This is a genomic window from Parapedobacter deserti (assembly GCF_042646065.1).
In the GTDB taxonomy this organism is placed as follows: Bacteria; Bacteroidota; Bacteroidia; order Sphingobacteriales; family Sphingobacteriaceae; genus Parapedobacter; species Parapedobacter deserti.
Map to the genome: position 1 here is coordinate 922,742 of NZ_JBHRTA010000038.1, position 57,671 is coordinate 980,412.

Here is a 57,671-nt window from a genome sequence, read left to right on the forward strand (position 1 = left end):
CAATGTGGACTCTTTGTAAAATTTGTTGAGTTTACCCTGTGCGATTTTCTCCACCATTTCTTCTGGCTTGCCTTCGGCACGGATTTGCTCTTTCGCAATTTCAAGTTCCCGTTCGGTGGTGCGTGCATCTACATCGCCTTTGTCTATCGCGACTGGGTTCATGGCAGCGATTTGCATGGCTACGTCCTTTCCGGCCTCATCCGCGCTTTCGACAGCCTGGTTAAGGCCGACCAGTACGCCTAACCGGTAGTTGCCGTGGATGTAAGGTACCACCTTTTCGGCTTCGATAATTTCGTATTTGGAAACATCAATTTTTTCGCCAATTTTACCCGTTTGGTCGAGTAGAAGGTCCGAAATCTTTACACCGTTTATTTCCAGTTGTTTCAATGCGTCGAGCGATATCGGTGTTTGGCTTACGGCTACGTCAGCGATGTTTTCTGCAAACGCAATAAAGTCGGCATTTTTTGCGACGAAGTCTGTTTCGCAATTCAATTCGATGATGACGCCTTTTTTGCCGTCAGCAGTTGTCTTAGCAATCACTACGCCTTCATTTGAATCGCGATCCTGACGGCTGGCCGCTACTTTAGCACCCTTTTTCCGCAAATAATCAATCGCTGCCTCAAAATCGCCATTGGCTTCTATCAATGCTTTTTTACAATCCATCATACCTGCGCCAGTTTGCTGACGCAGCTTGTTTACATCTGATGCTGAAATTTGTACTGTGGACATGTTGTTTTCCTCGTATTGTAATTAAGAAATTATTTTCGTTGATCGGCACTTTTCGTTCGGCGCCGTTGCAAAGATGATCAAAAATGATAGCAAAAAACCGGATGATACGGTCGGTTAACGGAAAGATAATGCTTCCGAAACCTCCGGTTTATCCATCCGGCTTTTCTTGCAATTATTCTCCGTCTTGCGAATCTTCAGTTTCCGCTGTCGCCTCTGCTTTTGGCTTGCTGCGGGGACGTTTTAACGAAGCTTCGGTTTCAGTTTCAGCTTGTGCTTCTTTTACATCTGCGCTAGCCGCCGGCTCTTCACCACGATCAATTTTAGCTTTAGCAGCGGCAGCTTCTTTTTCGGCTTCTTCCTCTTTATCGCGTTTGCGTTCTTCCAAGCCTTCCTGAATAGCTTTTCCGATAATTTCGGCGATGAGCGTGATCGACTTAGTGGCATCATCATTGGAAGGAATAGGAAAATCAATATTCGTCGGGTCAGAATTGGTGTCGACCATAGCAAATGTCGGGATATTCAATTTCAACGCCTCGCTTACCGCAATATGTTCCTTCTTCACGTCGATTATGAACAATGCTGCTGGCAACCTGTTCAGGTCGGCGATGCCGCCTAGCAAGTTTTCCAGTTTGATACGCTCACGCTGAATCATCAACCTTTCTTTTTTTGACAGGACATCGTATGTTCCGTCTTTGGTCATCTTATCGATGTTCGACATCTTTTTGATGGACTTGCGCACCGTGGCGAAATTGGTAAGCATACCACCCAGCCAACGTTCAGTCACATAGGGCATATTTACGGCTCTCGCTTGGGCCGCAACGATTTCTTTGGCTTGTTTTTTGGTAGCCACAAATAATACTTTTCTGCCAGACTTGACCACTTGCTTAATAGCGGAAGCAGCCTCTTCGAGTTTGACTAAAGTTTTATTTAGATCAATAATGTGGATGCCATTGCGTTCCATGAAAATGTACTTAGCCATTTTCGGATCCCATTTGCGGGTAAGGTGTCCAAAATGCACACCTGCATCCAATAATTCCTGATATGTTGTTCTTGCCATTGTTGTGTTCTCCTTGAAAAATTAACGTTTACTAAATTGGAATTTCCTGCGTGCTTTGCGGCGTCCGGGCTTTTTACGTTCCACCATCCGGTCGTCGCGCGTCACCAAGCCTTTGGCGCGCAATGCAGGTTTCACTTCCGGGTCGAGCGTTATTAGCGCTTTGGCTATCGCCAGACGAACAGCTTCCGCTTGTCCTTTGATTCCTCCCCCGGCTACGTTAACTTTTACATCGTAGTTGCCAGTTGCACCGGCTACTTCTGTGCTTTGGGTTACAATATATTGCAATGGCAATGTTGGGAAATATTCTTTATAGTCCTTACCGTTTACGGTAATGTTGCCGCTGCCAGCAGATAGATAGATGCGTGCAACTGCAGTTTTCCTTCTTCCTGAAGTGTTAGTTGTTGACATTTCTTGGCTCCTTAAAATTTAACAGTCTTTGGATTCTGCGCAGCGTGAGGGTGCTCACTGCCTGCATACACGTACAGGTTTTTAAACAGGGCACGGCCCAAGCGGTTTTTGGGTAGCATGCCGCGTACCGCATGCTCAACGATGCGCTCGGGATGCTTAGCCAACAACTGCTTTGGAGAGCTGAAGCGCTGTCCCCCCGGATACCCGGTGTAACGGCTGTATACCTTCTCTTCGAGCTTGTTGCCAGTCAACTTAACTTTGTCTGCATTGATCACGATCACGTTATCGCCGCAGTCTACGTGTGGGGTGTACGAAGGCTTGTGTTTACCCCGGATTACTTTTGCAATCTGAGATGACAAGCGCCCCAAAATCTCGCCCTCAGCGTCAACGACGATCCACTCCTTGCTGACGGAGTTTTTGTTGGCAGAGACAGTTTTGTAACTTAACGTATTCACTTGCTTTGTTTTGAAATAATTAATAAATATATTTAGCCCCTTGAGTTTAAGGGACTGCAAAGGTACGATAATAATATTGATTTTTCAAAGTTATGGGGCAAGTAATAATAAGGGGGTGTTCTTTTCTATTGATTGTGATGGTTGGTGCTATCGGAGGCTGGGGAAATCCCGCTTTAGCCCAGGAAGATGTCATCATGCCCAAAATACTGAATGCTGGCGACAGCTTGCTGATTAAGGAGCTGTATTTTAAGGGCGTACAGCAGCGGTCATCGGGCCAGTTGGCAGCGGCTGAAAACACATTTGGGAGGTTGGCGCTGTTGCAGCCCGATAGCGATGCCATCCACTTTGAGTTGGCACGGATTCATTTGGAAAGAGCGGATTATGTGGCAGCTGAGCGCGCTGCAAAACGGGCAACGGAACTCGATCCGGACAACGAGTGGTACTGGTCTACGTTATTGGATATATTTCAGAAAAAACAGCGGCTAAAGGAAATGCCCGCTGTATTCGACCAACTGATCAGGCTTAACCCAACCAAGGCAGCGTATTATCACGATAAAGCTTATGCTTTGTATGCAGACAAACAGTTTGATGCGGCGTTGGCGGTATATGACACGATAGCGGAAAAGTTTGGAGCGGCTGATGACCAATATCTTACAAAATATCAGATCTACTTGGCCCAAGGTGATAGGCGCGCAGCGATCAACGAATTGCAGATGCTTATTTCCAGAAAGCCGCAGGAAAGTCAGGGTTATATACTGCTCGCCGAACTATACACGGAGGGTAAGGAGTCGAAAAAGGCCCTGGCGTTGTTGGATAACGCGGCCGAATTGTTTCCCGACGAGCCACTGGTCTTGCTTGGCAAGTCAGATACGTATTTAGCTATGGGGAAACAAAATATGGCGTATAGCTATCTCCGTCAGGCATTCATGAGCGAAGACCTTGGCCTTGATGCCAAAGCTGGGATACTATATACGGCTATTTCAGGCCGAAAACATCGTATTGAACCAAGAATGCTGGCGGAATTGGCAAACTTACTAGCCGAGCGCCATCCAGGAGAAGCCAAGGCACATGCTGTGAAAGGGGATATTTTTACCCAGTTGCATCAGCTAGAGCAAGGACGCCAAGCGTACCAGGACGCTATAGGTATCAATCAGTATATTGACGGGATTTGGCAACAATTGCTGCAGGTGGAGCTTCAACTCGGCCGATATGACGATGTTGAAATACATGGCAAAGAGGCATTGGCGCTATTTGCAAATCATCCACTGATCTTGTTTTTTACTGGGCACGGATATCTTGGGAACAAGAAATATCAGGAAGCGCGCAAGCACATGGAATCTGCTTTGAATAATGCCGGTGAAGAGCATATACCGCTGCTTACACAGGTATACAGCAGCCTCGGCGATATTTACCACGCGTTATCCATGTTTGCGGAATCCGACGTGGCGTATGAAGAAGCCATAGCCCTTGACAGCACTAATGCCTATGCACTCAACAACTACGCCTATTATTTAGCGCTGCGAAAAGAGAAATTGCCGCTTGCGGCGGAGATGTCGAAAAAGTCGATTGAACTCACACCGGATTATGCTTCTTATGAAGACACCTACGCTTGGGTGCTTTTCCAGCAGGGAAAATACGATGACGCACTGAAGTGGATAAAAAAGGCTATCAAAAATTCCGGTGATCCATCAGAGACCTTGTTAGAGCATTACGGAGATATTCTCGCCATGTTGGGGAATATAAAAGAAGCATTGGTACAATGGAAGAAAGCAAAGAATATTTTGGAGTCCACTGGCAAGGATATTGATAGGCTATCAAAAAAAATTAATGCGAAACAATACATTGAATAAGAGGGCGCTGTGGTTGATCTTGTTGGCCTCCGTCATATCGTGTGCCCCCAAGAAGGAACTGGCCAATGCAGCTGCCAGTGAAAAAAGAGCTTCGCGCACCGAGCGGTCAAATGTTATTGGCGGCGTCGTCAAACAGCAACTGCATTTCACGACGATCAGCGGGCGGGCCAGAAGCAAAGTAGCGATCAATAACGATAGCTATGATGTGACAGCAACGATACGTGTTGAACGGGACAAGGCTATTTGGATCTCTGTAACGGCGCTTATGGGGATTGAAGTCGGCCGATTGCTGATTACACCGGATAGTGTTAAAATCATCAACCGTTTGCAGTCTGAATATATCAAAAAACCATTTAATTATCTGTACCACTTTTCGACCGAGGGATTGGATTTTTTTAATTTACAGCACATTTTGGTTGGAAATGTGATCGGTCCGGTTGTTGATGATGATGCCGAAGTATGGAGCTTGGATGGTGAATATGTGTTGCGAAACCGTATCGATGAGGTATCATATACGACACAAGTGAATGCTGATTATCGGCCAGTGATCCTGTTTATGGGCGAACCGCTCCGCAATCAGCGGCTAGAAGCGTTTTACGCCGACTACAGGCACGCTGACGGCAGGGCCTTTCCTCACGATATGAAACTCTTGATTACTGCTGATAAATTAAACCTTCGGTCAGAAATGAGATACACAAGGGTGATTTTTGATGACGCCCTTGAAATGCCTTTCAGCATACCCCCGAGGTATAATGAGGTCGAATAGTATTAGATGCTGTATGATTATCGGGGTAGTTTTATTACTTTCGCAACAACAATTGGCTAAGTGAGCATACTAGAACAAGTAGGTTATTGATGAAGTGTATCAGTGGAACATTAAGTGTAATAGCGTTCTTCCTATCGTTGGGAATGGGGTATGCACAAAGCAGCGCGGAACTGAAAAAGCAGCGAGAACGCCTAAATAGGGAAATCGAGCAGCTCAACCAGAGCCTGAAAAGCACATCGAGCGACAAGAGTCTCTCGTTAAAACAAGTGAACGCGTTAAATACGCAATTGCGCCTGCGCGAACAAAAAATCAGTACCATTAATAAGGAGATCAAGCTAATCAGCAATCAAATCGCGTCACACAATAAAACGATCCAAGATTTGCGTAACCAGTTGTCTAAGTTGCGCAAAGATTACGAACGCATGATCATGTTTGCTTTTCGTAATCGTAACGCCTATAATAAAATGATGTTCATTTTTGCGTCAAAGGACTTCAACCAAGCATTTAAGCGGGTGAAGTATTTACAGCAGTTTAATGAATCACGGCGAGAACGGGCGAAAGAAATTGAAGATACACAGAAAGCGATAACGCTAAAGGTGGCGCAGCTGGAAGCGAGCAAAAAAGAGCAGGCAGCGCTGCTGGCCGAGCAGCAGGAGGAGCGGAAGGTTATCGCTCAAGAACAAGGAGCAGAGTCTAAGGTCTTGCAGGCGCTTACACAGCAAGAGAAAAAATTCAGGCAGGAGCTGCAAAAGAAACAGCAGGAAGACGAGCGCCTGGCGAGGGCGATCAGAACAGCCATTCAGCGTGAGATTGAAGAGCAGCGGCGCCTAGAAGAGGAAGCGCGTAAAGCCGCGCTGGCCTTGGAAGCCGAGCGGACGGGGAGGACCGTAAAGGAAATTGAAGCAGAAAAACCCGCGGTGCGTAAAAGCGACACAGAAGTGCTGGCCAACACTCCGGCTGCGGCCAAGCTTTCCGCCGATTTCGCCAGCAACCGCGGTCGCCTTCCCTGGCCTGTTGAGCAAGGGCTTATCACCCAGGGCTTTGGGAGGCACACGATTGGAAGGAATGTCATTGTTGACAATTCAGGGATTAAAATTCGGACGGCAAACGATACGCCGGTACGAGCGATTTTCAATGGAACCGTAAGCCGAGTCATCAATATGCAGGGCGCATATGTTGTTCTCGTACAACACGGAAAATATTTTACGGTGTACCAGAACCTGAAAAACCCGGTGGTTAAACGCGGGCAGGCGGTGCAAACTGGGCAAGCGTTAGGCGCTGTTTTGACAGATTCTACCGACGGGACCTCCGAGGTGCACTTTGAGATCTGGGAAGGTGCCGCTCCAATAAACCCCGAGCCGTGGCTGGCGAAATAGGTGAGATTATTTGTCCAAATAAAAATATTCTCCGTACATTTGTAAAATCCACGGTGCTGTAGCAAGGTGGGATTAGTAATTTTTAAAACAACGATTATGTTAGATTCAGTGTTGTTATTTCTAGGAGCGCAGGAGATTATTTTGATTGTTTTAGCGCTTCTTTTACTATTCGGCGGAAGGAAAATTCCGGAATTGATGCGCGGAATGGGGCGTGGCATCCGGGAGTTCAAGGAAGGGCAGAAAGAAACCCCTAAGGAAGAACTGGAAGAGAATAAACAATAATATAGCCAATATACTAAGAGACTTTATGCCAAACAGGATTTGCGTGGCATAAAGTCTTTCTATTTTAACGTGAGCCTTCACATCGTTCGCATCCTATTGTCTAACCAAAACAATAAAAGCCAAATGTTTACGTTTTTCACTTAGGACATAAGAAACCAACGGTATTTAATTGTTGAACGGATAGGCCGTAACGTTGCCTTGGGCTTTATGATAAAAATCACCTACTAACGAGTACATGAAATTATATGGAATTTCGGCGGTGGCCGTGGGTAGTATATTATGCATGCAACCGGCATTCTCCAAAACCCCCTCACTTGATTCGCTTCGAGACATCTTAGTGGAAAATAGTATTAATGATAGCCTTAGTGCGCGGCTAGACTTAATCGCGGACAGTATGCATTTGGCTCATTTCGAAAACGGGATTGATGCGCCGTCGATTTTTGAATTTGCCCCTTCCACTATGGAAGGGCGCTTAGCGTATTTGCAGAAAACCATTCCACTGACCTACAATGCTCAGGTACAATCTTATATCGATATGTATAGCACAGACCGTTATAAGCGCTACCTTTCACGTATGTTGGGGCTCGGTCAATATTATTTCCCGATCTATGAACAGGTTTTTGCTGAGACCGGTGTACCTGACGAGATCAAATACCTGTCTATCGTTGAATCAGCGTTAAACCCCCATGCCGTGTCCCGCGTCGGAGCCACCGGCTTGTGGCAATTTATGTTTGCCACAGCGCGGCTTTATAATTTGGCAATGGATAGCTATATCGACGAGCGTAAGGATCCGGTAGCCGCAAGTTACGCTGCAGCCGCTTATCTATCGGATGCCTACGATGAATTTGGAGATTGGTTGTTGGCCATTGCTTCTTATAACTGTGGCAAAGGAAATGTGCTGAGGGCCATTCAACGTTCCGGGCTGAAGGATCCTGACTTCTGGGCGATTAGCCCATATCTGCCGAGAGAAACGCGAAATTACGTGCCGGCATTTATTGCGATGACCTATATGCTGGGTTATCATAATGAACATAATATAACGCCGATTGAAACAGATGAAATACTGTCGAAAACAGAAACAGTATGGGTTCAGAAATTTGTGCGTTTCAGCGGCGTAGCCGATGCATTGAATATTGATGAAGACATTCTTGAATCGCTCAATCCGGCATATAAAAGAAAGGTGGTGAACGGCAGCCCCGAATCTCCGAAAAGGCTTGTTCTTCCCGAGGTGTCGCCCGCAGCTTATTCAGCGTTGTATGCGGCATTGAATGACCCACAAGGGGGTGCTATGATTCTTAATGCATCAAACAATGCAGGGCCTAAGGGACATTCAGCGATCCACCGCGTGCGCAAGGGAGAAACATTAGGTGGTATTGCTAAGCTGTACGGAGTGACAGTACAGGATTTGCGCGCATGGAATAATATCAAAACGAACGTTATTGTCCCTGGTCAAAGTCTCAATATTCAATCAGCTGTGTCACCATCATCCGAAAAGAGGACTTCGCCGTCTGCCGGATCATATATCACCTATCGGGTGAAAAAGGGAGACACGCTGTCAGCCATCGCTCAGCGTCACCGTGGTGCGAGCGTATCGACCATCAAGCATATCAATGGTTTGAAAGGTAATAACATCAAGCCAGGCATGACATTGAAGATCGGTGTTAATTAATCCACATTATTGAAGCCAAGCGGCATCTTCGCCGCCGTCGCACTCATGGAGATTGACCGTTACGTGTTCCTTAAGGATCGTCGACAATTTTAATCCCGAGAAATCGCTGAAAATTGGGAACTTGTGGTGTGAACGGTCTATCAACACCACCGTGCGCATCTTCTTTAATGGTACATTAAAGAAAATTCCCATGCCATAAGCAAGCGTCCGACCACTATTCAATACGTCGTCTACGAGGATAACAACTTTGTTCTTCACCTGCTCAATGGGATTGTCGGTGTGTGCATCTAATGTTCGACTCGTTTTATCCAAGGTAACCTTGATGAGTTGGATGTCAAGCCCAGAAATCCGCTCAAGTATTGCTTTCAACCGCTGTGCAAATATGTAACCACGTTCTGCTATTCCCACTAATACCAAAGACTTTTCGCTGAAATTGTCTTCAAGTAGTTGGTACGCAATTCGGATGGTTTTTTTTTGTATCTGCTCTTGGTTGAGGATCAAAACTTTTTTTTCGGACATATCGTCATAGTGAAATAGCCTGGTAAAAATAGCAAATATTCGTGAGTACTTCAAATGTCAGGCAGTAAAGGCTAAAAAAGCAGGATGAAACGGAAAAAACACATGTGGAGTTAGCAAGAAACAGCCTCGAATAGCACAAGACTGTTTCGTTGCGACGTTACAAGTCGGGGCTTACCGTCATCAGTTGAACCCAAAAAGCAGCGGAAAGATAAAGGTGACTATGACCGCCCATATACCATAAACGGGTAGATAGAAAGCGATAGCTTTCCCGACCCTACTTATATCAGCACGGTTTGACAACACCTTGAAGAGCTGCACGGTTACTGACAGCAGGTTTGCTAAAATCAATACATTGGCACCTAAAACTGCAGTCCTATTAGGTGTGAGCCCCCATTCCGAAATCCGGAAGAGGATGGCGGAAAGCGCTACCCCGTTTACAGCGATGGTTACAATTGCTAGTAGTGCGAGAATCCACATTCCGACACGGCTTTTTTCCGACTTGGACATTTCGGCAACCGAGAAGAAAATGATAGCCATAACACCAATTAACAATCCATTGAAAATTAACAGAAATTCCCGGTCATTATAGGGGTCTTTTCCGGAGTAAATTATTGCTGCAAGGTAGGTTACCAGCGTCGCCAACACAAGTGGACTGAATATCCTGGCAATGACAGGAGAGACCTTACTTACCAATTGCGGATTAGTTTGGATAAGGAAAGTGGCGACAATTGGGGTGGCTGCAAGCCCGACCAACCCGATATTCTCAACGTAAAACTTTTCGATGTTGAGGCCGATCAGTGAAAAGAGGCCGATGGTTATGCCCGACAGGAAACCACCCACAATTATAATAAGGCCTGTCATCACCAATAAATCACCGTTGTAGGCCAAGAAGCCGGACCGTTTCACGCCGCTGCTGTCTGTTCCGCCGATGAAAGCGAATGCCAATATCAGCCAAAGCAATATAGGAAGGTGAATGGAGGACAATAGCAATGTGTCACTTTCATTATTGCCGGGGAAACAATTGATAAAAACCAGGCAAACGAGCAGGACGACCGCGATAGCCATAGATTTGCGTGGCGATATTTTGTTTTTCCAAGCGAAATAAGCCGTCAACAACGGGAATACGATGAAGCCGATGTTCCTTGAATAGAAGAATTCCTCGTCTAATGACAATAATGCCGGCAGCTTAACGAAGATGCCTGTAAGACATGAAGCGGCGAGCACAAAAACAAGATCACCTCGGGTACCCCAGAAAATTCCATCATCTGGGAAGTTCAGCCGTTCATTCCAATACTCAATGAGGGGATTGTCTTCGATTTCGGGATACAGTGTATTAAATACGCGCTTGAACGCGTGCTTGTCCGCCCGGTATAGCTTCTCAAGCTGCCTAGCGTTGCCGAGGTTTGAAAGAATTTCCGTTTTCATGCAATGTTTCATTAATAAAGTATTCGTCTTATAATTTGTTTTGAAAGAACTTTGCATTTCAAAGTTGTCGAATAAAAAAAAAATGCTATTTGTGACTATTTCTGTGATTTGATCAACTGCTCTAACGCCTTCAAGTGGTTATCGAACGCTTTCTTTCCTGTTTCAGTGATGAAATATTTGGTATTTGGTTTTCGATTCACGAATGACTTTTTCACACCGATGAACGCTTCTTTTTCCAGCGCTTTGATATGACTTGCGAGGTTACCATCGGTCACGTCAAGAAATTCCTTCAGCGAGTTAAAGTCAAGCGTGTCATTGACTGACAAGGCTGACATGATGCCAAGCCTAATCCTGCTTTCAAACGCTTTATGCAAATTGTCTATGGATATCTTCACCGCTCGTATCGATAATGAATGTAAATGCCATAAACAATATGAAGTAACCCGAATCCGAATGCCCAAAACAGCAGGCCGTAGTCGGTGAAATATACGCTGATGAGGCCTAGTCCCACTTCCAACAGACCAAGCGCCCTAACAGCGCCGTAAGTGAATTTTCCGGCGTTATACAACGCAAGACCGTAAAATATCAGCGTGAAAGGAGCGGCTAAGCCGATAAACCCTTTTGAAATCAAAAGCAGAATAAGCAGCCCGCCGGTGACTAGCGGCACAGCCAGATCAATCAACAGTCGTTTAGCGGTAGCGTTCCATAGCTTTTCGCCACGTTTATTCGCTTTTTTGTAAGAAAGCAGAATAGCTGTTACTAAAGCCAAAAATAATGTAGCCAATGCTAATGCTGCGAGTTTCAGGAGGGCGTTCGACTGGTCCTCCAACACTGGAGTAACTATCAACCCATCAGCGTTAACATGAAAGAGACCGTAAGCCAAATAAGCTCCGATTAGGGCATAAATGCCTGCCATTATACCTGCCCATCCTGAAAGTGACAAAAATTTCGATGTACGCTCCATCATGGAACGAATTGCCGCAATCTCCTGAAAGTAGTCCTTTTCGTGTTTCATCTAAAAGTACTTTTTTTTTCAAAGTTAAATACAAATTTCAAATTTGCAAAGCAGAAGCAGCCAAAATCGCCAAATCACAATTAATGGGATTTCACGGATGGCAGCAGGTGTGAAAACATTACCGGTTGATATTTCCTTTTTTGACGGAAACCACTAAATTTGCGCGATAGTTTACGGGATGTAGCGCAGCCCGGTAGCGCGCTTCGTTCGGGACGAAGAGGCCGCAGGTTCGAATCCTGTCATCCCGACTTGAGAGGACAAAACAGCTTTACGCTTATTTTGTCCTTTTTTATGTGATGGCAAACTGCAGAAGTTAATTCTTCATAAACGTGTTTTTGTACTGTCGACCGCAGAAATACACTTTCGGTAATGATCAGGGTTGTGCCCACGAACCTATTTATAAAGCAAATATTTTTTTCTCATCTTTCTATAGGCAACCAGGTCCGATTCCCAAGTCTCACGGATTTCTGCTTCGGATTTGCCTGCTTCGATCTGTTTTCTAAACTCCGAAACTCCGGCAAGATGATCGATATTGCCGATTTGCCGATGAACGCTCCGATCAAAGAATTGCGCTTTATTCGGAAATTTAGAATATAACTCTATCATCCAGGCCAGGTTGATTTTTTGGGACTCAACCAGTTTTTCCAAGTCAGAATTACGCAGGTCTAAGCCATAACATGTTTGATCCTGATAGAGCGGATCTTCGGCCCTGCCTGGCATGGAAATAGGAATGTAGGAGAAATCGTACATTCCCTTAAGCATAGGTCCGCCGATAACCGTAAAGGGGTAATCCGTACCGCGTCCATGATTTAATGCGACACCCTCAAAGAGGCAAGTGGATGGATAAAGCAGGACGCCGGCTTCCGTATTCAAATTAGGGGAGGGGTTTACAGGCAGCTTGTACAACATGTCATGGCGATAATTGGCGTTTTTTACGATGCTAAGCTTGCATTTCAAGTTATCTGCTAACCAGCCTTCGCCATTGACCATCTGCGCAAATTCGGCTACTGTCAACCCATGGCTTATCGGAATGGGAAATTGCCCGATTCCGGATTTTAAGTTCATATCCAATATAGGGCCATCGATCAAATACGCATTGGGATTTGGGCGGTCCAGAATCATTAATTCCTTTCCATACCGTGAACAGGATTCCATGACATCCCTTAATGTATTGATGTTCGTATAGAACCTACAGCCGACGTCCTGAATGTCAAAGACGAGTATGTCCACATCGGCCAAATCCTCTTTACTTGGTTTATTCTTTTTTCCATAAAGTGAAATAACTTTGACGCCTGTGCTCGAATCTACTTCATCCGAAACTTCCGTTCCATTACTCGCATTGCCCCGAAAACCATGCTCTGGTCCAAAAACTTTAGCTACCGTTACTCCCCGTTTTAACAGGCTATCCAGCAAATGCGTGCTTCCGATTACGCTCGTTTGGTTAGCGACTAAGGCAACGCGCTTGCCCTTAAGTTTGTCGATATAACGTTCTGTTTGTTCAGCGCCAGTCTTAATAACATCATTTGCATATTTCAATTGAGCATATAAAAGGTTTGCCAAGAGGACCAGACTGAGCGCGATGTAGGGTGTTTTCTTCATAACGAATTTATATTGTGTTAGACTAAGGTATGTAGTTTATTCCGTATTCTTCCTAGTAGAAACAGAAAGATGGTAAGATAGCATGGCTTTGCAGCGATGTTTCGTTGCTTCTGGTTAATTCCACAATAAAATCAAACAACCCGTTATATACGATGTTTGATACTATAAAGAACACCAGTAATCGCTATGAAATTTTCATGTCAGACCAAGTTGGTTTTGTTGCATATGTTAATGATTTGCATAGCGACAGGTTGCGCAGCTCAAAGCACTAACGACCAGCGCAGATTGGATGAACGGGTGAAAGCATTTCTGGAGGCGAACCGCCATGAGTGGGAAGACCTGAACGTGCCCTACGAAGATGGTCAGGTGCTGCATGATCTCATTATCCGCAACAACTCCACGTCCGCCTTGGAAATTGGCACATCTACAGGTCATTCCACCATATGGATGGCATGGGCACTCAGCAAAACAGGGGGCAAATTGGTTACCATTGAAATTGATGAAAACCGGCAAAAGGTGGCCATTGCCAACTTGGAGGAAGTCGGCTTAGCGGACTACGTCGATTTCAGATTGGGAGACGCTCATCGCCTTGTCAAGGAGCTTCGTGGGCCTTTTGATTTTGTTTTCGCAGACGCCGATAAAGACTGGTATGTGCAGTATTTCAAGGATATCGACCCGAAACTTGTGGCAGGAGGCATTTTTACAGCCCATAATGTGCTGCAATCTATCCGCGGAATCCGTGAGTACATGGCGTTTGTGGACAAACATCCAGGATACGTCACCACGGTCGATAAGTCGAGCAGTTCGGGTATAGCCATAAGCCTGAAAAAATAACACCAGCGTGATACCCCCGTACCTTTCTTGCGCAAAATTTGTTGCATATTCCACACAATTATATTAGGTTAGCAACCCATGCAAGTAACGAATAGTGTAACAGCAACACCGGGACGATCATTTATTTTTTTCCTTTGCAGCTGCTTATTAGGGTGTGCCGGGCCAGCTGGAGAGCAAGCCAGCGATCCCAAACGTCCGTCGTTTGACCCGATTGTGGGAATCGATTTCTACGAGGTAAGACGATCGTTTGATAATGGCTTGGCATATGATTCTATCGGTTTCGTACAGGAACCGGAATGGCACGTGAAGTTTACCCGGGAGGATGCTATCCAAATTTATGTGCCCGGTAGTGATTCCTCCTTTAATTTCCAGATTACCCATGATCACGACTCATTTTTCCACTTTGCAAGAGAAAGCTGGAAGGTGATCGAGCTTCACCCAGACAGTATAACGCTGCAGCGACTCAGCCTCGATGGCTTAAAAGTGAATAAAATACGTTCAAATGTGTATATGAAATTTTACTCCGGGAATTTCCTCGACCGGCTGAGTATCCCATTGGGCGAACTGCGCAAGCCGCGAAGGCAAGACACGCTGTTTGTGCAGGAAATGGTGCAGCGTGCCAATCGGAACTCCGACAACGTGGACAGCTCTTTTTCATCAAAAAATTATCCGAAATTGGTAACCAAAAGCCCAGCTTTAGCGATCAAGCGTCGCAGCTACGACAGCTTGGAGGTGATCAACCAATCATCAGCTTATGCGTATCTTTACCCTGAGTATGACATCGTCATCCAAGGGGCGTACAAAGATTTTTACCATACGTTTTCAGTGCTTGTGGGGCCTGATGGCCAGTTGCGTTTGGGCAAATTCTTTGTTATGCCGGAGTTTGAAGAATCCCGCCGGAGAGTGCTGTCAGGCATCGTGTCGGTTTATCTGCAGAACATGCTGGAAATCACACCCGCAACCACATTGGGTATGCCACATAATAGCGTGGTTTATTTACGCGTGCGCGGCAAAACGAATAAAACATAATCATGGGTAGCGCAATTCGTTACAGCGTTTTTTTTGCATTGGCGATCTTGCTGTGGGCGGTGGCTGAATGGCTGGTTGGGCTTCATGATAAGTATATCCGCTATCACGAATACTTTTCCTATTTTTTCGCTGTCCCGTCAGTAGGTATTATGTATTTGGGTATTCGGAGCGGCGGACGCCCGCCGGAGAACCGCATGAGTTTCCGAAGCGCTTTTTTAAGAGGGCTTGGCATTACAAGTGTCGTTTCTATCCTATGCCCCCTGATGTGGTATCTATTCTGTGTGTTTATAAATCCTGCCTTTTTGGATTACATGATGCGGTATGCGATTGAGGCAAAAGGCATGGATCCGCAACTGGCGATGAAGAGATATTCGTTATCCAGCCACTTGTTTGTTTCGACACTTTCCACAGCAGTGGTTGGAGCGGTTATTTCGCTAGTGGTGGCCATCATTCTGGCGCGCCGGAAGCCTGCAGTGAGCGATGCGCCGACACAGTCGAGGATAAAGCCAGTTCCTTGAAGTTACTTTGCACATTTATATGAACACAGTAACTATTCATAGCTCATTCCCGTAGCGCGCAAGCCCCATTTTTGAAAAGAAAAAACAAAAGCTGCCGAACGCAGTTCACAGTAGAAAGAGTTCCGGTTTACATGGGATTGTTTATTTTAGACGCAAAAAAAAGAGAAAGATGTTTGACAAATTGATGGAGGCCCGCCAACGTGCGGAGGAAATAAAAAAGCGACTCGACAATATTACAGTGATAGGGGAAGTAGAGGGAGGACTGATTAAAGTAATAGCGACGGCGAATAAGGAGGTGACCGCGGTCAGCATTGATCAGGAATTCTTGTCAGACGCAGGAAAGGAAGAACTGGAAGAGTTGCTTGTTGTGGCTGTAAACAAGGCGCTGAAACAAGCAGATAATATAAGCCAAACCGAAATGCAGGGCGCCGCAAAGGATATGCTGGGAGGCTTGGGTGGTTTATTCGGGCAGCCGTAACGTAAGGCGTACTTTGTTTACCATCATACATATATATAATTATGAAAGCAATTTATTACGGGCATGCCAGCGTGGCACTCGAATTAGAAGGAGCGACCGTTCTGTTTGACCCTTACATTACGCCCAACCCTAAAGCGGAGAAAATCGATATCAATAACCTGAAACCGGACTATATTGTGTTGAGCCACGCACATGACGATCACGTAGCGGATGTTGCAGCAATACAGAAACGCAGTAAAGCGAAGGTAATGGCTGTAGTGGAAACGGCCATGTGGGTAAACCGGCAAGACGTTCCTGAGTCGGACATCATTCCGTTCAATTTCGGTGGTACGGTGCAGACCAACTTCGGAAGCATCAAGATGGTGTATGCCCTGCATACCAATTGCGCACCGGACGGGCAGTATGCCGGTGTACCCGCTGGTTACGTATTACAAAGCGGAGGAAAAAAGATCTATTTTGCCGGTGATACAGCACTGACTATGGAGATGAAGTTATTGGAATCCGTTGGTCTCGACTGGGCGTTCTTGCCCATCGGTGGCTTTTATACGATGGACGTAGAGGATGCCATTTTGGCCAGCCAGTTTATCAACTGCAAAAACATCATTGGTATCCATTACAACACATTCCCGCCCATTTCCATAGACACTGACTTGGCTCGCCGTAAGTTTGAAGACGCTGGATTCAACCTTCACCTTTTAGACATCGGTGAAGAAATGTCCTTATAAAAAATGTTGGAGAAACGCGTTTCTCCAACATTCGGTAGTATTAATAACGAGCGGGTTTAAAGCGCTGCGGATTTAGTAATATGGTATTGGACCAGATCGTCGATCGGGGAACGTAAAATCCTGCCAACTTTCATGCTGTACTGGTTGGCTGTCTCCTCCAACACATTGCGGAAGTTGTATCCGACCGAGCCGATACAGTTGAAAGAATAACGTTGATAATCAGGGTATCGCGATACAAGATTCCGGAAAAAATCATCAAACGAAGTTTGTACAAGGCCTCGGGAATAATTGATGTTTACCATTACATCATATACGAACTTGCTAAAGCTTGCGCAGAAACGGTTGGCCAGCGGTTTCGTGTATACCGCGTCCATCACATCGTCAGGGGTTAGCTTATAGGTTTCCCAGAAAACCGCGCGGACATCTTCGGGCATGAAGCCCCGGATGTAGTCAGTAAGGAGCTTTTTGCCGATATAGCAACCGCTGCCTTCGTCGCCCAATATGTAAGCCGCGGAGTCGATGTTTTGGGCGATATCCTTTCCGTCATAGATACAAGTATTTGTTCCCGTGCCCAGGATGGCGGCAAACCCCGCCTGATCGCCGAGCAACGCCCTTGCTGCAGCCAAGAGGTCATGACCTACGAAAACCGTTGAATTAACGAATACCTGCTTTAGGGCTTCCACAACGATGCCGGCTTTTTCCTCGTTATGGACTCCAGCTCCGTAATAATTTACTTCCGATATTTGATCGTACGGTAAATCCTTGGGCAAACCCTTTTTGAGCGAATTTACAATGTATTCGCTGTCTACGAAATATGGATTGTAACCTTCCGTGTTGAAATACACTTTCTTTCCAGCATTATCCAGCAAGCACCAATTGGTTTTGGTCGATCCTCCGTCTGCAATAATAATCATTTGTTGGGTCTTAGTTTTTGGTATTTTTAGTTAAATGAAAATCCACCTGATTTACTGCGCCGAAAATACAGTTTTCCCTGAAAAAAATAACATTATTAGGCGTATATTTCAAAAAAGTTGTGCATTTACGATCAATGCCCACTTTCTGTGGTGATGTTCTCGATATCGTATCCCTGCTTTTTGAGAATCCCCGAAACTTTCCAAGCAAAAAATGCCAGGTATGTGAAACACGCTACAGGAACCCAATAAGATAGGTGGATATCGTGCAGTACGTCCGCTAAGCTTCCCTGCAGCGGTGGAATAATAGCACCACCCAAGATCATCATGATCAGGAGCGCTGATCCCTGGCTGGTGTATTTTCCGAGCCCAGTGATGCTAAGGGCGAAAATGCTGGGCCACATAATGGAACAAACAAGACCGCCACTGATGAATGCGAATATGCCGACTTTACCGTCGGTGTGCAGCCCAATCAGCATGGCAACCACCCCGAGAATTCCCAGAGCCATCAGCAGTTTAGCAGGTTTTGCCTGTGCCCAGAAATTGGCAGCGATCATCACCGCAATGCAAACCGCGTAAATATAGAGGTCCGATACGTCGCGACCGCTGAGGCGGTTTACGATCAGTATTACGGCAAATGCAAGGTAAGGCACAAGTATGCTTAGTAAGGCCTGCATGCGCTTGCTCATCTTGAAAACTGTAACGGCGCCCATCCAACGGCCGATCATTAAACTGCCCCAATATAGCGAAATGAAATGTGAGATCTGGGACTCGTCATAACTGCCAAACTCCGGGGTTTGCAGCAGCGCACCTAGGTTGCTTTGGATGGTTACTTCCACACCTACGTAAACAAAAATAGCCAACATGCCCAATGTAAGCTGTGGATATTTCATGGCCCCCCAGCCGTTTCCATTTTTCTGTGCGGCGCCATTAGAAAGAAATAGGATCGCGGCCACGGTCAATAAAGCGATAATCAACAATGCCAATGTGCCTTCGTGCCCAAAGCTCTCAGGGAGCGTAAAACCAATGACAATAACGATCAGCATAGCGATTGTAATGGCAAGTAAAGCCCTGGTAAGTTTGCTGCTCCGTTCAGGCTCTTCGTCAGAAGTGACCCTTGGCATGGCTTTTATAGCGAAAAACCCTGCTACGAGCAGGAATACGCCGGCTAAAATGACGTATAGAATGTTGATGTCACCGATAGACGCTTCGGCAACCTGCTCTGGCGTAGCGACCACGGTGCCGAACAGGATCAGCGTAATGATGATAGGCCCGATAGTCGTGCCAAAGGAGTTTACCCCTCCCGCAAGGCTCAACCGGTGTGCCCCGGTAGCCGGATCACCTAAAGCCACGGCGAAAGGGTTGGCAGCTGTCTGCTGTAAGGAAAAGCCCAATGCTATGACAAAAAAGGCCACCAGGATAAACAGATATTCTGAGCTGTTTACTGCCGGAATCATACATATGGCACCTACCACGGAAATCAACAGTCCATAGATGATGCCCTTTTTATACCCGATCTTGTTTAGAAAGTCATATCCAACGCCGCTGGAATACAAATACAGCAATAGTGAACCAATGTAGTAAGCGCCATAAAATGCAGAATCGATCAACTGTGATTCGAACTGGGTGAGGTCGAAGTGCGATTTACAAAACGGGATAAATACGCCGTTCGCACCCGCAAGAAACCCCCAAAAGAAAAAAACCATCGTTAGGGAATACAGCGCTGATGCATAGTTTTTATTTGATGTAGCCGTCATATAACTTTTTATGGATTAGTCGAAATTTTCGCCTAACATAGGGCTTTTAACACCAATAATTCAAACTTTCTCGGTATTTTTATGTTACCCTAATTAATAAATCGTTTTACCCGATTGACAAACAGCTAATTAGTTGCCGTCAATGATGCAGTGATTGAAGAAAGTGCTACCACGAAAGTGCACTGAACACCACAGGGTGTTTTATTTTTAAATAATTTTTTTTGAAATTCCAAATGTATTCCTTTACTTTGCGCTGTATTCTCAAAATTTATCCTAATACTTCATCGAAAATCTTTGATTTCTGAAGACCAAATGCTGAATCACTTTTGTTTAAGATGTGCGGCTGAGCGAGGCGGATAAATTTCTGCGTATAACTGCAAATCCTTTATATATTAATTATAGTTGATGAACATTAATGAATTGAATGCGAAGCTCGTATCCGAGTTGCGTGAGATAGCAAAACTGATAGGCGTACCCGATGTAGATAAACTTCGGAAACATGAGCTGGTAGCCAAGATTGTTGAAACCGGCGAGGAGGAAAGCAAAGCCGCTTCGAAGGAAACGGAGCCCGCTGCCGATACCATCGACACTGCGGACGACAAACCGAGAAAGCGCACCCGGACTGTAAAAAGCACTGAACCGGTCAGCGTACGGAGTACGAAGGAAGAATATCCCACCGAGATCAGGGAAAATGTCGTTTCAGGTGAGCCCCGGACGGAACAGGCCCCGGCTGCTAAACCTACTAATGGTAGTAAGATCGAAGGACCAACCGCAAGCCTTGACTTTGATAATGTCATTGTTAATGAAGGCGTGTTGGAGATCATGCCCGACGGCTATGGTTTTCTCCGGTCATCGGATTACAATTACCTGACATCTCCGGACGATATCTATGTTTCCCAGTCGCAAATCAAGCTTTTTGGGCTCAAAACGGGAGATACGGTTCGCGGGAGCATCCGCCCGCCGAAAGAAGGTGAGAAGTACTTTCCGTTGGTCAGGGTTGAAGCCATCAACGGGCAAAACCCGGCGGATGTGCGTGATCGCGTCCCGTTTGATTTTCTTACCCCGCTGTTTCCTACCGAACGGTTAAAGCTCTTTACAGGTACCGGCAATTACTCGACGCGCATAATGGACCTGTTTACGCCGATAGGTAAAGGACAGCGTGGTCTTATCGTCGCACAGCCCAAGACGGGTAAAACCATGTTGCTTAAGGATGTTGCAAATGCCATCGCTAAAAACCATCCAGAGGTTTACTTGATTATCTTGCTGATCGACGAGCGCCCCGAAGAGGTGACTGATATGGCGCGCAGCGTGCGGGCCGAGGTGGTGTCGTCTACGTTTGATGAGCCCGCGGAGCGGCATGTCAAGATTGCTAATATCGTGTTGGAAAAAGCAAAGCGCATGGTTGAGTGCGGCCACGATGTGGTCATCCTGCTGGATTCAATCACGCGACTGGCACGGGCCTACAATACCGTTGCGCCGGCCTCAGGCAAGATCCTTTCAGGTGGTGTAGACGCCAACGCCCTGCACAAGCCGAAGCGCTTCTTCGGTGCTGCGCGGAATATCGAACATGGAGGTTCGCTTACCATTTTGGCTACCGCGCTTATCGATACCGGCTCCAAGATGGATGAGGTGATATTCGAAGAGTTCAAAGGAACGGGCAATATGGAATTGCAATTGGATCGCAAATTGTCTAACAAGCGGATATTCCCCGCCATTGACCTTATCGCTTCCAGTACGCGCCGTGACGATCTGCTTAACGACCGTGAAACCCTTCAGCGGATATGGGTGTTGCGCAACCACCTTGCGGATATGAATTCGACCGAGGCGATGGAATTCCTTTTGGCACAAATGCGCGGAACGAAATCCAACGAGGAGTTTCTGATCAGTATGAATAAATAGTGAATCACAGTATCATGTAGGGGGTGTCGATAACCCTTTGGACACCCCCATGTATCATGAAAAGGCATATACCTAATTTCATCACCTGCCTTAATCTTCTCAGCGGCTGCATCGGGACTGTGTCAGCGTTAGCTGGACAGTTTGAGTTCGTAGCATTCTGCATCGTGGCGTCGGGGATATTTGATTTTTTTGACGGGATGGTTGCCCGTGCATTGCACGTGAAGTCGCCGATCGGCAAAGAGCTTGATTCGTTGGCTGATGTGGTGAGTTTCGGGGTCTTGCCGGGCGCGGTGCTTTACAAAATGCTTTTGGTGGCGTTACCAGCCAGTGCTTACCTTCCGTATCTTGGGTTTGCAGTCACCTTGTTTTCTGCACTCCGCTTAGCCAGGTTCAACGTAGACGCACGCCAATCGACAGATTTTATCGGACTCAACACGCCGATGAATGCCTTTTATGTAATGTCGTTGCCCTTCCTTGGCGAAGCCTATGGCCATATTGTTTATCACCCAGCTTTTTTGGTTGGCAACATCGTTGTCACTAGCTTGTTGCTTGTCAGCAATATCCGGCTGTTTTCCCTGAAACTGGACGCTTGGTCGTGGCAACGGAACAAATGGAAATTTGTTTTGGTCATGCTAAGCGCCGTGTTAGTTATAGCGGTGGGATTCGCTGCCATCCCCGCCGTCTTAGTGTTGTACTTCTTGCTTTCATACATCCATTTCAGGCAACAGGCGTAGTATGTGCTACGCTCCCTGGCTCAAAGTGTTTTCAGGTAGGCTTTCAGCTCGTCATAGAGTGTCTCCAGCCTAGGAAGTAGTTCACAAAATTTTCCGTAGACTGTGTCCAGTTCCAGCTCGTTTTTTGCAAGGGTTTCTATTTTTTGAAGCTCCTCGCGCATCTCGTTTGCACCAACGTATGCTAGTGTTGGCTTGATGTGGTGCGCTTGTTTATAAACCTTTTCCCAATCCCCCTGCTGGATGTAAGCGGCTAAGCGTTCCATGTCGGGAGGCGTTTGCCTGATGAAAAGTTCAAGGATCTCCCTGATAAGTTCGGTGTTGCCTCCAGAAAGGTCTTGCAGGTAATCCATGTTGGCTTGTTCAAAGTTCATGTTTTTCATATTGATGCTTTGGTTTCGTAATATTGTACGGGTAGACGGTCTGGCGTATCGTTTAACAGTTCGGTGACGGTTCGTTTGGCTACCGGATGGATGAGAAATGGAGCGATTTCCTGTAACGGCACTAAGGCAAACCGGCGGTTCGGCAGATGGGGGTGGGGCACCTGCAGATTTGGTTTATCGATGACCTGATCGCTGTACAACAGGATATCGATGTCGATAAGCCTCGCTTCCCATTTCACCATGCGTTCCCTGCCTAATTTTTTTTCAATCGCATTTATCTTCTCCAGCAATTGGAGCGGTTGAAGGCTGGTGGTTACCCTTAGCACCTGATTGAGATAATTCGGTTGGCTTTTGTCACCCCAGGCGGCGGTTTCGTATACAGCAGAAGCTTTTACTATTTGGCCTATTTCTTGGGCAATTTCCTCAATCGCTTGATTCAATAATGCGGTCCTGTTGCCCAGGTTGGCGCCCAATAATAGGTAGACATCTGCAATAACTGACATGGGTATACTTAACTGATATTATGATAGGTCCCCCCGCGGCACAAACTTAGGTAAATAGCACATGATATGCAAACAGCGAATACGACGCCAATGCACTGAGAACGCATATAAACCCATTTGTAACTAGTTGCTGTTTTTGCGGTCAAACGATTGACTCATGCATAGTGCTTTTTGCATTTGCTGCGAAGTTTGATTAAGTTTGACACAATAAAATAACAATATGAGGTCTTTTTTCAAATATGTGCTTGCAACAGTGACAGGCATCGTCCTTTCTTTTATTCTGCTGGTGTTCGTCAGTTTGATCATCATCGGCGGAATGATCAGTTCGATGAGTGACGACAAAGAGGCGGTGGTGGCAAAGAATTCCTTGCTTCATATCGACTTAAAACACGACATCCCTGAGCGTACGATGCCCGATCCCTTTGATGGTATCGATGTCCCCGGATTTATTTTTGCGAAGAATCTAGGGCTGGATGATATTCTGAAGCGCATTGAAGGCGCTAAGGACGACGATCGCATAAGGGGCATTTACTTGGATCTTTCCATGGTATCGGCCAGCTTCGCTTCCCTTCAGGAAATCAGGGATGCATTGTTGAGTTTCAAAAAATCGGGTAAGTTTATTGTCGCCTATAGCGAACTGTATACGCAGCGCGCGTATTATTTAGCATCTACGGCGGACCGGATTTATGTCAATCCCGAGGGGACGATTGATTTTCGTGGGCTGGCATCCCAGACCATGTTTCTGAAAGGAACATTGGACAAGCTGGGTATCGAGGCCCAGGTAGTCAAGGTGGGCACTTATAAGAGTGCGGTCGAGCCGTTCACGTTAGATCGGATGAGTGAAGCCAACCGCGAGCAAATGGCTTCATTTATCGGCAGTATCTATGGTCATTTTGTCAACGAGATTGCTGCAAGCCGGAAGCTGAGCCCTGATTCATTACGAGCTATTGCCGACCGGTATGCTGTGCGCAATGCGGACGATGCCGTAGCGCACGGGCTGGCCGACGGCAAGAAGTATAAAGATGAAATCTTAGGTGAGTTGAAAGGCCTGTTGGAAATCTCTGAAGATAAAGACATCCCCGCGGTATCGCTAACAAAGTACAGGCCTCAAGCAAAATCGGCTGGCGCCTCCGTACGCGACCGAATAGCTGTGGTCTATGCAGTAGGTGAAATTGTCTCCGGTGAAGGGAGCGATGAGATTATCGGTTCCGAACGGATATCTCGTGAGCTTCGAAAGTTGCGTCGCGATGACAAAGTAAAGGCGGTCGTACTCCGTGTCAATTCCCCGGGAGGCAGTGCGTTAGCGTCGGACGTGATTTGGCGGGAAGTTGATTTGTTGAAACAAGCCAAGCCAGTTGTCGTTTCAATGGGGGATGTAGCCGCCTCCGGCGGATATTACATCGCCGCTGCTGCCGACTCTATTTTTGCCCAGCCGAATACGATCACAGGCTCCATCGGCGTTTTCGGGCTGATTCCCAACTTACAGGGACTATACCACGATAAGTTGGGCATTACGTATGATAAGGTCAAGACGGGCAAATACGCCGACATGCTGACCACCTTCGACCGCCCGCTTACCGCGGATGAGCGCCTCATTCTGCAACAAGAGGTTGAGCGGATCTATGATACCTTTCTACAGCGAGTGGTAGACGGCCGGGGCCTATCAAGGGCACGGGTAGATAGCATCGGGCAGGGCCGTGTCTGGAGCGGGCAGCAGGCGCTGGACCTCGGATTGGTAGATCGTCTAGGAAGCATAGAGGACGCGATTGCGGCCGCGGCTAAAAAAGCCGGCTTAGCTGATTATCGGCTAGTCACCTATCCCGCAATGAAGAAACCTTTCGAATCACTGTTGGGGAACACGACCGATCGTATCGCCACATGGTTCGGCAAACGTGAGCTCGGCGAACATTACCGGTATTATGAACAGGTGAAGGCTGCGCTTCAGCAGCACGGCATACTGGCCCGACTTCCCTTTGAGTTCGAAATCCATTGAAAGAAAAAATTGCAATAACTGAATGTCCTCGGGATGCAATGCAAGGGATGCCCCGCTTCATTCCCACGGAAGTAAAAGCGGCTTATCTTAAATTGCTTCTTTCAGTCGGTTTTGAACGGTTAGACTTCGGGAGCTTCGTGTCGCCCAAGGCCATCCCTCAGATGCGGGATACAATAGACGTGCTTAACCTTGTGGACGCGGCTGCCAGTACGTCGCAACTCCTTGCCATCGTGGCCAATGTTCGAGGAGCGGAGCAAGCGACGAAGTTCGCACAAGTTGGAATCCTGGGCTTTCCTTTCTCTATATCCGAAACGTTCCAACGGCGCAATACCAACAGTACCATTGCCCAGGCGATCGACACTGTAAAGCAGATCGTGGCGATATGCCATGTGAATGGCAAGGTGCCGTTAATTTATCTGTCCATGGGCTTCGGCAATCCGTATGGTGATGCGTGGAACCCTGCAATCGTGGCGGATTATACCGCTCAATTGCTCGCATTGGGCGTCAGGCATTTTTCGCTTGCCGATACGGTGGGAAGTTCGACGCCCGACGGCATCGCAACGTTATACGCCTACATTCACTCGGCATTCCCTGAGATCGAATTGGGGCTGCATCTACACAGCACGCCCAATGAAAGCCGTGATAAGCTCAGTGCAGCCCTCGACGCAGGATGCGCCCGCTTTGATACGGCATTGCGAGGGCTCGGAGGATGTCCGATGGCCGAGGATAAACTTACGGGAAACATAGCAACAGAGACCCTGTTGCAATTGCTTTATGAACGGGGGGTCGATACCGGGCTGGACATGGACGCCTGGGCAGAAGCGATGCAATATAGCAGGGAGGTGTTTTTGTGAATGCGGACTTAGCGGCTGATAGCAAACCTGACAGCCAAGAGCAACGACGTGTTTGATAAAAAAAACAAACGACAAAGAAAAAAAACAAATTCTTATATTAGTTTTGCTGAATAAGTTGATTTTATAACGTATGAGAACCATAGACGATTTAGATTTTTCGACGAAGAAAGCATTAATCAGGGTGGATTTTAACGTACCACTCGATGAAAATTTTAATATTACGGACGACAATCGCATCCAGGGAGCGGCACCAACCATCAAGAAAATCCTCAATGACGGCGGTGCGGTGATCCTTATGTCCCATCTCGGACGTCCCAAGGAAGGGCCAGCAGCGAAATTCTCATTGAAACATATTGTGAAGCATCTTTCGGGTGTGTTAGGCGTAGACGTCCAGTTTGCGGATGACTGCATCGGTGGGGATGCGTATGGTAAGGCGGCAGCCCTAAAACCCGGCGAGGTATTGCTTTTGGAAAACCTCCGTTTCTACAAGGAGGAAGAGAAAGGAGACAGCGAGTTTGCCGGAAAGCTTGCTAGACTTGGCGATGTGTATGTAAACGATGCTTTCGGCACAGCACATCGTGCACACGCATCTACAGCGGTCATCGCTCAGTTTTTCCCCAATGCGAAATACTTCGGCTACCTGATGGCAGCTGAGATCGGCAACGCAGAAAAGGTGCTGAACAATCCGCAACGGCCCTTCACCGCCATTATGGGCGGTGCCAAGGTGTCTGATAAGCTCGAGTTGATCGAAGCATTGCTCGACAAGGTCGATAACTTGATTATCGGAGGTGGTATGGCCTATACCTTTGTAAAAGCGCAGGGTGGCGAAATAGGAAGGTCGCTCGTAGAAACGGATAAGTTGACCTTGGCGAACGACTTGGTGACCAAAGCAGAGGAAAAGGGTGTTAACCTGGTGCTGCCGACCGATTCGCAGATCGCTGATGAATTTGCTCCTGATTCCCCCGCGTATGACGGGCCGAACGATCAGATACCTGCCGACAAGATGGGACTTGATATTGGCAAAGAGTCCGCGGAGCATTTTACTCAGGTCATCATGGCATCCAATACGATTCTTTGGAATGGTCCGATGGGCGTGTTTGAAATGGATAAGTTTGCCAGGGGCACCAAAGCGGTTGCCGATGCGGTAGTAGCTGCAACGGAACGGGGGGCCTTCTCGCTGATCGGCGGTGGCGATTCGGCTGCTGCAGTGAGCAAATTCGGCATGACCGAACACGTAAGCTACGTAAGCACGGGCGGCGGCGCCTTGTTGGAATATATGGAAGGAAAAGAGCTGCCGGGTGTGAAAGCGATAAATGAATAAGAAAAGCGGTTTATGCCGCTTTTCTTTTAGTAACTATATGCAATGCCGTATGTGGCAAACACCCGTTTCGATGTGCCGGCTTCGTTAGCATAGACAAGCTTTACGCCAATATCAAAATTAGGTAGGTAATACCGAAGCAGATTCATATCCGAGCGAAATTCGAACCCGAATGTACGGGGGCTGAGATCATTCCCTGACCGCACGTTTTGGAAGTCCGCAAAAAAACCGCCCTTGAAACGCTTGATGTAAGCTAAAGGACCGACAGCCCAATCAGGATAGGCAATGGGAAAGCGGTAGCTGACAAGCAAGGTGTTATCTACTGGAACCGGCCGCAACTGGTCATATCCGCTCACCATGGGTATATCGTTGACCATCCGATAATTGCCGTTGCCCTGTTGGTAATTGAACCGGGCAAGCAAGGAGTGGTTGCGCCAAATCCCGGGAAAATAGAAAGCTGTCCGAAGGGCTAGGTGCTCACCAGCTATGCGGCCGTCGAAGGGAAAATGTCGGTACGTAATGCTTAAGTGCTGTCCCCAACGGGGCGCAAGGTCCAGCAAGCTTTGCCGCACATTGTGGTTGAAATAGAATTGATAATGCATCGGGAAATCAATGCGATCAATAAAGCGATCCCGGAACTGCGGTTCGCTTAGGTCGTACCGACGGGTATAGGAAGTAGCTGCGCTAAGCCCTGTGGTAAAAACATGATTAAGGCGGTAAAACACCAAGGGGACATTCATCCGCACCGTTGCGGCATTCTCCCGCCAGCGCAGGCCGATCACCTGTTGGTCACCGCCGGGAAAGTTCACCCGTGCCGCACTTACCTGCCCCCTGTTGCGGTACTCTAAAGAAAACTTCGGGAAAAATCGCTGGTAGTTTACCGATGCGAGGTATTCGCTGCTCCGGATATCGCCATCGTAAATGTATCCCAACCGGATCTGAGCCGTGTTCAGCAAATCATCTGAAAGCCAGTATATCCCTGGATTGATCTGCCCGATGTTTTCGAAATTCCCGTTGTCGACGGAGAGGCTATGGAAGTTGATTAGCTTTTTAAGCCCGCTATAAGGGGTAGAAGGCCTTGTTTCGATCTGGACGGTATCGTTATGGGGTAAGGTATTTTCCAGCCTTGTAGGTGGTTTAAAATGGCTGGCTTGCGAATTTTCCGGTTTTACGTGACTGATACGATACCCGTCAACCTGATAATTGTTAAACCATATATGGCCGCTTGCCTGATCAAACGAGGGGTTAAAAGCTCCATACCGGGCATGAGTAAGTTGGGTGACGGTACCTGTTTCCGCATTCAGTTCATACAAGTTGTCGATCCCATGATAATGCGCCTTGAACACCACCTTTCCATCTGTATATATTGGCCGCTCGATTTGCTGCGATTGCCATTCCAGGAGGAATCGGTAAGCTGCTGTTGGGATATCCAGTTCTACGATAGCTGCGCCCTGTTGGGAGATAGCTGTAGCAATAACTCTGGAACCACTTTCATCAAAAGCAGGTGTCTGCAACATGATGTTTTTCGGCGACGGAAAGCGGGACACCAGTCTGCCTGTTTGGCTATCTAAAAGCACAAGGCTGACGGTGTTGTCCTCTTCAACCGCAACGGCGGCCAACTGCCGGCCGTCCGGCCGCAGGGCAGGCGAAAAGTAGCGGCTTCTGTGCGTGAGTTGTTTGTAGGATTGCGTATTCAGGTCATAAAGATTGATCACATTATATGTGCGTTTGCCATAGCGTCCATGGCGCCGTAGTTCGTCCCAGACGATTTTCCCTGCCGCGTACGCGAAGTTCGGCTCGGTTTGTCGGCCAGTTTTTACCACCGTTTGTTGCCGTGATACGGAGTCTAAAATAACGATAGCAGGGACGTTGTAAACACTTTGGTGAAGGGCGATGAGGCGTCCGTCCGGCAAAGCCTGCGGAAGCAGCCAACTTTCGGGTCTACTCGACTGCCGATTGGGGAATTCGGTGTAATCAATGGGGGTAAGTTCGGCCAGCTGTTCTTTCCATTTCTGCGCCAATGCCTCCCGGGTTTTTTCATGCCATTGGCGTGTAGTGTAGCCGGTAAATTTTTTCAGGGAGTTGCTGAAATTGTAGGGCCGGATTGGTAGCTTAGCCATGCGGCTCATCAGGCTGTCTATGATGGCTGGGTCGTGCTCGCTTTCGAGCTGTAGTGTCATAAAATAGCCGAGCTCATAGAAGCCCGGTGTGACATCGCGGAGCGACCCCAAATAGTCCTTCTGGTAGCCGTATTTTTTTCCATAAAGCAGGTTGGTTCGGAAAGGCATTTCCCACGACGGTAGCCGCCCGCGCCCTGCGTTGGAAAGCTTGGTTTCTGTGAGTACCGCATCCCCCTCAAAAAACCAGGCCGGCAAGGTGACCCCGTAGATCGCGAGCGCCAACTGCTCAAAAAAAGGTGCCCGAAGATATCCTGTCAATTTGTCAAACTGGACAACATGCCGGAGCTCGTGGATGGCCAGGTTATTCAGCCAATCCTGGAAATCGCTCTGCTGGGGTGGGGTAGTGTAAAACTCAGACCGGCGGGGGGCAAGTTGCACATTCCCGTTAGATTCGACGGTCTGATTCTGTAATACAATAGAAATTTTTCTGGGCTTTTTCCCTAATGTCTGACTTACCCGCAGCCGCAATAGCTCCAGGTCACTTGCCATTTTCTGAGCGCGGTCTTCGAATGCACTGGGATAAATCAGTTGGAAGTTTTCGGTATTAATTTGACGCCAATCGACACTTGGAGGATACTGGTCGTTTCCAAAAATCTGTGCAAACGTATCCAATGAATAGATACATAATATTATTGTACCTAACAAACTGAAAAAAAGATATAAATGACTCAAAATATTCTTCATAAGTGCGATCTGCTAATATTTTTGGTATAAAAGTGGTTTGATTACACCCTATTTGCATACTTCTACTTTATATAATTGGTATTACGTGCTGATTTTTATAATGCTATTTATTTTTTATATTCATGTGACTCGGTGCTTTTTCACTTTCATTTAGGTAAATATGCACAAAAAAATTGAGACGAATGCAAGGGTTGCTTCAGCCTTATTGCTCAGGGTGCCGACGCACAAAACTGTTCGGTTTGCTCCGCTAGATTCGCATCCCTGTTTAGCCACGCTTTCAGCCCGACAATGTGCCGCCGATTTATTGCTTTCAGCAGAGACGTTTTGGTGCCGCGGCCGCGTGGGTTGGCTGGCCCAACTACGGTTTGATTGTTATTGACCCAAGTGCAGTGTGTATGATCGGCGGAAGCCACATAAGGCGACTGAGCATTTTTCCACTAACAAATGGTGTGCTGTCATTTTGTCTTTATGCCATCACGCAACCATGCGGTCTATGCCAATCTTTAGGGTGGTTTTTAACACGCAGTTGTTCGTTCTTTTCATTTAAAAAGCCGACTTTTGCAACCAAAATCTTTCACCGATGTAGGATATCGATTTTAATTTAGGAGGGCCTATGGACGAACTGGATACGCTGGTAGAACAAACCGAATTGCTTTTGGCCGAAGGCGATGAATTGCGACTTAAGGAGTACCTCGATGAGTTGAACATATCTGATGTGGAAGCCCTGATCGACGAACTCCCGGAATACGGTCCAAAGTTCATCGAAACCCTCAGTATAAATCGTGCGGTGAATGTGTTCCGAATCCTCGACTTTCCTACCCAAGAACGTATCCTAAAAAAGCTCTCCGGCCCTAAGATTTCGGAGATCATCAATGAGATGCCGCCGGATGATCGGACAGCGTTTTTCAGTGAGCTGAAAGGCGATGTGGTAAAGCAACTCATCATCCTCCTTTCCCCCGCGGATCGCAAGGAAGCGTTGGCGTTGCTGGGGTATCCGGAAGACAGCGTTGGCAGGTTGATGACGCCGGATTACATCACCGTAAAGCAGCATTGGGACATTAACCGTGTGCTGCAACACATACGTCGCTATGGAAAAGCATCAGAGACCATCGATGTGCTGTACGTGATTGACAAGGACGGCAAGTTGCTAGATGATATTCGTATTCGTGATATTTTGCTTGCCGACCCCGAGACCAAGGTAAAGGACCTGGTAGACAACCGGCTTATCGCCCTCAGCGCGGACGACCCGCAGGAGGAGGCGATCAATAGTTTCCGGATGAATAATCGGGTGGCGCTTCCGGTTGTGGACGAGCAGGGGATCATGCTGGGTATTGTGACAGTAGACGATATTCTATGGGTGGCTAATGAAGAGTATACCGAAGACATGCAGCGGATAGGAGGTACCGAAGCGCTGGATGAACCTTATTTGGATGTTTCAGTTATGCACCTCGTAAAAAAGCGGGCCGGATGGCTGATCGTGTTGTTCCTGGGGCAACTGCTTACTGCGACAGTAATGGAGCATTATGAGAGTCAGTTGGCTTCGGCGGTGATATTGGTCATGTTTATCCCCCTCATCATGTCGAGTGGGGGTAACAGCGGGTCGCAGGCCGCCACCCTCATCATTCAGGCGATGGCGTTGGGTGAGGTGACACTAGCGGACTGGTGGCGGGTGATGCGGCGGGAGATCCTATCTGGACTGGCATTGGGGTTACTCTTAGGTGTACTTGGCTTTTTTCGTATTGCCACTTGGCAGGCTTTCTCGCATGCCTACGGCGAACATTGGATGCCTGTGGGATTCGTGGTGAGTCTTTCGCTGGTGGGGATTGTGATGTGGGGGTCATTAGTGGGGTCTATGCTGCCATTTATCCTGCGCAGGTTGGGTGCTGATCCGGCGTCGTCTTCGGCACCTTTCGTAGCAACCTTGGTAGATGTAACTGGGTTGATTATTTATTTCACCGTGGCAACGCTGATCCTTGCCGGAGTATTGCTATGAAAATTTCCAAGATATACTGGAGCGGATGGATCCTGTTTTTTCCGTTTGCCGAGCTTGTGGCACAGAGTCGCCTTCCAGTGCTATTGGAATTGGAGGGCGGCATTGAATGGCTTGGCAACACATCGGTGCGCAGGGTTTTCCCAGCGGGAGGAAGTTTGAAGCTGGGACCTGTTTTCGCAATGGCAGACCAAGGCCGGCTCCGGCTTCGTCCACAGGCAGGCTTTAAATTATTTTTCAACGAGTTGGACGAATGGACCACTGAGCACCTCCGTATGATTCGTCTGGGCGGGCAGGTGAGTTATGATCTCTTTTACGTCGGACACACAACATTCTTCCCGTACGCAGCGGCTGATTTCAACTGGGTGGCCAACTATGATGCCGAAAGTGACGGCAGTACAGGTGACGCTGAAAACACTACATTTTCGGACAGCTACCTGAAGGGATCGGGATTCTCAACGGAAGTCGGTATGCGCATACAGTATCGGGAATTTTACATCAAGCTGGGCTATGAAGTTCTCAACCCCCGGCTGAGGGTGAAAGGATATTTAATCGATGAGGATCTGGAGGCAGGCTACATGACACCGCCGTCGCATCTTTTCAACTTCAATGCCGTAAATCTTTCAGTGGGTATAACTATTGGGCCATGAAGAATACCTTTAAATCAATTGCAACTTCAGTAGGGATGGCTGCTACATTGCTTGGCTGTAACGGCGATGGCACGTTACTGGACCTTTATCCCATGGATCCGATCGTGAATCCCGAAACACGCACCTTGATCCGGGAGAACCGGATTGTTCATGCGCAGTTGGGCAGCCGCAACCGGATAAGCGGAATTACTGAAGGCGGCGGGTTTTCGACAGCTGACAAATTCAGGTCTTTCCAATTCGAGCCTTATGCGTTTCCAGTGGGCCAGGGGGCGATGGGCTTTGGCAACGGACTTATCGTACATGCGATACCTGACGGATCGTCCTTTGTGCTGAGGTATTCGGAGGATAATGGCAAAACCTGGGATACCTATGGACAGTCCATCTTGGATGATGAGAATACCATGCAAGGTACAGTAAATGTGTTGAAGCTGCTTGTGGTGCCGGATGGTTCGGTTTGGCTGTTGTGCCAGCACCATATCGGAACGGCGCGAAAGGTGCTGCTGTACAAGGTTGATTTGGGTGCCGAAAAAAGTTCATTGCTGGCAATGGAAGATAATGCCACTGCGTTGGATATCGGTGTGGCTGATCAACAGCGAGCGTGGCTGCTTTGCTCGATGCAGCACGGGACTGCGGATAATGTGCATTTATTGAAGACGGCAAACGGCGGCAGCGCATGGTCTACGGTATGCGTATTGGAAGATACTCACGATCCGCGTCTTGAAATTGTGGATGTCGGTACGCTGTTGATTCATAATCAGTCAGGACAGGTATTGCATTCCGCTGATGGCGGGTCTTCTTTTGCACCAGTATCCATCCCCGGGGGTGGAATAGCAGCCTGCGAAGCGGTTTCACTCGATGTTGTTTATGCACTGTTGATTAATGGCAAACTCGGTAAGAGTAGCGACGGCGGCAAAACCTGGTCGGCATTGGGCACCAACACGCACGGTATCGATATATCGGGTACGACTTTACACTTTTACAGCGAACAACAGGGGATTGTCTACGGAGATGACCGCATGTTCCTTACGGAAGATGGCGGGCACAGCTGGGATGTACTTGTTTATCCATACCCATACATGTTCGATTAGTGTAGCCCCTAATCGGGGTAGGCATAGGCTGACAATTAGCGACTTGTAGACTTTTTAAAAAATTTTTTGTTTATTCGGTGGAAAGTTCCGAATATTGCAGTCCCGAAAACGGGGTAATACAAAGATTGACACTCCTCAGTAGCTCAGCTGGTTAGAGCATCTGACTGTTAATCAGAGGGTCGCTGGTTCGAGCCCAGCCTGAGGAGCTTAAAAAGCCTCACAGTGATGTGGGGCTTTTTTTTAATGCCTACCAACCATTTTTATATGGCTTAATACAAATTCTTTTCTCCTGCCGATGGTACCTTTTGGTATATCAACGACCTCATATCCATATTGGCGGTATGTTATTTCATTTGCCGATACGTATGTTCGGCCTCTTCCCAGGTTTGTTTCCGTTCGCTATCCGTATCACAGATTTCTAACCAATGAGGAAGGATAAACTTCTGCGTGTAGCTGCATGACAACACTTTTGCATCACCGTTTGATCTATGGTATACCCAATCATGGCAGCATAGCATACCGTATGATAAACGCTTCGGTCGAAATAGCAAAGACTGCCTTTATGCTTCGTGACCACTTCCTGATAATCCCTGATGGAAGCTTCCAGCATCGGATCGGTATATCGTTCTTTGTTTTTCCACGGCAATCCATCGCCATCCATTGCCGTTTCTTGCTGAATGATTGCTCTCGCAGCTTCCGGAACTGTGTGTAACTTTCCGCTTCAAGGCTGCGAGGAGCGAATCTTTCCGACTCCGGGACCTCCAGTGATGACATATAAGTGTGTTTCATTTCTCAATTATGAAGCACTTGACAGTTGCTGCAAAAGAAACTCCTTCGGTTAGTTTTTCCTGTATGGGCTTTGGTGAAAGGGATATTGCACCGGGGGCATGTCTTTTTGGTGTGCGCCAACCAATGCTTCTTTAAGGTGTACTCCTTTTTCCAGTGGAGGAACTCAAATGCATAGTTGCGGACCTCCTGTACCAGTTCTTTTAACTTAGCTTCCGGCAAAGCCCCTAAGGTGGATAAGGGATGGACCTCGATACGGAATAGCACTTCATTCTTGATGATGTTACCACTTCCGGCAAAGATGTCCTGATCCAGTAGGGCATCGCAGGCAAGTGTCGAGGGTAGTCCCTTTAACTTCCTTAATGCCATTGCAGCATCCCATTCTTCGGCCATTATATCGGCAGACCAGTCGTAGATCTCCTCCACTGGCTTATCAATAAGCTTTAGGGAACATGCGTAGAAATTCAGCTCATCGTTTGCAAATGTTAGACTTAATCTGACCGGGGACGGCTTCCGTTCGTTAATGCGATATGTTCCGAATAGTAGAAAATGGACACGGAGGGTAAAGCCGTCGAAGCAGATCAGAAAATGCTTGCCCCATGAACGGAAACGAAGCACGGTTTGCCCCGGCAGTACCTGTTGATTGATTTTACTGTTGCCAGCTACCGCATGGATTTTCTGGCCTTCCAAATGCAAGGATTCTACAGCTTCTCTCAATATAACGATTGACGGTCCCTCAGGCATAAAACGTAAATGCCAGTGTTTCTTTTCACCATTGCGTATGGTTCACGATACAACAATCGGCAATGTAGAAAGTTTATCCACGCATATAACACGGGATACACAACGCTACTTTTCCCTGAGCGGTGAGATCTTTGTGTTACCTGCTCGTTGAGCCATGGAGCCGGGCTACGGAGCGGGAACCGTTTTACTGTCCACCATCGTCAATGCGTCGGTGTTTAAACGGCTGACCCGGATAGCCGGCGGCTTGCCCGGCGCTTCGCCGACCCAAGCGATGAGCAAATGCCTGCCGGACTGCGTGATGACGGGGTGATGGTTTGTCGCGCGGTCTGAAGCGATAGGAGTCGGCTTCATAGGGTGCCCGCCGACAATCGGGTGCAAGACAATTCCCATATTTCCATGAGTGCTGCCATGATGATGACCGGAAGAACCGTGGTCATGGCTATGTGCTCCATGGCCGCCGGCCGATGACGGTCCGTGGTTTCCATAAACGACCAACACCGTGTCACTGCCTATGGCCATTGCCTGCGGATGGCTGCCGGTGGCGCTCAAAAGCATTCGCTGACCAAACGTTGTATGACCTGCTGACGAATGGGCGTAGTAAAGCCCGGCCGGTTCGCCACCGGTAAACCAGACGGCATGCAGGCGATCGTGGTGTGCAGCGAGTGTTGGTCCGGTATGCGGGCACGCTTGGATGGCCCAATGGTCTTCACTGATGGTGGCCTGGGCGCTGAATGATGCGCCGTGGTCAGTGGACCGGACATACGCCATGTCCCGCACCTGCTGGCCAAATAGCGCCGGTGGGTACATTAAACTGCGATAGGCGACATGTACGGTTCCAGCATGGTCGATATGCAGGTCTGTACGGCAACACTCGCAGGTGCCGCGATGCAAAACGGTTTCGTTGCCAAATCCTTGGCCCGGAGCAGTAGCGGCGAAATACAGGGTAGAGCCGGTTACGGAAGTGTCGCGCCCATCCAGCCATACGGCGCCGATCTCTCCGTTGCCCAGGCGGGCCATATCAAAGAAATTGCGTCCGTAATGACGAGCTGTATCCGAATGCAGGAATTGCGGCGGCGACCATGACGCGCCGTTATCCGTTGAGGTGGTGTAATAGATGGCTCCGGCGAAGCGGTTTTTTTCATGCAAAAAGGGCTTGGCAAACATCGCGATGATGGTACCGTCATCTTTAAATGCCACCTTGCCCATGCTTTCAGGTGAAGTGCCTAAGCCTTCAGACCCGGTTACGACGGTGGTTGCACCGAAGCCGCCCGAAGCCGGATCGTAGGTGGCAAACGCAAGGTGGTACGCACTGTCGATATGATCGCTTTCGGTCCAGCAGAGTACAGGAATGCCGTTCGTGTCGTGCGTGAAATAGGGGGCGGTCGCCACATGTCGGTGATCGACAGCAAGCGTTTGAACCGGGTTATCGTCTGACGCGGTTTGGGTGCAGGCGCCCATTGCGCCTGCCAGTATCATGATGCTGATCCACTCGTTTTTTTTCATGGCTGTTAGAATAGATAACTGATATTGATGCCGCCGTAGCCGTTGCGACCCGGCGACGGATTGAAAAACGCAGGTTGGCCGCCGCCGTAAGCGACCGCGTTGAGGGCTACGAATGAACTATAATGTTGGCCCAGCAAATTGTCGACACCGCCATATACTTCAGCTTTAAAGCGATTTCGGATCACCCGCCTATAGCCGATTTTCGTATTCAGCAAGTGATAAGACGGGTTATACGCCGTGTTCGCATCGTTCAAAGGCAACCGGTCGTTGTAGAGGTAGTTGCAGTTGGCGTAGAGTCCGGTGCTGCTCTCCAGGTCAAGGCCTGCGTTGATCACCCAAGGAGCGATACCTGTGAGGCGGTTGCCGTCGTAGATTGCGGTGACATTATCGTCTGCGTCGCGGGTCTTGTAGTCAACGAACGAAAAATCCGAATAGGTAACGGCCGCAAATGGCCGCAGGCGGCTTATCCACCGGCTGTCGTTGCGATCGATCGCCAGCCAGGAAAGGGCCAATTCAGCTCCGCGGTGGGCCGTCTTGCCTGCATTGTGGTAGATGGTGATGCCTTGCTGCACTGATTGGGCGATCAGCTCGCCGTTCATATCCATCCAGAAGAGCGCAAGGTCGTAGCTGAGCTTACTGCGCAGCAATCTTCCCTTCGCGTTGATCTCATAATTGAGCGCTTCCTCCGCTTGCAGGTTGGTGTTGACAGATCCATCGACTGTCCGGATCTCCGAGCCGGTAGGCGGTGTGAACCCGGTGCTCACGCTGGCATGCAGACTGAGCGCTTCATGAAAGTTGTGGCTCAAGGCCACACGCGGTGTTGCCTGCGGGTCAAACCGTTTGGTGCCACTCCGCACGGGACCGAGATAGTCACGTATACGGTAATGTAAACTGTTGATTCCCAAACCGAGGGTGAGCAGTGTCTTGCTGCCCAGCGTGGTCTCAGATTGGTAAAAGACCGAATAAAACGTGTTCTGGTTGTCTATGTTTGAATTAATTGCCCCTTCGGTCCCCCCTTCGTTAGCATATTGGCTTCCTTTCGTGAGTCCTTGATTGAATTCCGCGCCGACGGTAAATACGGTTGCAAAGGAGGCGAAACCGGGGTCATAGGTAAAGCGGGTACGGCCGCCGTAGCTTTGGTAATAATTGCGGATGTAAGCAAACGCCAGCGGATGATCAATGTCGTAGTAGTATGTAAACAGACTGGTGCTGTTGGTGAGTTTCTCGTTCAGGCGGTATTGCTGGCCAATGCCCACGCGGGTCCAGTTTTGGTTGCGTCCGGCGGCCTTATCCACGTTGGTGTCATTTGCCTGCAAAGGATTTTCACGCGCTTGGGCCTCGGTAAGGGCACCCGGTATCTGTGAGTGCTGCGTGGTGCGGTTCACCAGCACCGTAATGATCTGCCTGTCGTTGGGAAAGAACTGGAAATTGCCGGTAATGAAGCGGCGCATGTCATTGCTGTGCGCACGGTATCCGTGGTATTCCTGCCAACCGTAGGACACATAGCTATTTACCTTGTCGCCTCCCGAGCGGTAGGTGAGGGCCGACCGATGGAGGCCATAGCTGCCAGCGAGGCCCGAAAGCTCCAGGCTTCGCTCGCCGTAGGGTGCACGCTGCAGCTGGAAATTGATGACCCCGGCCGTGCCGGCTCCGTAGATGCTGGAGGCCGGTCCCTTGATGATTTCGGCCCGGCCGATGTTATTGACATCAAGGGCTTCGATGCGTGTCGTGCCATCGGTTTCGGTGACCGGAATATCGTTGACGTAAATCTTCAACGCCCGGATTCCCCAAGGAGACCGCACGCCGTTGCCGCGGATGGAGATGCGCGAATCGGCCAACGTACTTTGGTCCATACGCACACCGGCAACAGTATTGAGTGCCGCCTGCAACGATAGGCCGCTGCCGCGCCGAATATCATCGGCGTTCAGCAGGGCAACGGCGCCCGGCGTTTCCCGATTACTACGGTTATGTAGCCCGACACGTATTTCATCCAACAGAACCGGGTCGGCGTCCATTTGGACGTTGATGTGATTCCGACCGTCGGAGATGTCTACATGCTGGAGTTTGTAGCCGACCAACGTAATTTCAATGAGATCGGAGAGGTATTGCCGGTTTATCCGGAAATGCCCGTTCTGGTCGGATAGGCCGACAACGGCTCTGTGCTGATCGCGGACAGCCGCCCCAGCAAGGGGTTGGCGGGTTTGGGTATCATAAATATAGCCTGTCAGAAAGCCATCTTGTGCGCTGGCACAGGTGGCAAGCAATACCAGGCATAAGGCAATGGCCCTAAAGGCACAAAAGTGGTATAAGCTCATTAGTGATTCGTGATAATAGCGGTAAAGACCGCACGTAACTGCATAGTCACACGATACCTGAAGGTCAGATCGTGTTTAAAACATCTCGAAATGAAGGGAATGGGTTATGACCGTGGCGGACGGAAAATTTCGATGTTACGTTCCGGCAGTACAAAGGGTAGCTCTACAGGCTGATCGTCTGCTTCTGCGCCCACCGGAAATGTCAGCATTGACCTTTCGGCAAGGACCGCAGGCTGGTAGCTGACTTTCTGTGATTCTTTTTCTGAGTTCTTTTCTTTTTCTTCGGCCTGCCTGAGTTTCTCGGCCAGATAGCATTGGCCGTCACAATGGAGCATCGGCCTGTCTTTGTTTATACAGAAAAACTCGACAATGTACCGTTGGTTGAGTTCAAAGGCGGCCGTGACCAATATACGCGATATGGTCTCCGTAAAGACCGAAAAGATAAGCATTATCGCGATGAGCCGACTGACCATAACGCGGCAAACTTACTGCGAAATCCCGAAATGTGCAACGGTTGTTCAAAATTTTCCGTCATGCAGGCCGCTGATCGCTCCGCTTATCAGATTTTTTCCTTATTGCTGTCTTTTCCCGGATTCATCGAGCGCTCATTCAAAGTTCTTGCAAAATCTTTTTTATCTTTCCTGTTTCTCCGGAGCAGCAGGAAAACAAGGATGAAGACGGCGAGCAAGACAGGAGCTACAATCCAATAATTCATGTCGACCAATATTAAACCAAAAAAGTAGCTTAAAAACCAGCAACGGCCGGTAGCATGGCGCAAACATCGCTACCGGCCCGCTTTGGTCTGCCCTTCTTTTTTAATATGCTTCAAGAATAGTGCCTTTACAAGTAAGGCATCACTGGTTTATCGTTAACCGGTCGCGGGCAATGTCCTCCCAACGATATAACTGAAACGTTTTGTCGTCACTCATGGCAACAAAAAGGCCGTGTCTGAAATCATCGTTTAAGGGGGATGATACGATGTCCGAGCCATCGCTTTCGCTGGTCGACACCTGGATACTGGTGATCAGCGGATGGTTATGCGGGTCATCATCGCCTTTGCGCGGGTAAATGTTAAACCGATTGGCCTGCTGGTCTGATACGAGTATGTAGCCAGTGCTGTCAGAAGTTTTGTAGATGCTGATGCCCTCGTGGTCATCGGCAAATCCCTGCGTGGCAAACAGCGCCAGTTCTTCGTTTCCTTTCGTAGGGTCCGCATAATATTTCCGTACGCCTATTTGTTCATCAGCGTAATAAACGTAGCCCAACTCGTTGTCCACGGCGATGGCTTCTATTTCTTTGTGTCCGCTATAGTGGCCGAATTTGCGTACCAAAGTTGCCCGGACAAGGCCGCCGCCGTCTTCCAGCAGGTACTGCCACAGGTAAGTGCCATCCGTGGGGCCGTTCTTACGGCCTACCACTGCGTAAATGTTTCCGTTAGGGGCCGTATACAGTGCAATACCCATGGGATCACGGTATTCGGGGCCGGTTTCTCCTTCGAAGACTGCGATGCCTCCTCCATCTATCGCTTTCATATCCGGAAGAGAGAAGACACGGAGCTTATTTGTCATCCGTTCGGTAGTTACCGCGATGTCTATTGGCTGGCCAGCTAACCGAAGTCCATACGCCACGTCGACATTGTTAGGTCTTTTCAGCCCGCTGACGGTCTTTTCATGAATGATCTTTCCTTTCAGGTCGAACACATACAAGCCCCCGTTTTCATTTTTGTCCGTCCCGATAATGAGGGATTGGGCTGGGTCTACCGGATTAACCCAGATAGCGGGGTCATCGGTATCGTACGTTACAGGCTCGGTGGTATACAGGGGGGTGACTACCGTGTCCGCTATTGCCGTATCAGCAGATGTCTGCCGACCGCCACTGGTACAGGCTGCCATAAGGATTGATATGGCTGAAATAATAAAGCTGTTGTTTACTGTTTTTTTTGTCATCATTATGCTTGGTTAATTAAACGTTGTTCAATACTATAAATCCAATTTCACGCCGAGGTTGAACCGTGGACGATAATATTCCGCTTGCATGGTGCGCGAACGGAAACCTTGATAATACCTCAACGGCTGATTGGTCAGGTTATTTGCCTCGGCGAAAATCCGGAGGTTGCGTTGCACCTTATAAGAGGCGTTGACGTCGAGGAAAAACTGTTCGTCATAATACGCATCATCAAAGCTGGTGGCTGCTAATTCGTCCAAATACGCAGCGGTGTAGTGTGCGGATGTCCTGACCGAAAGTCGGTTGTTTTCCCATGATAGCGAGCCGTTCAGCATATGCGGAGCCGTTCCCGGCAAATGAATGCCCTCTCTTTCGTTGCCGTCTTCGTCGGTCACGCCTGTTGCGTTCGAAGCGACAAACGTGTAGTTGGCATAAATGCCGAGTCCGCGGAAGAATTTACCGGGGAGGAAGTCCAGCTGCCGCTGGAAAGCTACTTCAAATCCATATAGGTCTACGGTACCTCCATTGCGTATTTGGGTGAACTGCCATGTTTCGCCAGGTGCTATCGGATTATTTTCTGAAGGGAAATCAATAACAAACTTATCGGCTGTGTACTGCTGGTCAACGAAAGTGTAGATAAAATCGGTGAGGCGTTTATAGAATACTCCGCCGGAAACCAGACCAATTGACTTAAAATAGTTTTCAGCCATCAAATCACCATTGTATGAAAGCGTCGCATTCAGGTCGGGATTTCCGGCATGTATCTCCGCATCCGATCCCGGAATGACACTGAGGTAGGGAGCGAGCGCGTAGTAATTGGGCCTGGCCAATGCAGTAGTGAACGCTCCCCTCATGACGAACGATTCGGTAGGCTTATAGTTGAACGTCAGGTTGGGGAAGATGTTGGTGTAGCTGTTCCGAATGGTGCGTGATCCAAGGAGGTCTTCTTCGTCTTCGATGATGTTGCCTGTGTATTCCAATCCGGTATGTTCCAGCCGGGCGCCGACAATCACTGAAAACTGGTTGCCGAGGTCTTGGTCCCAGCGGATGTACCCCGCATAAATGCTTTCCCTTGCATCATAGTTCTCCATCAGGTAATCATCCGGTATGGCCTCTTCCTCGAATTGGGAGGCATCATCCAGGCGAAGCCCGCCGAGAAACTGGGGCGCGGCAAACAAACCGGGGACAAATCCGTCGCCGATAAGCAGTGGGGTCGCGAAATTCACCGTTTGTACATCCCGCAGGGTAGCGAAGGCACTTTCATTGATGGGTTCATATTCAAAAGCGAGGTTGTCGCGAACTTTGGTTTTCAATCGGATACGTCCGCCAAAGCGCAAACGGCCTTTTTGGTTGTCAATGACTGAAAGCGGAACCCGGAAATTTATTTTTGCACCGAACTCCGTTTCCCGGGTGAACCCATGTCCTTCGGTTATTTCGTTAAAGCCGAGCCCCATTTGATCGCCAGCGGTAACGGTATACAGTGGGAAATAGCTGTCGCCGTTGGATGAAACGGAGAATTCGCCACTTCTGAACAGCGCATAGCGTTCGTTTGGCTTCTTTTCCGATGCCGTGGAATAGCTGGCCGCCCAGTCCATGTCCAAAGCGGATCCAAGCAAGTGGTCTCCTCTCAACGAATAGTTCTGCACTTGCTGCGTTTCCAGACGCCTGTTTTTGTTCCTGCCCGCGGCACCTCCTTTAAGTTCGCGTCCGACACGTCCGGTATACCCGGTTATTGCCGAAGGATTGCTCTCGCTGTATATCGGGGCGACGTTGTCAACACGAAACCGGAAACGGTTTTCCAGGTCGTCACGCCAATTGTACATTGCGCCGGCGGTCAGTGTATGGTTTTCACCGAGACGGAAGTCGAAAGTGCCGGACATACTCCGGCGGACCCGTTGCACATCATAGCGCCTGATATCTTGCTGCCGGACGTATGCGTTGCCATGACTATCTTGCGTCCACGTGGCCTCGATGTTATCGGAGCCATAGTCGTTGTTGTTATAAGAGCCACTGAGCACGATGCCGATGGCGTCATTCGCAAACCGGTTGCCATATACGAAACCTCCGGTGTACAGGGGTTTTTCCCTTATGGGGTTGTAGCCGCCGGACAGCGTAGCTGAAATTCGCTGGCCATTTGGAGAGGCCCGGGTGATTAGGTCTACAGAGCCGCCGATTGCATCGGCATCCATATCCGGGGTAAGGGTCTTGTTTACCACGATGGTCTGAATCATATCGGCCGGAATCAGGTCCATCTGTACGCGACGGTTATCCCCTTCGGCAGACGGAATACGGTCCCCGTTTAATGTCACGGAGTTCAGTTCGGGAGCCAGACCACGGATGATGATGTCTCTTGCTTCACCTTGGTCATTTTGCATGGCAATACCAGGTACACGCTTAAGTGCATCGCCGATGTTGGCGTCGGGAAATCGACCTACTTGATCCGAACTGATCACGTTGGAGATGTTGACATTGTTTTTCTGTTGATTGATTGCACTGGCTTGGCCGCGCAGGCGATCGCCGATGATGACCACTTCACCGAGCTGCGTGTCGCCGGGCTCCAACTGGAAATCGACCCGGACGTTCCCCGCCGCTGTTACCGTAACTGTTCTGGTCTGCGGGGGATAGCCAAGATAGTTGATCGATATTTCATAAGTGCCACTGGGTACACCGAGGAACTCATATTCGCCAGTTTGCGAAGAAACCGTATAGCGATTGCCTATATTGATACGCAGAGTGGCTCCGGGTAAAGATAAGCGGGTCGAGCCGTCTATCACCCTGCCTGATATTACGCCATTTTGTTGCGCAAATGCCGTCAGTGAAATCAATAGGGCCAGCGGCAGTATGAAAAATACAAATTTCATGTTGTTGAGTTGTTTGTAACGGGATATTGTTGGTGATAACCTCATAACTGCTTCGTATTTGTTTCGGGAGACAAAGATTGCGTGGATCAATCGGGTAGCCAACTGGTTAGCGTAAACAAAATGTATACAGCCTTATGAATAGCATAAACAGGATGGCAACATGATTGGTTTTTTTCTGAATAATGCGTTGATTATCAGTATTTTATTTCTTAAAGTATTGCCATTAAGTTTGTGTTAAACCACGGTTATCGCAAACGTACGACGGGAAAGCTACAAGCGTTGGATAAAAGCACCCAGGTTTTCACCTTCTTCAAGGTTCAGTTTCTTTCGCAGCCGGTAGCGGGATATTCGTAGACTATCTTGGGAAATTCCAAGCATGGTGGCAATATCAGCTGAGCTCAGATTCATTTTCAACAATGCGGCCAATCGGAAGTCGGCTGAGGTAAGCGCATCGCTGTGTTTTTTCAGGCTATCAAAAAAATGTTCATGCACCCGCTCGAACACAATGCGGAAATCGTCCCAGTTTTTATCTTGATTGCTGTTGAAATTGATCAGTCCGATCAGCTGTTTAAGCTCTTTCCGTTGATCTCTTTTGTCGTCCTTGATCATGTGGTGGAGCTTGTTTTTCAGCTCCTCCAGGAGCTGGTTTTTCTGGATGAGGTGTAAGGTGTGGGTGGTAAGCTCTTTACTTTTTAGTTCCAATTCGGCTTTCAGGTTTTCTTCTTTGAGCTGTTTGTTATGCAGGTCGGTCTCCAGCGCTTTTTTCTGCGCTTCATAGAGCATGCTATTCTGTTCATGGAGCTGCTGCTCGTTTTGCAGCTTCAGGCGTTGACGGCTGATGATACTGAAGCCCAGACTGACCAACAGGATAATAATGACTACGGCACCCGTGGTCAGAATACCATATATGCGGCGGTCTTTCCGGAATTGGCTGATGGCATCATCTTTTTGCTCCATCTCAAAAAGCGTCTGCAGGATGGTGAGCTGCTTTTTATTGTCTTCAGAAAAGATGGTGAGGAAAATGTCGCGGCCTAACTCACTATAGTGGTAAGCGCTGTCATAGCGCCCCATTAGGCCGAATGTGCGCGATAGATCGCGGTAAGCACTGGCGAGTTGATAGTGTTCATTTAGCGTATCGGCGAGGCGTGCTGCACGCCGGGTTTGGCGTAGTGCTTCTTCATAGTCGCTCGTCTTCCGGTAAACATCACCTATGTTGTTGATGATTTCAATTTGGGCCATTTGGTTGTTTTGTTGGATGTTTAGGTCCAATGCCATCATGAAATAGTGCAGTGCAGTATCCAATTGCAGCTTGTCTTCATAAATGCTACCGATATTTTCATAGATTTTGGCGATGCCAGATTGGTCTTCCACGTGGCTCAACTGTTGCAAAGCGAGGTTTTGGAAGCGGTAAGCTTGCTCATAGTTTTGGCTTTTCTCATAGGCTTGGCCGATATGTCCATATGCGTCGGCCATCCCTTGATGGTTGTCCAAATCCGAATAGAGCGCGAGCGCTTCTTGGAAGATCTCCAATGCTGCCGGGTATTGGCGGTTATAGTAATGCGTTTCACCTATTTTAATGAGTGTATTGGCCAGTGCTGCCGCATGTTTGCCCCGTTGGAAGAGTTTTAAGGCTTTGTAATAATTGTCCAGCGCCTGTGAATAGGCTGCTTGATAATAGTATACTTCACCGATTTGCTCATAGCACATGGCGGTGACATAGTCGTCTTGTTCTTCGAGGGCTTCGTTCAGTATCCGTTTGATTTGTAAAAAAGCAGCGTCGGGGTTTTGCTTAATAAGCACACGCGTATGCTCCAATGGATTGCGATTATTGATCTGCGGAAGCGCCGCTAGCGGAAAGCATAACCAAAATAGTAAAACCATTTTTATAGAAGAAAGCGGCATAAGTCCAGATACTGCCAATTTATATGCTGATAAAAAACAGCTAAAACTAACATTTGGGTATTAAGGATATGTTAAATTTAGGTTGGGTTGTTGTCGATATTCTCATTAAATACCCTGAAGGAAGTTTTATATACTCATGAAAAGCCATACCTTTGCGCCCAAAATTAACACCATGAGTTTAGTCATTATCGGCACCATTGCTTACGACGCCATTGAAACACCTTTTGGCAAAACAGACAAAATTGTGGGCGGAGCAGCTACGTTTGCGGGTCTGGCTGCAGCATATTTGTACAATCAGGTAAAACTGGTCGGCGTAGTGGGCGAGGATTTCGGTGATGACAACCTGGCGATATTCAAGTCGAGAAACATCGATCTGGAAGGCGTACAGATAAAAAAGGGGCAAAAGTCCTTTTTCTGGTCTGGCAAGTACCACAACGATATGAACAGCCGTGATACCTTGGCGACCGAGCTTAACGTGTTAGCCGATTTTGATCCGGTTGTGCCCGACAGCTATCAGGACTGCCAGTACCTGTTGCTGGGAAACCTCACGCCCCACGTGCAGCTTACCACGCTCGATAGGATGCAACGCAAGCCGAAACTGGTCGTGCTGGATACGATGAATTTTTGGATGGATACGGCATGGGATGATCTGATGAGCGTGCTTAAGCGGGTAGATGTGTTAACGATTAACGATGGGGAAGCCAGGCAGTTATCCGGCGAGTATTCCCTCGTCAAGGCCGCGGAGAAAATTCTTCAGTTCGGCCCGAAATACCTGGTCATCAAAAAAGGCGAACATGGTGCCCTGCTATTTGGCGACGGACAGATTTTTTCGGCACCAGCACTTCCGCTTGCTGAGGTTTATGACCCAACAGGCGCCGGCGACGCGTTTGCTGGAGGTTTTGTCGGTTACCTTGCCAAGGTGGGTACGATGACGTTTCATAACATGAAGAACGCCGTGGTTTTTGGTTCGGCATTAGCTTCGTTTTGTGTCGAAAAATTCGGTGCAGAACGGCTGAAGGAGCTGGACAAGGACTTGATCAGCCAGCGTATCAGCCGCTTTGTTGAACTCAGTAAGTTTGAAATAAGCGAATAAGTGGCGATTGCATGTTTGTTGTTTATAGCAGCAATATGCCGATAATCTCAAACCGGGAGAACACGTCAGCGGAATGAGGAGCCTCTGTCAGTTCCGCGGTAAGATCCTGCCCGGCCCAATGTTCGTAGTGCATGCCCCGGGACCACAGTCGGCTTTCGGAAACATCGTAGATGTATCCACAGTATGCAATCCAGATTTCTGATCTATCCTGCCCGTTTCGCAAGGCCAATTGCGACTGTGAGTACACAGGGAGCTCGTTATCGGACACCCTATGCCCGTTCGTACTTATAGACATCCAGGGCTTTTTTCATGGTTCGCCGGGCTACGTGGATCCGTGTCTTTACCGTCCCGATCGGGATGTTCAGATGTTCCGAAATCTCTTGGTACTTATAGCCCTCATAATACATGCTGAAGGGCACGTAATAGTCATCGGAAAGCTCGGCCATCGCTTGTTTGATATCCTCCATGACAAACTTGCTTTCTCCGGCGTTTGTCGCGGCGCTATGGGCTAGATGTGCGCTCGGAATTTCGTCAGACTGAGAAATGAAGGAACTGGTTTTTATTAAACGCCTGTAGTGATTGATGAAGGTGTTTTTCATGATGGTATATAACCATCCTTTGAGGTTTGTACCTTCTTTGAACTTGCTATGGTAGGTTACCGCCTTAAGCATGGTGTCCTGAACAAGGTCATTTGCATCCTCGTCGTCGTGGGTAAAATGTAGCGCATAACCTCTCAACGACTCGGCGTATTGCACCACTAATGTGTTAAACTCAAATCTCGTCATCCTTTTAAGGTTTATGGGGTTCAGCTTCTCGTCTGAATCTCCATGTTAAACATTTTGTGAGCAGATCGGCGTTCTTCTTGCCCATCTGATAAACGCTGACGTTTTACTTCGGTTTATTAGTGTTGCTTTCTCTACCGCAAGTATCGTGCTAGAAAAGATGCGCGTCGCTTCCAACGGTATGGTATGGTTTAATTTATCGGAATGTTTACAATATGTTTACTTCCCGTTCCAGAGTGATTCCGAAGCGTCGTTTGACATCATGGATGATGCGTTCGGATAATCGGTAGATGTCGGTTCCGGAGGCGTTTTTGTGGTTCACGAGTACTAATGCCTGACTCTTCCAGGTCCCCGCGTCGCCAATCCTTTTTCCTTTCCATCCGCATTGTTCAATAAGCCAACCAGCAGCGATTTTGACATGTTTATCATCTACCGGATAATATACGAAAGGCATGTCTGGAAAAGCAGACTGCAGGTGCTTCAAATGTTGCAGGGACACAATTGGATTTTTAAAAAAGCTTCCAGCATTGCCTATGGTTGAGGGGTCTGGTAATTTGTTGGTCCGGATGGCTGAAACAACCTTGGCAATGTCTCTTATAGTAGGGTCGGTGATATTTCGCTTGGCTAATTCAGTGTTAATGGCGCCATAAGATGTATTTAAGGCCGCGTCGAGTGAGAGGCTCAACGTCACTTGGGTAATAATATAGCGGCCCTTCGCCTTGTTTTTAAAGAAGCTGTCTCGATAGGAAAAATGGCAAGCCTCACGGTCAAATGTAGCGACTTCCCCACGATGTGTGTCAAAAGCACGACAGCTGAGGAAGACGTCCTTTAGCTCAGCCCCGTACGCTCCGATGTTCTGTACGGGAGCGGCACCAACCGTGCCGGGTATAAGTGCCATGTTTTCAATTCCGCCAAAATTTCGGTCAACGCAGTACCATACTAGGTCGTTCCATATCACGCCGGCACCGGCGGTTACCGTTACATCGGTGCCGGAAACCGTATGTTTGATGCCTGGTATTGCCATACGGATAACCAAGCCATTGAAATTTTTAGTGAAAAGCACGTTACTGCCGCTGCCCAACACGAGTAAGGGTTTCTGGATGAGCGCTGTTGTTTGGCCGAACAGCTCGATGAGTTCGCTTTCCATCCGGATTTCAACATATTGCTTGGCAAATGTTTCGACACCGAATGTATTATATTGCTTTAATGAAAAATGCTCCTTCACCGACAGTTCCATAAAGATTGACTAATTTTTTCAATTATTCAAAACAATTTATATGTTAACGTATTAACTTTAGCGACCAAAGATACATGATTGACCGGATAGCACAACGAAGTAGATAGCATTGTATGATTAACGCAGATAAAAAGCGCACCCAAATAATTGAAGCCGCCACCCGGCGGTTTGCCCATTTCGGCCTTGCCAAAACCACGATGTCCGAAATCGCGCAGGACCTTTCTTTTTCCAAGGCGCTGCTTTACTATTATTTTCCGGACAAACATGCGTTGTATGCGGCGGTGCTTGAACATGTGATTAGTCAGTCATTTGAGGAGATCGAATCCACACTGGCTCGGATGGATGACTGTCACCTAACGATGATGTTTTTTTTAGATAAGCGCATCGAGTTTATCACGAAATACTATAATTTGCTCGAACATTCTTTTTCTGCTGTGCAACAGGTACCTGATAAAATGGACTGTGTACTGGCCAATTCTAGAGATAAGGAAGTTTCCATTATACGTAAAATCCTTGAGAAGGGCATTGACAGGGGGCAATTGCACGCCAGTGATGTGCAGGAGACCGCGGAGATCATGCTGTTTGCATTGGTAGGCATGCGATTCAGTATACTGAAGGACGCTAAGGGGATGCTGTTTCCAACCAAAGAGGAGTTCGATAAAATTTTGAACATGCAAAAGAAAATGGCTACTATTTTCTTAAAGGGGCTCCGTGCGCCAGCTTCGGAGGTCTAAAATGCGGCCGATAATCTGTTCGGCGTGTTGGCGCGAATTTTCGATAAACCACAAGTGTGTATTCATGCCGCCACACACAACGCCGGCGAGAAAGAGCCCGGGTACGTTGGTTTCCATCGTTTTTGTATCGTGGAACGGTTCTTTCGACGGATCATCTGCCAGTTTAATGCCTATCTTCTCCAAGAAAGCAAAATCGGGATGATATCCCGTGAGTGCCAATACAAAATCATTTTCAAGTGTGATGGGTCCGTCTGGTGTGCGTATGTCTACTTCATTAGGACGAATTTCGATAAGTTTGCTGTTGAAGAACGCGCGAACTTCACTGTTGGCAATCCGGTTTTCGATATCCGGGCGTACCCAGTATTTAACACGGCTTCCGATGCATCCAGCACGAACGACCATTGTGACATCCGCGCCTTTTCGGTAGGTTTCCAATGCGGCATCTACCGAAGAGTTGCTGGCTCCCACCACAACTACCTTCTGCCCGGCGTAATAGTGGGGGTCGTTGTAATAGTGGCTCACCTTGGGCAAATTTTCTCCTTTGATGCCTAGCATGCAGGGAATATCATAAAATCCGGTAGCGACCACCACATACTGGGCTGTGTAGTTCGATTTAGAAGTGATGACATCGAACCGCGCTTCTCGCCGGTGTACTGAAGTCACCTCTTCAAACAGGTGAATATTTAGCGCAAACTTCTGCTGTATGCGCCGGTAGTACTCTAGCGCTTCTGCGCGTTTAGGCTTGGGATTGACTGATACGAACGGAATTCCCCCGATTTCTAGGCGTTCAGACGTTGAAAAGAACGTCATGTTTTGCGGGTACCGGTACAAGGAGTTTACCAGACAGCCCCGTTCAACGATGAGGTAGGTCAATCCTGCTTTTTGAGCGGCAATACCGCATGCCAACCCGATGGGGCCACCACCGATAATAAGCAGGTCGTAATGTGCAGAGGGTTCTTTCATCTCATACAAAGATACACTACAGGGTGGGCAAAACAAAGTTTATGGCGAAAGCTGACCCTTGACCAGCCGGTCGCAAGTTTTGTTTAGATCGGTAGCGATCCGGTTCAGGAACTGGAGCTGGTCGGTAATTAATGTCGATTCTGCTGAGTCGATATTATTGCTGTCGATATCAACAGGCGTGTCTATTTCCATCGCCCTGAATTCCTCTTCACCGTCTTCAGGCTCCAAAAGCCGGATGCTCTGTGCGAGCAAAAACAGTGTCCTTCGGATGATTTTTACATGTTCTCCGGTGAGGGAGGCGTATTCCGCACCCTTGACCGCGTTGAGCAAAGTTACCGAGTAAGATGAAAGGATGTGGTTGAACACGACAAATTTATTCACCTCCTTGGCGTCTTTCTGTTTGCTTTTCGGCTCAGTTATCATACGTTGGAATGCCGATGCCATGTTAGCGGTGGCAACATACACTTCTTTCCGGGCAAGTTTATAATCGGTCACATTCAGCGGCTGGCCAGCAATGATCTTCAGCGCCTGGGCAAAGTAGCGATAATTCGCGATCAGCAACTTTCGCATGGTATGATGTACCTGTGTGCTTTCCCAGTTGGGCAATATGATGTAGTTTGAGAAGAACGCCAGTCCCGAGCCGATTAGCGTATCTATAATCCGTTCCCTTAGAATGGCGAGTGTGTTCATGTCGAGGAAGCTGAACATGATCAGAATATAAGGCGTCATGAACATGACGCTTACAATATAATTGATCCGGATGAGGCTGTAGGTTGCAACCATGAAGAGCAACAGAAGGATGAACAACGAAGTCTCGTCGGCAACAAGAATGAGGATAAGCGCTCCGCCAATACCACCGACGATTGTGCCGATCAATCGTTGAAAATTGCGCTGTTTCGTAAGGCCGAATCCAGGTTTCAGAATTACCAAAATTGTCAGTAATATCCAATAACTGTGCATGCCGACATTGATAGTCAATGAAAGCAAGTACCCTATACCCATCACAATGGCCATCCTTGCGGCATGCCTAAAAAGGGATGATTTCAACGTGAGATTCTCCTGCAGTTGTTTGATATCAATCGCTTTATGTTCGACAAACCGGCTGATGTCCGTTTCGGTTTGGCGAACGGAGCTTTGGGATTCCAGGTTGAAATATCCGTAAATGCTGTTCATCCGCTGAATGAGGTTGCGGACATTGATCAATATTTTCTTCAGCGGAAGTGTGTTGAGGTGATGCGTTTTTTCAACATTGTCAATGGCAGTGCGTATTCTTTCCAGGTCGTTGTTGAAACGGTATAACGCTTTTGGTCGTTTATTGGCGTTGATCTGATAGGCGAGGTGATCCAGTTCATTGGCAATTCTACGGATGGTGACGTTAAACTGCTGCAATACGCCGGTATGACCAAACTGTTCCCTAATGGAGTCGTAGTCGTAATGCGTGGCCATACTTTGTTCGAACAGATCTACAATATCTGTAAAAATCAAAATGAGTAACCTGCCGATTTTTGTCGTATCCTTGATGATGCGCTTGCTTCTGAACAGTTGGTCGCGTACATTGTCCTGATGTGTGCTTACGATAATCTGCTGCTCGATCAAATCACGATAGTTTTTATCCGTATCGGACGCTGTAGTATAGAATCTCGCCTTTATGCGGATATAATCGGCGACTTTCTGTATGGACTCGGCAAGTTCCTGCTGTGCCTGGCGGTAAGGCCTTACATGGTACAGCGAAAGGCTGAGCAGCATATACCACATACATCCGGCCAAAAGGTAAGCGATACTAGCCAGCGTGTCGAGGTTCGTGTTGTCAGCCGTATCGATATGGAGCACCATGATAAGGATTCCCATTGTGCCTACCGATGATGCCCGTGCACCGTACACGGCAAACATGGAAAGCAGGAAACTCAGTGTCACGATCACGAACATGAGCAGCAGGGGGACCCCATTGGCAAGGTGTGTGATCAATGCGGATATCAATATCACCAAAGTACATATAAACATGCCGTTCCGCCGGTGATTAAGCGGACCTGGGGTGTCTGATAATCCGACGGCCATCGCGCCCAACGAAACGGTAATGCCCGCGTGGATGTCGCCGAAAAAGGAAAAGATCAGCGCCGGAATCACGGTGCCGAACGTGATGCGAAGGCCATCGGCAAAGTATTGGCTGTAAAAAAAATTCTGGACCTCTTTTGCCTTATTCATGCACAGACGGATGGGAGTTGCAAAGATACGCAAAAATGCCCTGTCAACTGAAGAATTCGCTAAGGAATTGTTTGGTTTTCATGATTGCTGAAAATTGTCTTATTTCTAACAATAGTTCGGTATTTTTGTTACATTTATAACGAAAATGTATCTTTTTTGAAGAAATATTCATATGTTTGGCTATTGATGGAACTTGTTATCTGACGGTCCCATCGTTGATTTCTTTATTTTCCGTTGCATGAAGTTAAGTAAAAAGCAAGCAGTATTTGAAAGTGAAGTGCTCATGCGCTTCGAGTTATTCAATAGCCTGTTTATGACGTTGCCGTTTTATCAGGTGAAACATACGGGTACCTTGTTGCCCTTTTTTACCACCCACTGCGAACGTGGTGTGGAAGAGAAGCTTGACCCCGAAGCCATTATTGAAAGTTTTTTTGGCCAGTACGAACAATATGTCGGCGAATCCGAACAGATTGACCTGCTTTTCAGGATTATCCAATATATTGAGCGACAGGTGGTGCTGTTTGACGCGGTCGAGGATGCTGCTTTCCGGAAAACGGGCCGCTCAGATGAAGCGGGACTATTGGATTCGGTTCTTAAACAGACCGAAAACAATAAGGAGCTTCGCGAGCGGCTGCTGGAAAAACTGAAGGACTTTTCATTGCGAATTGTGCTGACGGCCCATCCCACACAGTTTTACCCCGGCCCAGTTCTAGCGATCATCACTGATCTTATCGAAGCATTAAAACGGAATGATATCAATAATATTCACCTGTTGCTGCAACAGTTGGGCAAAACGCCCTTTATGAAGAAGAGTAAGCCCACACCAGTGGATGAGGCCATCAGCTTAGCATGGTTCCTGGAAAACGTATTCTATCCGGTGGCTTCGGCAATCCAGGCGAAAATTGATGACGAGTTTGACCTGCAAGCTGATGAAAACAGGCAATTGGTAGAGCTGGGATTTTGGCCGGGAGGCGACAGGGATGGGAATCCTAATGTGACGGTCGAAAGTACCCGTCGGGTGGCTCTTCTGTTGAGAACCATATTATTCCGGTGTTACTACCGCGATTTCCGGCTGCTTAAAAGGCGCATTACCTTTAAAGGGGTCGAAAAATACATGGACATTCTCCAGCAATTATTTTACGAAAACAGCTTTAATCCCACGCACAACACTGACAACGAAAAACCAACCATTATCCATAACCTGAACCAAATTAAACGTGTACTCATCGAATATCACGATGGCTTATTTGTTGAGCTTGTGGATGATTTACTTCGTAAGGTGCGGACATTTGGCTGTTATTTTGCGACGTTGGATATCCGGCAGGACAGCAGCATCATCCGGCAGACGCATAGGTATCTTCGCGAAAGCCACGCCGACCGTGTCGGACTCGCCGGTGATTTTGAGCAACTGGATGAGACGGCCAAGCAGAACGCACTAAAATTTGAGGTACTTGACCTTAAACATGGCGAAGATGCCCACGCGTTGGTTGCTGATACACTTGATGTGATCCGGCTGATCAGGGAAATCCAACAATCAGGAGGTGAGCGTGCCGCCCAACGGTTTATCATCAGCAATTGCCAGCAGGCTTCCGACATCCTGGAATTGATGGAGCTGTTCCTCTGGAGTGGGTGGCATACCGAATCGCTACATATCGATTTTGTACCGTTATTCGAGACCGTCGATGACCTTAAACGTGCCGCTGCCGTGATGGAATCGCTATATACACACACGCATTACATCGCACACCTCAAGCGCCGGGGCAATAAACAGACTATCATGCTCGGGTTTTCGGACAGCACCAAAGACGGTGGATACCTAATGGCTAACTGGTCGATCTATAAAGCCAAAGTCGAACTCACGGCTATAGCCCGTCAGTATGACATAGACTTGGTCTTTTTCGATGGAAGGGGTGGTCCTCCGGCCCGCGGCGGAGGAAAAACCCAGCGTTTCTATGCGTCCATGGGAGAGGAAATTGCCAACGACCATATTCAGTTAACAATACAGGGGCAGACAATCAGCAGCCAGTACGGATCACTAGATACAGCAAATTACAATATCGAACAACTGCTACATGCGGGACTTACTTCGCATATTTGGCGTAAAGACGGGGATACCCTATCTGCCGAAAAAAAGGAGTTGATCGACTTTATGGCACAGGTTAGTCACGAGCAGTTTTTGTCGCTGAGGCATGATCCATTGTTTCTCAAATACCTGGAATGCTACAGTCCGCTCAAATTCCTATCGCAGATCAATATTAGCAGCCGGCCAGTGAAAAGAAACGCCGACAGGGAATTGCGGCTGGAAGACCTGAGGGCCATCAGCTTTGTTACTTCATGGAGCCAGCTCAAGCAAAATATCCCTGGATTTTATGGAGTTGGATCGGCACTTAAAAGGGCGGAGGAAACCGGTAAATGGGAGCAGGTAAGGGAGCTGTATGAGACGTCCGGGATGTTCAAAACGGTTATTGACAACTGTATGATGTCAATGTCGAAGTCTAATTTCGGCCTGACTTCCTATATCGAGCATAATGAGACCTTTGGCGGCTTCTGGAAGAAAATGCGAGATGAATATGAGCGTACCAAGCGGTATGTGCTGAAGTTGAGCGGAAGCAGCGTGTTGATGGAAAACTATCCCGTTGAGCGGGAATCGATCGCCATGCGTGAGAAAATCGTGCTGCCGCTGCTGATCATCCAACACTACGCTATAAAGAAATTGCAAGAGGGCAACTTAAGCGAAAAGGACAGCAAAGTGTTTTCCAAGCTGGTAACCCGGACCGTCTACGGGGTAGTCAACGCAGGTCGAAATCTCGCCTAATAGCGAGGTGATGTGACAAAACTATTGCCGGAAAAGACATTTTTAGCTAAGTTTGTTGCATTGAAACAGCCCGCGCATGCTTGCGGCATGTGGGTGAGTTATTTTACCACTTAGAAAACAAATTAAAAAGATGAAACTCAGGAATACTTTTTTTGTTGCAGCTTCGTTAGCCGTTTTGGCATTTGGTTCTTGCAGACAGCATCCCGGCGAATCAGTGAGTAGGGATATCTTGTATTACAGTGCCACCCGGATTGATACCGAAGGGTATGTGTTCTTTAAGTCGGTACACGCCAAAGTGGTACAGGAAACGCAGCTGGCTAAGGAAGTACAATCGGCTCAAGCGTCGCCCAAGGCTAAAGAGATCGCAGCAAAAGTTATAGACACGTATCAAGGAGTTGCTTCCGATCTAGAAAGTTATGCCAGGGAGCATTATGTCGTGCTACCTGATGCCGCGACACCTCCATTTTCCGTGCCCCATCATTTTCATCCTGACAGCTTGGGCAGTTTTAATAGCGAAGCATATATTGCCCATGTGCAGCATGAACAAGAAGGCATACTGGAGCAGTTTGGTCGTGCGGAACGCAATACCGCCAAGTCGTTAAGAAGCTATGCCAAAGAAAAGTTACCTGCTGTAAGAGAGCTTTTCGTGTTAGCCGGTGGTCAAGAAGACCAAGGCGCTCACCACTGATAAGCGATATAGCCATGTCCAGAAAAAGCATCGTTACAGGTATTTTGTCATATGGAATGTCCGGAAGGGTGTTTCATGCACCTTTTATTCATCAGAAGACCCGCTTTGAGCTCAGGGGCATTGTTGAGCGTCATGAAAAAAGGGCGAAGGAGCGGTATCCAACTATTATCAGCTACAATACGGTGGATGAGTTGCTAAGTGACGACAGAGTTGAACTCGTCATCGTCAACACACCGAACGATACCCATATGGACTATGCATCCAAAGCGCTTAAGGCGGGGAAGCATATTCTGGTTGAAAAGCCGTTTGCACCAAGCAGCAACGAAGCCAGAAAGTTGTTCGACCTTGGAAAAGAGGTCGGCAAACATGTGATGGTTTTCCAAAATCGCCGTTGGGACAGCGATTTCAAGCTGGTTAAACGCGTGGTAGAGCGTGAAATACTGGGTGAGCTGATCGAATTGCATGTTCGATTTGACCGTTATCGCCCCCAGAAAAGTGTGAAAACCTTTAAGGAACGGAAGATTCCGGGCAGTGGCGTGTTGTATGACCTTGGCCCTCACCTCCTCGATCAGGTAATCAGTTTGTTCGGCAAACCGGAAAGAAGTCTGAAGATCATCTCTACGCACCGGCCCGACTCTGAAGTTGATGATTTTGCCACGTTGGTGCTTAGCTACCCAAAAGGATTCACAGTATTCATTCATGCGAGCTTATTGGTGGCTAATCCACTGCCGGCTTATGTCTTGCACGGCGCCAAAGGCTCTTTTCAAAAAGTACGGGCGGACGTTCAGGAAGATCAATTACAGGGAGGGATTTCTCCCAAAGATCCAACCTACGGCATTGAGCCTCCAGGTAAAGAGGGACTGATCACACTCATGAAGCCCAACGGCGACCGTGAAATGCGCTATAGAGAGGCGCTTAAAGGTGATTATAATGGTCTTTTCAACGCCGTATACGCCCAGATTCGGAAGAATGAGCCTTTCCCCGTGAAACAGGAGGAGGTGCTTTGGCAAATGGAAATCCTGGAACAGCCCGCGTGGAACGGCTGACTAGGTCAGCTATTGGGCGGCAGGTACGTCATCCGTCGCAAGTATCCGGCCGATTTGATACGATGTTTGGTTGCCGTGAATTAATAATGGGTTAATATTAACGCAATGTTACATTGTTATTATTGGCCAGATAACATAATGCGGCCGTATGTTAACAATGGTGAAGCGTAAATACCCACTTATAAACCGCGAGATAAGCTGGTTATACTTCAATGAACGTGTGCTGCAGGAAGCTGCGGATAAGACGGTCCCATTGATCGAACGGCTCAGGTTTCTAGCAATTTTTTCATCCAACCTGGATGAGTTTTACAGGGTGAGGGTGGCCACACTTAATCGCTTGGTCGATATCAACAGTAAAACCAAAAGCATATTGGGTTTTAA

The 57,671-nt window shown here is 48.0% G+C and carries 51 protein-coding genes, 2 tRNA genes and 1 pseudogene (2 of these 54 running past the window's edge); 26 read left to right on the plus strand and 28 right to left on the minus strand.

What is annotated here, in order from left to right; translation table 11 throughout:
• The 4 genes from tsf to rplM all read right to left on the minus strand — a co-directional run.
• A protein-coding gene (tsf, locus tag ACFOET_RS16455; RefSeq protein WP_379024648.1) for a translation elongation factor Ts crosses the window boundary here: on the minus strand, window positions 1-729 show its 5' portion. It extends 111 nt beyond the left edge of the window; 729 of the gene's 840 nt are visible here — the first part of the coding sequence; its start codon is at window positions 727-729; its stop codon lies beyond the left edge, outside the window.
• Between the two features lie 172 nt (window positions 730-901).
• On the minus strand, window positions 902-1,786 hold the full coding sequence (gene rpsB / locus ACFOET_RS16460; protein ID WP_379024650.1) for a 30S ribosomal protein S2: 885 nt from the start codon (window positions 1,784-1,786) through the stop codon (window positions 902-904).
• Window positions 1,787-1,807: 21 nt separating this feature from the next.
• Window positions 1,808-2,194: a 30S ribosomal protein S9 gene (gene rpsI / locus ACFOET_RS16465; protein ID WP_262249355.1), complete on the minus strand. Its 387-nt coding sequence runs from the start codon at window positions 2,192-2,194 to the stop codon at window positions 1,808-1,810.
• A gap of 11 nt (window positions 2,195-2,205) precedes the next feature.
• Window positions 2,206-2,649, minus strand: coding sequence for a 50S ribosomal protein L13 (gene rplM, locus ACFOET_RS16470; protein ID WP_379024653.1), 444 nt, complete (start codon window positions 2,647-2,649; stop codon window positions 2,206-2,208).
• Window positions 2,650-2,741: 92 nt separating this feature from the next.
• Here rplM and ACFOET_RS16475 point away from each other — a divergent pair, with 92 nt between their 5' ends.
• From ACFOET_RS16475 to ACFOET_RS16495, 5 genes are all read left to right on the plus strand, one after another.
• Window positions 2,742-4,499 (plus strand): tetratricopeptide repeat protein, encoded by a 1,758-nt coding sequence (locus ACFOET_RS16475; protein ID WP_379024655.1) that lies wholly within the window; start codon window positions 2,742-2,744, stop codon window positions 4,497-4,499.
• Window positions 4,477-5,265, plus strand: a complete 789-nt coding sequence (locus ACFOET_RS16480) for a DUF4292 domain-containing protein (protein ID WP_379024657.1) — start codon at window positions 4,477-4,479, stop codon at window positions 5,263-5,265. Before ACFOET_RS16475 ends, ACFOET_RS16480 begins: the two co-directional genes overlap by 23 nt.
• An 89-nt stretch (window positions 5,266-5,354) precedes the next feature.
• On the plus strand, window positions 5,355-6,641 hold the full coding sequence (locus tag ACFOET_RS16485; RefSeq protein WP_379024659.1) for a murein hydrolase activator EnvC family protein: 1,287 nt from the start codon (window positions 5,355-5,357) through the stop codon (window positions 6,639-6,641).
• Between the two features lie 96 nt (window positions 6,642-6,737).
• Complete coding sequence (tatA, locus tag ACFOET_RS16490) at window positions 6,738-6,923, plus strand: twin-arginine translocase TatA/TatE family subunit (protein WP_090627988.1); 186 nt, start codon at window positions 6,738-6,740, stop codon at window positions 6,921-6,923.
• 235 nt (window positions 6,924-7,158) lie between these two features.
• A complete protein-coding gene (locus ACFOET_RS16495; protein WP_379024661.1) occupies window positions 7,159-8,592 on the plus strand; it encodes a LysM peptidoglycan-binding domain-containing protein in 1,434 nt (477 codons plus the stop codon).
• 6 nt (window positions 8,593-8,598) lie between these two features.
• Here the strand turns inward: ACFOET_RS16495 and ACFOET_RS16500 are convergent, their stop codons facing one another.
• The 4 genes from ACFOET_RS16500 to ACFOET_RS16515 form a co-directional block, all read right to left on the minus strand.
• Window positions 8,599-9,111: a phosphoribosyltransferase family protein gene (locus tag ACFOET_RS16500; protein WP_379024663.1), complete on the minus strand. Its 513-nt coding sequence runs from the start codon at window positions 9,109-9,111 to the stop codon at window positions 8,599-8,601.
• Window positions 9,112-9,291: 180 nt separating this feature from the next.
• The gene (locus tag ACFOET_RS16505) at window positions 9,292-10,536 is read right to left on the minus strand and encodes a hypothetical protein (RefSeq protein WP_379024665.1); all 1,245 of its coding nucleotides are present in this window, start codon (window positions 10,534-10,536) and stop codon (window positions 9,292-9,294) included.
• A gap of 95 nt (window positions 10,537-10,631) precedes the next feature.
• Complete coding sequence (locus ACFOET_RS16510; RefSeq protein ID WP_379024667.1) at window positions 10,632-10,931, minus strand: winged helix-turn-helix domain-containing protein; 300 nt, start codon at window positions 10,929-10,931, stop codon at window positions 10,632-10,634.
• Window positions 10,928-11,551 (minus strand): hypothetical protein, encoded by a 624-nt coding sequence (locus ACFOET_RS16515; RefSeq protein ID WP_379024669.1) that lies wholly within the window; start codon window positions 11,549-11,551, stop codon window positions 10,928-10,930. Before ACFOET_RS16515 ends, ACFOET_RS16510 begins: the two co-directional genes overlap by 4 nt.
• A gap of 174 nt (window positions 11,552-11,725) precedes the next feature.
• Between ACFOET_RS16515 and ACFOET_RS16520 the strand changes: the two genes are divergently transcribed.
• A tRNA-Pro gene (locus tag ACFOET_RS16520) sits at window positions 11,726-11,799 on the plus strand.
• Between the two features lie 145 nt (window positions 11,800-11,944).
• On the opposite strand, the gene ACFOET_RS16525 is transcribed toward ACFOET_RS16520, so the two are convergent.
• A complete protein-coding gene (locus ACFOET_RS16525; RefSeq protein WP_379024671.1) occupies window positions 11,945-13,150 on the minus strand; it encodes an exo-beta-N-acetylmuramidase NamZ family protein in 1,206 nt (401 codons plus the stop codon).
• 186 nt (window positions 13,151-13,336) lie between these two features.
• On the opposite strand from ACFOET_RS16525, the gene ACFOET_RS16530 reads away from it, so the two are divergent.
• The 5 genes from ACFOET_RS16530 to ACFOET_RS16550 all read left to right on the plus strand — a co-directional run bounded on the left by ACFOET_RS16530 (window position 13,337) and on the right by ACFOET_RS16550 (window position 16,734).
• Window positions 13,337-13,984 (plus strand): O-methyltransferase, encoded by a 648-nt coding sequence (locus tag ACFOET_RS16530; protein ID WP_379024673.1) that lies wholly within the window; start codon window positions 13,337-13,339, stop codon window positions 13,982-13,984.
• A 78-nt stretch (window positions 13,985-14,062) separates the two neighbouring features.
• Window positions 14,063-15,013, plus strand: coding sequence for a hypothetical protein (locus ACFOET_RS16535; protein WP_379024675.1), 951 nt, complete (start codon window positions 14,063-14,065; stop codon window positions 15,011-15,013).
• A 2-nt stretch (window positions 15,014-15,015) separates the two neighbouring features.
• Entirely contained in the window at window positions 15,016-15,531 is a 516-nt protein-coding gene (locus tag ACFOET_RS16540; protein WP_379024677.1) for a DUF4199 domain-containing protein, read from the plus strand.
• Window positions 15,532-15,667: 136 nt separating this feature from the next.
• Window positions 15,668-16,009 carry a YbaB/EbfC family nucleoid-associated protein gene (locus ACFOET_RS16545; protein ID WP_379025132.1) on the plus strand — a complete coding sequence of 114 codons (342 nt, stop codon included), beginning with the start codon at window positions 15,668-15,670 and terminating at the stop codon, window positions 16,007-16,009.
• A gap of 41 nt (window positions 16,010-16,050) precedes the next feature.
• A complete protein-coding gene (locus tag ACFOET_RS16550) occupies window positions 16,051-16,734 on the plus strand; it encodes a metal-dependent hydrolase (protein ID WP_379024679.1) in 684 nt (227 codons plus the stop codon).
• A 56-nt stretch (window positions 16,735-16,790) separates the two neighbouring features.
• On the opposite strand, the gene ACFOET_RS16555 is transcribed toward ACFOET_RS16550, so the two are convergent.
• Window positions 16,791-17,648, minus strand: coding sequence for an N-acetylglucosamine kinase (locus ACFOET_RS16555; RefSeq protein WP_379024681.1), 858 nt, complete (start codon window positions 17,646-17,648; stop codon window positions 16,791-16,793).
• 131 nt (window positions 17,649-17,779) lie between these two features.
• Window positions 17,780-19,402 (minus strand): MFS transporter, encoded by a 1,623-nt coding sequence (locus tag ACFOET_RS16560; protein ID WP_379024683.1) that lies wholly within the window; start codon window positions 19,400-19,402, stop codon window positions 17,780-17,782.
• Between the two features lie 405 nt (window positions 19,403-19,807).
• Here ACFOET_RS16560 and rho point away from each other — a divergent pair, with 405 nt between their 5' ends.
• Both rho and pssA read left to right on the plus strand, forming a co-directional pair.
• Window positions 19,808-21,301, plus strand: a complete 1,494-nt coding sequence (gene rho, locus ACFOET_RS16565) for a transcription termination factor Rho (RefSeq protein ID WP_379024685.1) — start codon at window positions 19,808-19,810, stop codon at window positions 21,299-21,301.
• Window positions 21,302-21,357: 56 nt separating this feature from the next.
• Window positions 21,358-22,035: a CDP-diacylglycerol--serine O-phosphatidyltransferase gene (pssA, locus tag ACFOET_RS16570; protein ID WP_379024687.1), complete on the plus strand. Its 678-nt coding sequence runs from the start codon at window positions 21,358-21,360 to the stop codon at window positions 22,033-22,035.
• Between the two features lie 20 nt (window positions 22,036-22,055).
• Here the strand turns inward: pssA and ACFOET_RS16575 are convergent, their stop codons facing one another.
• Both ACFOET_RS16575 and folK read right to left on the minus strand, forming a co-directional pair.
• The gene (locus ACFOET_RS16575; RefSeq protein ID WP_379024688.1) at window positions 22,056-22,406 is read right to left on the minus strand and encodes an Hpt domain-containing protein; all 351 of its coding nucleotides are present in this window, start codon (window positions 22,404-22,406) and stop codon (window positions 22,056-22,058) included.
• Between the two features lie 5 nt (window positions 22,407-22,411).
• Window positions 22,412-22,918: a 2-amino-4-hydroxy-6-hydroxymethyldihydropteridine diphosphokinase gene (gene folK / locus ACFOET_RS16580; protein WP_379024690.1), complete on the minus strand. Its 507-nt coding sequence runs from the start codon at window positions 22,916-22,918 to the stop codon at window positions 22,412-22,414.
• A gap of 220 nt (window positions 22,919-23,138) precedes the next feature.
• Between folK and sppA the strand changes: the two genes are divergently transcribed.
• The 3 genes from sppA to ACFOET_RS16595 all read left to right on the plus strand — a co-directional run bounded on the left by sppA (window position 23,139) and on the right by ACFOET_RS16595 (window position 27,086).
• Window positions 23,139-24,911: a signal peptide peptidase SppA gene (sppA, locus tag ACFOET_RS16585; RefSeq protein WP_379024692.1), complete on the plus strand. Its 1,773-nt coding sequence runs from the start codon at window positions 23,139-23,141 to the stop codon at window positions 24,909-24,911.
• Between the two features lie 38 nt (window positions 24,912-24,949).
• Window positions 24,950-25,765 carry a hydroxymethylglutaryl-CoA lyase gene (locus ACFOET_RS16590; protein ID WP_379024694.1) on the plus strand — a complete coding sequence of 272 codons (816 nt, stop codon included), beginning with the start codon at window positions 24,950-24,952 and terminating at the stop codon, window positions 25,763-25,765.
• Between the two features lie 130 nt (window positions 25,766-25,895).
• The gene (locus ACFOET_RS16595; protein WP_379024696.1) at window positions 25,896-27,086 is read left to right on the plus strand and encodes a phosphoglycerate kinase; all 1,191 of its coding nucleotides are present in this window, start codon (window positions 25,896-25,898) and stop codon (window positions 27,084-27,086) included.
• Window positions 27,087-27,112: 26 nt separating this feature from the next.
• On the opposite strand, the gene ACFOET_RS16600 is transcribed toward ACFOET_RS16595, so the two are convergent.
• Window positions 27,113-29,875, minus strand: coding sequence for a TolB-like translocation protein (locus ACFOET_RS16600; protein WP_379024698.1), 2,763 nt, complete (start codon window positions 29,873-29,875; stop codon window positions 27,113-27,115).
• Between the two features lie 685 nt (window positions 29,876-30,560).
• On the opposite strand from ACFOET_RS16600, the gene mgtE reads away from it, so the two are divergent.
• From mgtE to ACFOET_RS16620, 4 genes are all read left to right on the plus strand, one after another.
• A complete protein-coding gene (mgtE, locus tag ACFOET_RS16605; RefSeq protein WP_379024700.1) occupies window positions 30,561-31,940 on the plus strand; it encodes a magnesium transporter in 1,380 nt (459 codons plus the stop codon).
• Window positions 31,937-32,587, plus strand: coding sequence for a hypothetical protein (locus ACFOET_RS16610; protein WP_379024702.1), 651 nt, complete (start codon window positions 31,937-31,939; stop codon window positions 32,585-32,587). Before mgtE ends, ACFOET_RS16610 begins: the two co-directional genes overlap by 4 nt.
• Window positions 32,584-33,675: a hypothetical protein gene (locus ACFOET_RS16615; protein WP_379024704.1), complete on the plus strand. Its 1,092-nt coding sequence runs from the start codon at window positions 32,584-32,586 to the stop codon at window positions 33,673-33,675. Before ACFOET_RS16610 ends, ACFOET_RS16615 begins: the two co-directional genes overlap by 4 nt.
• A 132-nt stretch (window positions 33,676-33,807) precedes the next feature.
• Window positions 33,808-33,881, plus strand: a tRNA-Asn gene (locus ACFOET_RS16620).
• A gap of 212 nt (window positions 33,882-34,093) precedes the next feature.
• Here ACFOET_RS16620 and ACFOET_RS16625 read toward each other — a convergent pair.
• The 9 genes and pseudogenes from ACFOET_RS16625 to ACFOET_RS16665 form a co-directional block, all read right to left on the minus strand.
• Window positions 34,094-34,372: pseudogene (locus ACFOET_RS16625) on the minus strand (AAA family ATPase); the annotation flags it as partial.
• A gap of 95 nt (window positions 34,373-34,467) precedes the next feature.
• Window positions 34,468-35,205, minus strand: a complete 738-nt coding sequence (locus tag ACFOET_RS16630; RefSeq protein WP_379024706.1) for a DNA-formamidopyrimidine glycosylase family protein — start codon at window positions 35,203-35,205, stop codon at window positions 34,468-34,470.
• A 165-nt stretch (window positions 35,206-35,370) separates the two neighbouring features.
• On the minus strand, window positions 35,371-36,708 hold the full coding sequence (locus ACFOET_RS16635; protein ID WP_379024708.1) for a hypothetical protein: 1,338 nt from the start codon (window positions 36,706-36,708) through the stop codon (window positions 35,371-35,373).
• Between the two features lie 5 nt (window positions 36,709-36,713).
• Window positions 36,714-39,023 carry a TonB-dependent receptor domain-containing protein gene (locus ACFOET_RS16640; protein ID WP_379024710.1) on the minus strand — a complete coding sequence of 770 codons (2,310 nt, stop codon included), beginning with the start codon at window positions 39,021-39,023 and terminating at the stop codon, window positions 36,714-36,716.
• A 104-nt stretch (window positions 39,024-39,127) separates the two neighbouring features.
• Window positions 39,128-39,472, minus strand: coding sequence for a hypothetical protein (locus ACFOET_RS16645; RefSeq protein ID WP_379024712.1), 345 nt, complete (start codon window positions 39,470-39,472; stop codon window positions 39,128-39,130).
• A 110-nt stretch (window positions 39,473-39,582) separates the two neighbouring features.
• A complete protein-coding gene (locus ACFOET_RS16650; protein ID WP_379024714.1) occupies window positions 39,583-39,738 on the minus strand; it encodes a hypothetical protein in 156 nt (51 codons plus the stop codon).
• A gap of 139 nt (window positions 39,739-39,877) precedes the next feature.
• Complete coding sequence (locus ACFOET_RS16655) at window positions 39,878-40,972, minus strand: phytase (RefSeq protein WP_379024716.1); 1,095 nt, start codon at window positions 40,970-40,972, stop codon at window positions 39,878-39,880.
• A 30-nt stretch (window positions 40,973-41,002) separates the two neighbouring features.
• Window positions 41,003-43,828 (minus strand): TonB-dependent receptor, encoded by a 2,826-nt coding sequence (locus ACFOET_RS16660; protein ID WP_379024718.1) that lies wholly within the window; start codon window positions 43,826-43,828, stop codon window positions 41,003-41,005.
• A 270-nt stretch (window positions 43,829-44,098) separates the two neighbouring features.
• The gene (locus tag ACFOET_RS16665; protein WP_379024720.1) at window positions 44,099-45,709 is read right to left on the minus strand and encodes a tetratricopeptide repeat protein; all 1,611 of its coding nucleotides are present in this window, start codon (window positions 45,707-45,709) and stop codon (window positions 44,099-44,101) included.
• Between the two features lie 193 nt (window positions 45,710-45,902).
• Here ACFOET_RS16665 and ACFOET_RS16670 point away from each other — a divergent pair, with 193 nt between their 5' ends.
• Window positions 45,903-46,823, plus strand: coding sequence for a PfkB family carbohydrate kinase (locus tag ACFOET_RS16670; protein WP_379024722.1), 921 nt, complete (start codon window positions 45,903-45,905; stop codon window positions 46,821-46,823).
• A 22-nt stretch (window positions 46,824-46,845) separates the two neighbouring features.
• Here the strand turns inward: ACFOET_RS16670 and ACFOET_RS16675 are convergent, their stop codons facing one another.
• The 3 genes from ACFOET_RS16675 to murB form a co-directional block, all read right to left on the minus strand.
• Window positions 46,846-47,118: a cytochrome b5 domain-containing protein gene (locus tag ACFOET_RS16675; protein ID WP_379024724.1), complete on the minus strand. Its 273-nt coding sequence runs from the start codon at window positions 47,116-47,118 to the stop codon at window positions 46,846-46,848.
• Complete coding sequence (locus ACFOET_RS16680) at window positions 47,093-47,608, minus strand: RNA polymerase sigma factor (RefSeq protein WP_379024726.1); 516 nt, start codon at window positions 47,606-47,608, stop codon at window positions 47,093-47,095. The genes ACFOET_RS16675 and ACFOET_RS16680 overlap by 26 nt, the downstream gene beginning before the upstream one ends.
• Window positions 47,609-47,813: 205 nt before the next feature.
• Window positions 47,814-48,842: a UDP-N-acetylmuramate dehydrogenase gene (murB, locus tag ACFOET_RS16685; protein WP_379024728.1), complete on the minus strand. Its 1,029-nt coding sequence runs from the start codon at window positions 48,840-48,842 to the stop codon at window positions 47,814-47,816.
• A 113-nt stretch (window positions 48,843-48,955) separates the two neighbouring features.
• Between murB and ACFOET_RS16690 the strand changes: the two genes are divergently transcribed.
• Entirely contained in the window at window positions 48,956-49,576 is a 621-nt protein-coding gene (locus ACFOET_RS16690) for a TetR/AcrR family transcriptional regulator (protein WP_379024730.1), read from the plus strand.
• Here the strand turns inward: ACFOET_RS16690 and ACFOET_RS16695 are convergent.
• Both ACFOET_RS16695 and ACFOET_RS16700 read right to left on the minus strand, forming a co-directional pair.
• A complete protein-coding gene (locus tag ACFOET_RS16695) occupies window positions 49,541-50,539 on the minus strand; it encodes a YpdA family putative bacillithiol disulfide reductase (RefSeq protein WP_379024732.1) in 999 nt (332 codons plus the stop codon). The genes ACFOET_RS16690 and ACFOET_RS16695 overlap by 36 nt on opposite strands.
• A 39-nt stretch (window positions 50,540-50,578) precedes the next feature.
• Entirely contained in the window at window positions 50,579-52,741 is a 2,163-nt protein-coding gene (locus ACFOET_RS16700; RefSeq protein ID WP_379024734.1) for an FUSC family membrane protein, read from the minus strand.
• Between the two features lie 238 nt (window positions 52,742-52,979).
• Between ACFOET_RS16700 and ACFOET_RS16705 the strand changes: the two genes are divergently transcribed.
• From ACFOET_RS16705 to ppk1, 4 genes are all read left to right on the plus strand, one after another.
• On the plus strand, window positions 52,980-55,556 hold the full coding sequence (locus ACFOET_RS16705; protein ID WP_379024736.1) for a phosphoenolpyruvate carboxylase: 2,577 nt from the start codon (window positions 52,980-52,982) through the stop codon (window positions 55,554-55,556).
• Window positions 55,557-55,686: 130 nt separating this feature from the next.
• Window positions 55,687-56,244 (plus strand): hypothetical protein, encoded by a 558-nt coding sequence (locus tag ACFOET_RS16710; protein ID WP_379024738.1) that lies wholly within the window; start codon window positions 55,687-55,689, stop codon window positions 56,242-56,244.
• A 14-nt stretch (window positions 56,245-56,258) separates the two neighbouring features.
• Complete coding sequence (locus ACFOET_RS16715; RefSeq protein WP_379024740.1) at window positions 56,259-57,290, plus strand: Gfo/Idh/MocA family oxidoreductase; 1,032 nt, start codon at window positions 56,259-56,261, stop codon at window positions 57,288-57,290.
• A gap of 157 nt (window positions 57,291-57,447) precedes the next feature.
• Window positions 57,448-57,671, plus strand: partial view of a polyphosphate kinase 1 gene (gene ppk1, locus ACFOET_RS16720; protein WP_379024742.1) — the beginning only. It continues 1,834 nt past the right edge of the window; the window shows 224 of its 2,058 coding nt (coding positions 1-224); the start codon lies at window positions 57,448-57,450; the stop codon falls past the right edge of the window.

What these genes read in the sequence shown, in the direction of transcription:
- ACFOET_RS16590 (WP_379024694.1), top strand. Translation starts at nt 24,950, where the DNA reads ATGCAAGGGATGCCCCGCTTCATTCCCACGGAAGTAAAAGCGGCTTAT.
- ACFOET_RS16485 (WP_379024659.1), top strand. Translation starts at nt 5,355, where the DNA reads ATGAAGTGTATCAGTGGAACATTAAGTGTAATAGCGTTCTTCCTATCG.
- rpsI (WP_262249355.1), bottom strand. Translation starts at nt 2,194, where the DNA reads ATGTCAACAACTAACACTTCAGGAAGAAGGAAAACTGCAGTTGCACGC.
- ACFOET_RS16710 (WP_379024738.1), top strand. Translation starts at nt 55,687, where the DNA reads ATGAAACTCAGGAATACTTTTTTTGTTGCAGCTTCGTTAGCCGTTTTG.
- folK (WP_379024690.1), bottom strand. Translation starts at nt 22,918, where the DNA reads ATGTCAGTTATTGCAGATGTCTACCTATTATTGGGCGCCAACCTGGGC.
- ACFOET_RS16575 (WP_379024688.1), bottom strand. Translation starts at nt 22,406, where the DNA reads ATGAACTTTGAACAAGCCAACATGGATTACCTGCAAGACCTTTCTGGA.
- ACFOET_RS16550 (WP_379024679.1), top strand. Translation starts at nt 16,051, where the DNA reads ATGAAAGCAATTTATTACGGGCATGCCAGCGTGGCACTCGAATTAGAA.
- ACFOET_RS16515 (WP_379024669.1), bottom strand. Translation starts at nt 11,551, where the DNA reads ATGAAACACGAAAAGGACTACTTTCAGGAGATTGCGGCAATTCGTTCC.
- mgtE (WP_379024700.1), top strand. Translation starts at nt 30,561, where the DNA reads ATGGACGAACTGGATACGCTGGTAGAACAAACCGAATTGCTTTTGGCC.
- ACFOET_RS16680 (WP_379024726.1), bottom strand. Translation starts at nt 47,608, where the DNA reads ATGACGAGATTTGAGTTTAACACATTAGTGGTGCAATACGCCGAGTCG.
- ACFOET_RS16535 (WP_379024675.1), top strand. Translation starts at nt 14,063, where the DNA reads ATGCAAGTAACGAATAGTGTAACAGCAACACCGGGACGATCATTTATT.
- ACFOET_RS16665 (WP_379024720.1), bottom strand. Translation starts at nt 45,709, where the DNA reads ATGGTTTTACTATTTTGGTTATGCTTTCCGCTAGCGGCGCTTCCGCAG.
- ACFOET_RS16505 (WP_379024665.1), bottom strand. Translation starts at nt 10,536, where the DNA reads ATGAAAACGGAAATTCTTTCAAACCTCGGCAACGCTAGGCAGCTTGAG.
- ACFOET_RS16635 (WP_379024708.1), bottom strand. Translation starts at nt 36,708, where the DNA reads ATGAAAAAAAACGAGTGGATCAGCATCATGATACTGGCAGGCGCAATG.
- ACFOET_RS16560 (WP_379024683.1), bottom strand. Translation starts at nt 19,402, where the DNA reads ATGACGGCTACATCAAATAAAAACTATGCATCAGCGCTGTATTCCCTA.
- ACFOET_RS16705 (WP_379024736.1), top strand. Translation starts at nt 52,980, where the DNA reads ATGAAGTTAAGTAAAAAGCAAGCAGTATTTGAAAGTGAAGTGCTCATG.
- ACFOET_RS16645 (WP_379024712.1), bottom strand. Translation starts at nt 39,472, where the DNA reads ATGCTTATCTTTTCGGTCTTTACGGAGACCATATCGCGTATATTGGTC.
- ACFOET_RS16540 (WP_379024677.1), top strand. Translation starts at nt 15,016, where the DNA reads ATGGGTAGCGCAATTCGTTACAGCGTTTTTTTTGCATTGGCGATCTTG.
- ACFOET_RS16640 (WP_379024710.1), bottom strand. Translation starts at nt 39,023, where the DNA reads ATGAGCTTATACCACTTTTGTGCCTTTAGGGCCATTGCCTTATGCCTG.
- ACFOET_RS16700 (WP_379024734.1), bottom strand. Translation starts at nt 52,741, where the DNA reads ATGAATAAGGCAAAAGAGGTCCAGAATTTTTTTTACAGCCAATACTTT.
- ACFOET_RS16495 (WP_379024661.1), top strand. Translation starts at nt 7,159, where the DNA reads ATGAAATTATATGGAATTTCGGCGGTGGCCGTGGGTAGTATATTATGC.
- ACFOET_RS16555 (WP_379024681.1), bottom strand. Translation starts at nt 17,648, where the DNA reads ATGATTATTATTGCAGACGGAGGATCGACCAAAACCAATTGGTGCTTG.
- ACFOET_RS16530 (WP_379024673.1), top strand. Translation starts at nt 13,337, where the DNA reads ATGAAATTTTCATGTCAGACCAAGTTGGTTTTGTTGCATATGTTAATG.
- tatA (WP_090627988.1), top strand. Translation starts at nt 6,738, where the DNA reads ATGTTAGATTCAGTGTTGTTATTTCTAGGAGCGCAGGAGATTATTTTG.
- ACFOET_RS16610 (WP_379024702.1), top strand. Translation starts at nt 31,937, where the DNA reads ATGAAAATTTCCAAGATATACTGGAGCGGATGGATCCTGTTTTTTCCG.
- sppA (WP_379024692.1), top strand. Translation starts at nt 23,139, where the DNA reads ATGAGGTCTTTTTTCAAATATGTGCTTGCAACAGTGACAGGCATCGTC.
- ACFOET_RS16650 (WP_379024714.1), bottom strand. Translation starts at nt 39,738, where the DNA reads ATGAATTATTGGATTGTAGCTCCTGTCTTGCTCGCCGTCTTCATCCTT.
- ACFOET_RS16500 (WP_379024663.1), bottom strand. Translation starts at nt 9,111, where the DNA reads ATGTCCGAAAAAAAAGTTTTGATCCTCAACCAAGAGCAGATACAAAAA.
- ACFOET_RS16595 (WP_379024696.1), top strand. Translation starts at nt 25,896, where the DNA reads ATGAGAACCATAGACGATTTAGATTTTTCGACGAAGAAAGCATTAATC.
- murB (WP_379024728.1), bottom strand. Translation starts at nt 48,842, where the DNA reads ATGGAACTGTCGGTGAAGGAGCATTTTTCATTAAAGCAATATAATACA.
- ACFOET_RS16475 (WP_379024655.1), top strand. Translation starts at nt 2,742, where the DNA reads ATGGGGCAAGTAATAATAAGGGGGTGTTCTTTTCTATTGATTGTGATG.
- ACFOET_RS16690 (WP_379024730.1), top strand. Translation starts at nt 48,956, where the DNA reads ATGATTAACGCAGATAAAAAGCGCACCCAAATAATTGAAGCCGCCACC.
- ACFOET_RS16630 (WP_379024706.1), bottom strand. Translation starts at nt 35,205, where the DNA reads ATGCCTGAGGGACCGTCAATCGTTATATTGAGAGAAGCTGTAGAATCC.
- ACFOET_RS16655 (WP_379024716.1), bottom strand. Translation starts at nt 40,972, where the DNA reads ATGATGACAAAAAAAACAGTAAACAACAGCTTTATTATTTCAGCCATA.
- pssA (WP_379024687.1), top strand. Translation starts at nt 21,358, where the DNA reads ATGAAAAGGCATATACCTAATTTCATCACCTGCCTTAATCTTCTCAGC.
- ACFOET_RS16615 (WP_379024704.1), top strand. Translation starts at nt 32,584, where the DNA reads ATGAAGAATACCTTTAAATCAATTGCAACTTCAGTAGGGATGGCTGCT.
- ACFOET_RS16525 (WP_379024671.1), bottom strand. Translation starts at nt 13,150, where the DNA reads ATGAAGAAAACACCCTACATCGCGCTCAGTCTGGTCCTCTTGGCAAAC.
- rho (WP_379024685.1), top strand. Translation starts at nt 19,808, where the DNA reads ATGAACATTAATGAATTGAATGCGAAGCTCGTATCCGAGTTGCGTGAG.
- ACFOET_RS16715 (WP_379024740.1), top strand. Translation starts at nt 56,259, where the DNA reads ATGTCCAGAAAAAGCATCGTTACAGGTATTTTGTCATATGGAATGTCC.
- ACFOET_RS16675 (WP_379024724.1), bottom strand. Translation starts at nt 47,118, where the DNA reads ATGTCTATAAGTACGAACGGGCATAGGGTGTCCGATAACGAGCTCCCT.
- ACFOET_RS16670 (WP_379024722.1), top strand. Translation starts at nt 45,903, where the DNA reads ATGAGTTTAGTCATTATCGGCACCATTGCTTACGACGCCATTGAAACA.
- ACFOET_RS16660 (WP_379024718.1), bottom strand. Translation starts at nt 43,828, where the DNA reads ATGAAATTTGTATTTTTCATACTGCCGCTGGCCCTATTGATTTCACTG.
- ACFOET_RS16695 (WP_379024732.1), bottom strand. Translation starts at nt 50,539, where the DNA reads ATGAAAGAACCCTCTGCACATTACGACCTGCTTATTATCGGTGGTGGC.
- ACFOET_RS16480 (WP_379024657.1), top strand. Translation starts at nt 4,477, where the DNA reads ATGCGAAACAATACATTGAATAAGAGGGCGCTGTGGTTGATCTTGTTG.
- rpsB (WP_379024650.1), bottom strand. Translation starts at nt 1,786, where the DNA reads ATGGCAAGAACAACATATCAGGAATTATTGGATGCAGGTGTGCATTTT.